Annotated in this window: 51 protein-coding genes and 1 other annotated feature (1 of these 52 running past the window's edge); of the genes, 29 read left to right on the forward strand and 22 right to left on the reverse strand. The window is 50.2% G+C overall.

What is annotated here, in order from left to right; all coding sequences use genetic code 11:
• The 8 genes from LLF78_03060 to rarD all read right to left on the reverse strand — a co-directional run.
• On the reverse strand, nucleotides 1–599 hold a 599-nt coding region (locus LLF78_03060), incomplete at its 3' end, for an amidohydrolase (protein MCE5201476.1).
• Between the two features lie 209 nt (nucleotides 600–808).
• Nucleotides 809–1,186 carry a 50S ribosomal protein L7/L12 gene (gene rplL, locus LLF78_03065; protein ID MCE5201477.1) on the reverse strand — a complete coding sequence of 126 codons (378 nt, stop codon included), beginning with the start codon at nucleotides 1,184–1,186 and terminating at the stop codon, nucleotides 809–811.
• 68 nt (nucleotides 1,187–1,254) lie between these two features.
• The gene (gene rplJ / locus LLF78_03070) at nucleotides 1,255–1,782 is read right to left on the reverse strand and encodes a 50S ribosomal protein L10 (GenBank protein MCE5201478.1); all 528 of its coding nucleotides are present in this window, start codon (nucleotides 1,780–1,782) and stop codon (nucleotides 1,255–1,257) included.
• 35 nt (nucleotides 1,783–1,817) lie between these two features.
• Nucleotides 1,818–1,965, reverse strand: a sequence feature (ribosomal protein L10 leader region).
• 90 nt (nucleotides 1,966–2,055) lie between these two features.
• Nucleotides 2,056–3,531 (reverse strand): TolC family protein, encoded by a 1,476-nt coding sequence (locus tag LLF78_03075; protein MCE5201479.1) that lies wholly within the window; start codon nucleotides 3,529–3,531, stop codon nucleotides 2,056–2,058.
• Between the two features lie 13 nt (nucleotides 3,532–3,544).
• A complete protein-coding gene (locus tag LLF78_03080) occupies nucleotides 3,545–6,679 on the reverse strand; it encodes an efflux RND transporter permease subunit (GenBank protein ID MCE5201480.1) in 3,135 nt (1,044 codons plus the stop codon).
• 3 nt (nucleotides 6,680–6,682) lie between these two features.
• Nucleotides 6,683–7,975, reverse strand: a complete 1,293-nt coding sequence (locus LLF78_03085; protein ID MCE5201481.1) for an efflux RND transporter periplasmic adaptor subunit — start codon at nucleotides 7,973–7,975, stop codon at nucleotides 6,683–6,685.
• 48 nt (nucleotides 7,976–8,023) lie between these two features.
• Nucleotides 8,024–8,644, reverse strand: coding sequence for a TetR/AcrR family transcriptional regulator (locus LLF78_03090; GenBank protein ID MCE5201482.1), 621 nt, complete (start codon nucleotides 8,642–8,644; stop codon nucleotides 8,024–8,026).
• A 105-nt stretch (nucleotides 8,645–8,749) separates the two neighbouring features.
• Nucleotides 8,750–9,634 carry an EamA family transporter RarD gene (gene rarD, locus LLF78_03095; GenBank protein MCE5201483.1) on the reverse strand — a complete coding sequence of 295 codons (885 nt, stop codon included), beginning with the start codon at nucleotides 9,632–9,634 and terminating at the stop codon, nucleotides 8,750–8,752.
• A 258-nt stretch (nucleotides 9,635–9,892) separates the two neighbouring features.
• Between rarD and LLF78_03100 the strand changes: the two genes are divergently transcribed.
• From LLF78_03100 to LLF78_03155, 12 genes are all read left to right on the forward strand, one after another.
• Nucleotides 9,893–11,083, forward strand: coding sequence for a M20 family metallopeptidase (locus LLF78_03100; GenBank protein MCE5201484.1), 1,191 nt, complete (start codon nucleotides 9,893–9,895; stop codon nucleotides 11,081–11,083).
• Between the two features lie 13 nt (nucleotides 11,084–11,096).
• Complete coding sequence (locus LLF78_03105; protein ID MCE5201485.1) at nucleotides 11,097–12,575, forward strand: AMP-binding protein; 1,479 nt, start codon at nucleotides 11,097–11,099, stop codon at nucleotides 12,573–12,575.
• Nucleotides 12,562–13,629, forward strand: a complete 1,068-nt coding sequence (gene citC, locus LLF78_03110; protein ID MCE5201486.1) for a [citrate (pro-3S)-lyase] ligase — start codon at nucleotides 12,562–12,564, stop codon at nucleotides 13,627–13,629. The genes LLF78_03105 and citC overlap by 14 nt, the downstream gene beginning before the upstream one ends.
• Before the next feature lie 3 nt (nucleotides 13,630–13,632).
• The gene (locus LLF78_03115) at nucleotides 13,633–14,178 is read left to right on the forward strand and encodes a citrate lyase holo-[acyl-carrier protein] synthase (GenBank protein MCE5201487.1); all 546 of its coding nucleotides are present in this window, start codon (nucleotides 13,633–13,635) and stop codon (nucleotides 14,176–14,178) included.
• Nucleotides 14,179–14,421: 243 nt separating this feature from the next.
• A complete protein-coding gene (locus tag LLF78_03120) occupies nucleotides 14,422–14,898 on the forward strand; it encodes a cytidine/deoxycytidylate deaminase family protein (GenBank protein MCE5201488.1) in 477 nt (158 codons plus the stop codon).
• A 24-nt stretch (nucleotides 14,899–14,922) separates the two neighbouring features.
• Nucleotides 14,923–15,486 (forward strand): HDIG domain-containing protein, encoded by a 564-nt coding sequence (locus LLF78_03125; GenBank protein MCE5201489.1) that lies wholly within the window; start codon nucleotides 14,923–14,925, stop codon nucleotides 15,484–15,486.
• A gap of 38 nt (nucleotides 15,487–15,524) precedes the next feature.
• The gene (locus LLF78_03130) at nucleotides 15,525–16,163 is read left to right on the forward strand and encodes a response regulator transcription factor (protein ID MCE5201490.1); all 639 of its coding nucleotides are present in this window, start codon (nucleotides 15,525–15,527) and stop codon (nucleotides 16,161–16,163) included.
• Complete coding sequence (locus LLF78_03135; protein MCE5201491.1) at nucleotides 16,160–17,545, forward strand: sensor histidine kinase; 1,386 nt, start codon at nucleotides 16,160–16,162, stop codon at nucleotides 17,543–17,545. Before LLF78_03130 ends, LLF78_03135 begins: the two co-directional genes overlap by 4 nt.
• A 50-nt stretch (nucleotides 17,546–17,595) precedes the next feature.
• A complete protein-coding gene (locus LLF78_03140; protein MCE5201492.1) occupies nucleotides 17,596–19,224 on the forward strand; it encodes an MBL fold metallo-hydrolase in 1,629 nt (542 codons plus the stop codon).
• Nucleotides 19,225–19,316: 92 nt separating this feature from the next.
• Entirely contained in the window at nucleotides 19,317–20,873 is a 1,557-nt protein-coding gene (locus LLF78_03145) for a hypothetical protein (protein ID MCE5201493.1), read from the forward strand.
• Between the two features lie 95 nt (nucleotides 20,874–20,968).
• Nucleotides 20,969–22,249, forward strand: a complete 1,281-nt coding sequence (gene tyrS, locus LLF78_03150) for a tyrosine--tRNA ligase (protein MCE5201494.1) — start codon at nucleotides 20,969–20,971, stop codon at nucleotides 22,247–22,249.
• 104 nt (nucleotides 22,250–22,353) lie between these two features.
• On the forward strand, nucleotides 22,354–23,319 hold the full coding sequence (locus tag LLF78_03155) for a hypothetical protein (protein ID MCE5201495.1): 966 nt from the start codon (nucleotides 22,354–22,356) through the stop codon (nucleotides 23,317–23,319).
• Here LLF78_03155 and LLF78_03160 read toward each other — a convergent pair.
• On the reverse strand, nucleotides 23,316–23,525 hold the full coding sequence (locus LLF78_03160) for a 2-hydroxymuconate tautomerase family protein (protein ID MCE5201496.1): 210 nt from the start codon (nucleotides 23,523–23,525) through the stop codon (nucleotides 23,316–23,318). The two genes, LLF78_03155 and LLF78_03160, sit on opposite strands and share 4 nt — an antisense overlap.
• Nucleotides 23,526–23,607: 82 nt before the next feature.
• Between LLF78_03160 and LLF78_03165 the strand changes: the two genes are divergently transcribed.
• From LLF78_03165 to LLF78_03175, 3 genes are read left to right on the forward strand one after another with little or no spacing between them, the layout of a single operon-like run.
• Nucleotides 23,608–24,390, forward strand: a complete 783-nt coding sequence (locus LLF78_03165; GenBank protein MCE5201497.1) for a prepilin peptidase — start codon at nucleotides 23,608–23,610, stop codon at nucleotides 24,388–24,390.
• 15 nt (nucleotides 24,391–24,405) lie between these two features.
• Nucleotides 24,406–25,596 (forward strand): iron-containing alcohol dehydrogenase, encoded by a 1,191-nt coding sequence (locus tag LLF78_03170; protein MCE5201498.1) that lies wholly within the window; start codon nucleotides 24,406–24,408, stop codon nucleotides 25,594–25,596.
• A gap of 55 nt (nucleotides 25,597–25,651) precedes the next feature.
• Complete coding sequence (locus tag LLF78_03175) at nucleotides 25,652–26,275, forward strand: nitroreductase family protein (GenBank protein ID MCE5201499.1); 624 nt, start codon at nucleotides 25,652–25,654, stop codon at nucleotides 26,273–26,275.
• Between the two features lie 24 nt (nucleotides 26,276–26,299).
• Here the strand turns inward: LLF78_03175 and LLF78_03180 are convergent, their stop codons facing one another.
• Nucleotides 26,300–27,193, reverse strand: a complete 894-nt coding sequence (locus LLF78_03180) for a YitT family protein (GenBank protein ID MCE5201500.1) — start codon at nucleotides 27,191–27,193, stop codon at nucleotides 26,300–26,302.
• Between the two features lie 165 nt (nucleotides 27,194–27,358).
• Between LLF78_03180 and LLF78_03185 the strand changes: the two genes are divergently transcribed.
• On the forward strand, nucleotides 27,359–27,796 hold the full coding sequence (locus tag LLF78_03185) for a hypothetical protein (GenBank protein ID MCE5201501.1): 438 nt from the start codon (nucleotides 27,359–27,361) through the stop codon (nucleotides 27,794–27,796).
• 160 nt (nucleotides 27,797–27,956) lie between these two features.
• On the opposite strand, the gene LLF78_03190 is transcribed toward LLF78_03185, so the two are convergent.
• The 3 genes from LLF78_03190 to LLF78_03200 form a co-directional block, all read right to left on the reverse strand.
• On the reverse strand, nucleotides 27,957–30,089 hold the full coding sequence (locus tag LLF78_03190; GenBank protein MCE5201502.1) for a patatin-like phospholipase family protein: 2,133 nt from the start codon (nucleotides 30,087–30,089) through the stop codon (nucleotides 27,957–27,959).
• 295 nt (nucleotides 30,090–30,384) lie between these two features.
• The gene (locus tag LLF78_03195; protein ID MCE5201503.1) at nucleotides 30,385–31,314 is read right to left on the reverse strand and encodes an ABC transporter permease; all 930 of its coding nucleotides are present in this window, start codon (nucleotides 31,312–31,314) and stop codon (nucleotides 30,385–30,387) included.
• Nucleotides 31,315–32,403, reverse strand: a complete 1,089-nt coding sequence (locus LLF78_03200; GenBank protein ID MCE5201504.1) for an ABC transporter permease — start codon at nucleotides 32,401–32,403, stop codon at nucleotides 31,315–31,317.
• A gap of 82 nt (nucleotides 32,404–32,485) precedes the next feature.
• Here LLF78_03200 and cls point away from each other — a divergent pair, with 82 nt between their 5' ends.
• The 3 genes from cls to argH all read left to right on the forward strand — a co-directional run bounded on the left by cls (nucleotide 32,486) and on the right by argH (nucleotide 36,820).
• Nucleotides 32,486–34,072, forward strand: a complete 1,587-nt coding sequence (cls, locus tag LLF78_03205) for a cardiolipin synthase (protein ID MCE5201505.1) — start codon at nucleotides 32,486–32,488, stop codon at nucleotides 34,070–34,072.
• Between the two features lie 3 nt (nucleotides 34,073–34,075).
• Entirely contained in the window at nucleotides 34,076–35,227 is a 1,152-nt protein-coding gene (locus LLF78_03210; GenBank protein MCE5201506.1) for a metallophosphoesterase, read from the forward strand.
• Between the two features lie 177 nt (nucleotides 35,228–35,404).
• Nucleotides 35,405–36,820 (forward strand): argininosuccinate lyase, encoded by a 1,416-nt coding sequence (gene argH, locus LLF78_03215; GenBank protein MCE5201507.1) that lies wholly within the window; start codon nucleotides 35,405–35,407, stop codon nucleotides 36,818–36,820.
• 66 nt (nucleotides 36,821–36,886) lie between these two features.
• On the opposite strand, the gene LLF78_03220 is transcribed toward argH, so the two are convergent.
• On the reverse strand, nucleotides 36,887–37,954 hold the full coding sequence (locus LLF78_03220) for a branched-chain amino acid aminotransferase (protein ID MCE5201508.1): 1,068 nt from the start codon (nucleotides 37,952–37,954) through the stop codon (nucleotides 36,887–36,889).
• Between the two features lie 261 nt (nucleotides 37,955–38,215).
• On the opposite strand from LLF78_03220, the gene LLF78_03225 reads away from it, so the two are divergent.
• The 7 genes from LLF78_03225 to LLF78_03255 all read left to right on the forward strand — a co-directional run bounded on the left by LLF78_03225 (nucleotide 38,216) and on the right by LLF78_03255 (nucleotide 45,042).
• Nucleotides 38,216–39,604 carry a phosphomannomutase/phosphoglucomutase gene (locus LLF78_03225; protein MCE5201509.1) on the forward strand — a complete coding sequence of 463 codons (1,389 nt, stop codon included), beginning with the start codon at nucleotides 38,216–38,218 and terminating at the stop codon, nucleotides 39,602–39,604.
• 151 nt (nucleotides 39,605–39,755) lie between these two features.
• The gene (locus LLF78_03230; GenBank protein MCE5201510.1) at nucleotides 39,756–40,448 is read left to right on the forward strand and encodes a hypothetical protein; all 693 of its coding nucleotides are present in this window, start codon (nucleotides 39,756–39,758) and stop codon (nucleotides 40,446–40,448) included.
• 21 nt (nucleotides 40,449–40,469) lie between these two features.
• The gene (locus LLF78_03235; protein ID MCE5201511.1) at nucleotides 40,470–41,471 is read left to right on the forward strand and encodes a GGGtGRT protein; all 1,002 of its coding nucleotides are present in this window, start codon (nucleotides 40,470–40,472) and stop codon (nucleotides 41,469–41,471) included.
• Nucleotides 41,472–41,599: 128 nt separating this feature from the next.
• Entirely contained in the window at nucleotides 41,600–42,538 is a 939-nt protein-coding gene (locus LLF78_03240) for an NrtA/SsuA/CpmA family ABC transporter substrate-binding protein (GenBank protein MCE5201512.1), read from the forward strand.
• A gap of 143 nt (nucleotides 42,539–42,681) precedes the next feature.
• Entirely contained in the window at nucleotides 42,682–42,960 is a 279-nt protein-coding gene (locus tag LLF78_03245) for a hypothetical protein (protein MCE5201513.1), read from the forward strand.
• A gap of 407 nt (nucleotides 42,961–43,367) precedes the next feature.
• The gene (locus LLF78_03250) at nucleotides 43,368–44,480 is read left to right on the forward strand and encodes an NCS2 family permease (protein MCE5201514.1); all 1,113 of its coding nucleotides are present in this window, start codon (nucleotides 43,368–43,370) and stop codon (nucleotides 44,478–44,480) included.
• Nucleotides 44,481–44,490: 10 nt separating this feature from the next.
• A complete protein-coding gene (locus LLF78_03255) occupies nucleotides 44,491–45,042 on the forward strand; it encodes an adenine phosphoribosyltransferase (GenBank protein MCE5201515.1) in 552 nt (183 codons plus the stop codon).
• 84 nt (nucleotides 45,043–45,126) lie between these two features.
• Here the strand turns inward: LLF78_03255 and LLF78_03260 are convergent, their stop codons facing one another.
• A complete protein-coding gene (locus LLF78_03260) occupies nucleotides 45,127–45,273 on the reverse strand; it encodes a hypothetical protein (protein MCE5201516.1) in 147 nt (48 codons plus the stop codon).
• A 26-nt stretch (nucleotides 45,274–45,299) separates the two neighbouring features.
• The gene (locus LLF78_03265) at nucleotides 45,300–45,734 is read right to left on the reverse strand and encodes a hypothetical protein (GenBank protein MCE5201517.1); all 435 of its coding nucleotides are present in this window, start codon (nucleotides 45,732–45,734) and stop codon (nucleotides 45,300–45,302) included.
• A 359-nt stretch (nucleotides 45,735–46,093) separates the two neighbouring features.
• Between LLF78_03265 and LLF78_03270 the strand changes: the two genes are divergently transcribed.
• The gene (locus LLF78_03270; protein ID MCE5201518.1) at nucleotides 46,094–47,809 is read left to right on the forward strand and encodes a 2-oxoacid:acceptor oxidoreductase subunit alpha; all 1,716 of its coding nucleotides are present in this window, start codon (nucleotides 46,094–46,096) and stop codon (nucleotides 47,807–47,809) included.
• 22 nt (nucleotides 47,810–47,831) lie between these two features.
• A complete protein-coding gene (locus tag LLF78_03275) occupies nucleotides 47,832–48,683 on the forward strand; it encodes a thiamine pyrophosphate-dependent enzyme (GenBank protein MCE5201519.1) in 852 nt (283 codons plus the stop codon).
• 28 nt (nucleotides 48,684–48,711) lie between these two features.
• Here LLF78_03275 and LLF78_03280 read toward each other — a convergent pair whose 3' ends face one another.
• The gene (locus tag LLF78_03280) at nucleotides 48,712–52,941 is read right to left on the reverse strand and encodes an acyl-CoA dehydratase activase (GenBank protein MCE5201520.1); all 4,230 of its coding nucleotides are present in this window, start codon (nucleotides 52,939–52,941) and stop codon (nucleotides 48,712–48,714) included.
• A 116-nt stretch (nucleotides 52,942–53,057) separates the two neighbouring features.
• A complete protein-coding gene (locus LLF78_03285; protein MCE5201521.1) occupies nucleotides 53,058–53,432 on the reverse strand; it encodes a hypothetical protein in 375 nt (124 codons plus the stop codon).
• A 458-nt stretch (nucleotides 53,433–53,890) separates the two neighbouring features.
• On the opposite strand from LLF78_03285, the gene LLF78_03290 reads away from it, so the two are divergent.
• Nucleotides 53,891–54,691 carry an isochorismatase family protein gene (locus LLF78_03290; protein ID MCE5201522.1) on the forward strand — a complete coding sequence of 267 codons (801 nt, stop codon included), beginning with the start codon at nucleotides 53,891–53,893 and terminating at the stop codon, nucleotides 54,689–54,691.
• Between the two features lie 73 nt (nucleotides 54,692–54,764).
• Here LLF78_03290 and LLF78_03295 read toward each other — a convergent pair whose 3' ends face one another.
• The 4 genes from LLF78_03295 to LLF78_03310 form a co-directional block, all read right to left on the reverse strand.
• Entirely contained in the window at nucleotides 54,765–55,148 is a 384-nt protein-coding gene (locus LLF78_03295; GenBank protein ID MCE5201523.1) for an aspartate 1-decarboxylase, read from the reverse strand.
• A gap of 4 nt (nucleotides 55,149–55,152) precedes the next feature.
• Nucleotides 55,153–56,001 carry a pantoate--beta-alanine ligase gene (panC, locus tag LLF78_03300; GenBank protein MCE5201524.1) on the reverse strand — a complete coding sequence of 283 codons (849 nt, stop codon included), beginning with the start codon at nucleotides 55,999–56,001 and terminating at the stop codon, nucleotides 55,153–55,155.
• Between the two features lie 66 nt (nucleotides 56,002–56,067).
• Complete coding sequence (gene panB / locus LLF78_03305) at nucleotides 56,068–56,892, reverse strand: 3-methyl-2-oxobutanoate hydroxymethyltransferase (protein MCE5201525.1); 825 nt, start codon at nucleotides 56,890–56,892, stop codon at nucleotides 56,068–56,070.
• A 50-nt stretch (nucleotides 56,893–56,942) separates the two neighbouring features.
• A protein-coding gene (locus LLF78_03310; protein ID MCE5201526.1) for a DUF2520 domain-containing protein crosses the window boundary here: on the reverse strand, nucleotides 56,943–57,671 show its 3' portion. 120 nt of this gene lie beyond the right edge of the window; only the last 729 of its 849 coding nucleotides appear in the window; its start codon lies off the right edge, out of view; the stop codon is at nucleotides 56,943–56,945.

The following is a 57,671-nucleotide window of genomic DNA, read 5'->3' on the forward strand; positions in this document are numbered from 1 at the left end:
GGCATGGCTTCAAATGCCCACAGTCCTCCGCCAAAGTGTGCAAAGACAACCTTGGCCTCCGGGTGGTTCATGCAGAATTTGGCGGCTTTGTCAGCGCCGTAGCAGCCTTTGCCGGGATATTGGTGTCCGGCCTGCTCGGCAATATGAAAAAGGATAAAAAGGCCGTGTTCGTGGCATGCAGATACCAGCCGCCATGTCTGGCTCATATCCGATATGTCAAGGTTCTGTCCGTCAGGAAAGAGCTCACCGACTCCTGCGGCTCCTGCCTCGGCACAACGCGCGATCTCTTCGTCCGCTCCCGGACGCGAGGGAGATACAACGGCAAGCGGACGGATACGCCCGGGATAACGGCGGGCTGCATCCAGCACATAGTCGTTGGCCACCCGGCAGAGCCCCTGGTCATGAAAGGCAAAGCTTGTCACAAACCCTGACTCGATCCCGTTTGCATCAAGCGTCAAGACAAATTCCTCTGCGGTGCCCCATTTGTTTACCTTTGAACGTGTCAGAATATCGAACCAAGGCTCGTGTTCTGCGATTTTATCCCTGTCGCGCTCAAATTCCGGGGGATAAATATGTGCGTGTCCATCGATGATTTTCATAGGAATAACTCCTTTTGCCGCTTGTATATAACGATTTCAGGCTCTTTAAATGATACATTATTTGAGCGAAAGAGACAAAAGTATTTCCGCAAACGAAGCCTCCTTTACAAAAAGGAGGCTTCGCGGCTTATCATGATCTTCTGCACTTTTGCCTCAACGTGGGGATTTTCCAGAGCCGAAGTCAGCAAATGTGTCAGTCAGGTCTTTAACTACTTAAGTACTACTTTGGCGCCGGCTTCTTCAAGCTTCTTTTTGATCTCTTCAGATTCGTCCTTAGTTGCGCCTTCCTTTACCGGTTTTGGCGCGCTGTCCACGAGTTCCTTCGCTTCTTTGAGGCCGAGCCCCGTGACCTCACGGACTACCTTGATGACGTTGATTTTATTTGCGCCGTACTCTTCGAGGATAACGTCAAACTCGGTCTTCTCTTCTTCGGCTGCTGCTGCAGGTGCGGCTGCGCCTGCCATAGGCATCATCATTGCCGGTGCCGATGCTGATACGCCAAACTTTTCCTCGAGTTCCTTAACGAGCTCTGAGAGCTCAAGAACGGACATTTCTTCAATTGCCTTGATAAGATCTTCACGTGTCATATTATGTCATCCTCCTGGGGATATTTTAAATTTTTGTACTGCTATGCGGCTGATGCCGCAGGGTTGAACTATGCTGCTTCTTTTTTGTCCCTGATCTGTGAGAGACAGGTAACAAGGCCTCGTGCCGGTCCTGAAAGCACGGTGACCAATCCCTGAAGTGGCGCCGCGATCGTGCGGACGACCTGAGCAAGGAGGGCTTCCCTTGAGGGGAGGTCTGCCAGTGCAAAAACCTGCTCCTTGCTTAGGACCTGACCTTCAAAAATCGCTCCCTTTACTATCAGAGCTTCGTTGCCCTTCTCTTTCGAGAAGTCGCGGATAGACTTGGCTACCGCAACGACATCTCCGTAGGACAGGACATAGGCGTTAGGGCCGGAATCAAATTCTGAAGCCTGGACTATTCCGCATTCGGAGAGAGCTATGCGCATGAGTGTGTTTTTGCATATCTTCATCTCGCCGCCGGCATTGAGGATCCGTTTGCGGCAGTCTCCGATTTTAGCGACTGTAAGCCCGCGGTACTCCGTGAGGAACACGGCATTGCTTTTTTTCAGCAGTTTGACAAGAGAATCGACCATTTCACGTTTTGCTTGTGTAGGCATCTTTAAAATTCACCTCCCGATGATGTTTTTTTCCGGAAGACATTAAAAATGGCTTCCGTCACCCAAGGGAGTCCGGAAGCCATAATACGTGCCATAAAATCATACACGGTTATCCTTCGCAGACCTCGGCAGGAAATTAAGCGCAAGCGCACCTGCTGTCTCGAGTCTTAGCGTAAGGATTATACAACGGAGAATTATTTTTGTACAGCCTTTGGCCACGGTGTATTTTTCAATTGACAATTGCAAAAGTAACTGCGACCTGCGTAAATAAATCTATTTTACCTTCTTAGCGGTTTCTTCCGCCTGATATTCTGCTGCCAGCGGCGCCCAGCCGCCGCCGAGGGCCTTGAAAAGCCTGACAGCATCTGAGGTCACCTGTCCTTCGCTTATGGCATAAGCTTCAGATAGCGAGAGGAGTGCCCGCTGTGCACTGATAACGTTGTTGAAATCAGTGAGTCCGTTTTTATATTTGTCATTTGCAACATCAAGCGCGATTTGTGCTGCCTTAACGCCGCGGCTGAGCGCTTCGTTGCGCTGGCGTTCCTGAATGCCGGAGGTTAAAGCATTCCGTACTTCAGCGACTGCATTGAGAACTGCCTGTTCATAAGCGGCAAGATACTGTTCCTGCCGTGCGGTCTGTACGCGGATGTTGTTTCTTATCGCCCCCCCGTGGAATATCGGCCAGGTGATCTTTGGCCCGAAACTGTAGGCTTTGTTCGGCCCTTCGAAGAGGCTGCCCGAATCAAGGGCTTCTGTGCCTATGGAGCCGATGAGGTAGAACTTAGGCCACAGGTCTGCCTTTGCAGATTCCTTGCGTGCGATCTGTGCCACGAGCTGGCGTTCGGCGGCGCGTATATCGGGCCTCTGCCGCAGCGCATTAGCGGGGATGCCGACCAGCATGCCCGCATCAAGTTTGGGCAGGGGCTTCTTTTCGCCCAGCAGTTCCTCCAGACTGCCGGGCACACGGCCGACGAGTATGGCCAGGCTGTTTTTGACTTCTTCTATACTTGTTTCCAGCGGAGGGATAGTTGCCTTCGTCTGTTCAAGCGTGTACTTTGCCTGATTTAGTGCGAGCTGGTCGCTCAATCCCGAGTCCACTTGCGACTGGAGCATGTCGAGGGTGTCCTGCTGCAGCACAAGGTTGTTTTTGGCTATCACGAGCCGTTCCTGGAGTGTGCGGAGCGTCAGGTAGTCGAGCGCGACCTCCGAGGAGAGCGAAACCCAGGTCGCATGGAGCGCGGAGTACTGTGCCTCAAGTGTGGCGACTCCGGCCTTTACCGTCTGCCTGCGTCCGCCGAAAATATCTATCTCCCATGACGCATCTATGCCGAGGCGGTAGATGTCAGAGTCCTTGCCGCTTGTATCGAGAGGAGATTTTTTGTTGTACCAGTAATTTGTCGTGTCGAGCCACGGGAGCATCTCCGCTTTGCTTATACCCAGAGATGCACGTGCCTCCGTGACTTTTGCGCGTGCAGAGGCAAGGTCTCTGTTGCTCTGCAGAGACCATGTTATGAGCTGAGTCAGCGTTTTGTCGCCCAGTGTGTCCCACCAGCTCGCCAGCACTTCTGGCTTCGGCGCGTCGGCGATGTCCCCGGAGACGGCAGGGATGGGATATCTCTTTGCCATGTCAGTCCATCTGCCCTCTTTTAGCTCTGTGTCCTGGGAGGCGGGAACTGATTCCGCAAACGCCACGAATGATGAGAGGATGAGTATCAGTATCGAGGTTATGGTTATTGCAATCTTTTTCATAGTCTTCAACCTCTTATTCCTTGGCCTTTGGAACTTTATTGCCGACTCGGCCGGTTATTCTTTCAACCATGCCCTGGAAAAGAACATAGAGCGCGGGTATGAGGAATATGCCCAGGATCGTCGCTGCGTTCATTCCGAAGAACATCGTTGTACCGACAGCGATACGGCTGTTTGCTCCGGCTCCGGTCGCAAACAGCATCGGCATTACGCCGAAAACGCATGTGAACGCCGTCATGAGAACTGCGCGGAAACGTTCGCTTGCCGCAGTGGCCGCGGCCTGTATGAGCGGAAGCCCATGATCCTCTCTCTGTTCTTTTGCGAATTCGACTATAAGGATCGCGTTCTTCGCTGCGAGTCCGATGAGCAACAGTATGCCAAGCTGTGCGTAGATACTCAGCGGCAGTCCCATTATGTACACTCCGAAGAGAGCGCCGAGCGCTGCGACCGACAGGGAGAGTATGACCGGCACGGGGACTGTCCAGCTTTCATACTGCGCTACGAGGAAGAGATAACCGAACAGGAGCGCTATAAACAGGATAATGATGATCTGTCCAGAAGAGTGCTGTTCCTGATACGTCATGCCGGACCATTCATAGGAATAACCCTCAGGCAGATCCTTCGCGAGTTCCGCGATACGCTTCATGCCCTGTCCCGTGGAGAAGCCGGTCTTCATGACGACGGTTATCGCTGCGCTCGGGAAGAGGTTATAGCGGTTTATCAAGCGGGGGGCGACCGTCTTCTTTATTGACATGAGGCTCTGCAGCGGCACGGGATTGCCCGTAGTGCTGTTCACGTATATGTTCCCTATGCTGTCCATCTTGTCTCTGTAATTCCAGTCGGACTGCAGTATGACCTTGTTGACCTGTGTGCCTATGTTGATGTCGTTTATGTACGATGTGCCGAAGTAGGCCTGGAGCGTGCTGAAAATCGTCCCGACCGGCACGTTGAACATCTCCGCCTTTTCCCTGTCGATGTCGAGGAAGAGGTGAGGCGTGTCCGCTGTATATGAGCTGAACGCATAGAGGACTTCGGGCGCCTGGTTGATCTTCCCGATAAAATCCCTCAGCACCATTGCGAGTCTTTCAGGATCGTTCTCCTGTCTGGACTGCAGGCGAAGGTCAAGGCCGCCGCTGACACCGAGTCCCATGACCGCAGGCGGCGTAAAGACGTTTATCTGTGCTTCGTTAACTGTTGACGCGATACCGCGCATCCGTCCTACTATGGAGCTCAGGCTTTTTTCCGGGGTCTTCCGCTTGGACCAGTTCTCGAGCGGAATGATCAGCGTCGCAACGTTTTCTCCGCCGCCGCCCGTGATATTATGGCCTTCTATGCTGAGAACATATTTGACGCCCGGTATTTCCCTTATCTTCGGTATCAGCCTTTTTGTAAGCGCCTGTGTCCTGCCCTGCGTCGCACCCTCGGGAAGCTGGACCGTTGCGAACATGGCCCCTTGGTCTTCGTCAGGGATGAACGCTGTCGGCAAAAATTTCGCTATTCCATATGCAGCTGCTATGACGAGTACAAGAGACAATATCGTTACGAGTACCCTGCTGGCCATCCATACGGAACCCGCCACATACCTGCGCGTTACTTTGGCAAGTCCGTCGTTGAACCACTTTAGAGGCCCCCGCTGTACGGGTTTGACCTTCTGCAGCATGTGGGCGCACATAACGGGACTCAGAGTCAGGGCGACGATGAGAGAGAAAACGACTGAGAACGAGATCGTGACCGCGAACTGGCGGTATATCTGTCCCGTAATGCCGCCCATGAACCCAACAGGCACGAATATCGCGAGAAAGACGAGCGTCGTCGCGATCATCGGCCCCGTTACGTCCCGCATGGCTTTTATCGTCGCCTCTTTGGGCGGGCAATCGTCCCTGTCCATTATAAAAATAACACGTTCGACGACGATTATCGCATCGTCTACGACAGTCCCTATGACGAGTACGAGTCCGAAGAGCGAGAGGATGTTGATGCTGTAGCGCATGGCGGCGAGCCCCGCGAACGTTGTGATCAGCGAGATCGGTATAGCCGCCATCGGGACAAGCGTGACGCGCCAGTTCTGAAGGAAGAGGAAGCATACGAAGACAACGAGTGAGAACGTGAGAACCAGAGTGGTAAGTATCTCACCGATCGTCGCCCTGACGTAGTCGGTCGAGTCGTAGCCCATCAGGAACTCAGTATCTGCCGGCAGGTCTTTCGCCAGTTCCGCGATCACCTTCTTCGCTGCGCCCATGACAGTTATGGCGTTTGAACCGGCGGCCTGCGACAGGGCCATCATTGCAGAGGGGCTGCCGTTGTATCCGGAATGATATGCGTATGATTCGGCGCCAAGTTCGATCCGCGAAATATCCTTGAGTTTTACAAGCCCGCCCTGGGCGCTCGTGCGAACGATGATCTCCTCGAATTCGCGCACGCTTCCGAGACGTCCGCGCGTCGTGAGTGAATAGACGATCGGGTTGTTGGCATTGCCGACGGGGGCCCCGCCGATGGAACCGAGCGATGCCTGTTTGTTCTGGCTCTGGATAGCGCCTGATACGTCGGAGACGCTGAGCCCGAGCGCCGCGATGCGTTCCGGGTCAAGCCAGATCCGCATGCTGTATTTGGCGCCGAAGACCTGAACGTCTCCCATGCCCGGGACGCGTTTGAGGACATTTTTGACGTTACTGTATGCGTAGTCTGAAAGGAAGAGTTCGTCTCTCGTCCCCTTAGGCGAGATGAGCGCAACAAAACCTAGGATGTCGGAAAACTGGGTCGTTACCGTTATGCCGCGGTCCGTGACTTCTCGCGGAAGCAGCGGGGTCGCCTGCTGGACCTTGTTCTGTACCTTGACCAACGCCATATCCGGATCCGTCCCTGTTTTGAAGGTGACCGTCAGGGTGTAATTCCCGTCGTTGCTGGATGTCGAGTTCATGTAGATCATGTCATCGACGCCGTTGACTATCTCTTCCAGCGGCGCGCCGACAGTGTTGGCCAGAACGTCCGCGGTTGCGCCGGGATACGTCGCGCTGACGCGTATCTGGGGAGGCGTGATTTCAGGATACTGCGCGATCGGCAGGGAGAAAGCCCCTATTATCCCTGCAAGGGTCATCACGATCATTATGACCATTGCAAATCTGGGACGTTCTATAAAAAATTTCGCGAACATGGACTAGTTTCCCTCTTTTGCAGGTTTTGCAGCCGGCTCCGCAGAAATTGCACCGGCCGGACCGTTGCCGAAGCCTGCTTCGGGCTGAGCCGCAAGCTCCGCGGCGCTCTTTGTCTCGTTCTGAGCGGCTTTGATCGGTTGCACCTTCATTCCGGGCCTTAACGACTGCACACCCTGAATGACGATATTCTCTCCGGCCGTAAGGCCCTCCCTGATTTCGCGCATCGTGCCGACTTCGGCACCGAGCGTTACCCTGCGCTGCTGCGCTATGTTGTCATTCCCGACTGTATAGACGTAATCGCCATTAGCGTCTGCGAGGATGGCGACCTGCGGGATAACGACGAGAAGATCCTGCTCAACGGGTTTCGTATTGATGCGGACCATCGCTCCTGGGATAAGAAGCCCGTCGCTGTTGTGGAAGCGGAGACGCATCAGGAGAGTTCCTGTATTTTCGTCGATCTTGTTGTCCTCGAAATCACGCTCCCCTTCAGCAGGGAAATTTTTGCCGTTACTAAGCTTCAGCGTGGTTTTATAAACAGATTTGCCGCTCTTCCTGAAAGCTTCGAGCTGGTCCAGATAATCTCTGTCCGGAAGAGCGAATGCCACGCGGATCGGATCCATCTGCACGATCGTGGCGATAGGTCCGCTTGAGAGCGATACATAATTTCCTTTTGTGAAATTTGCCGCGCCTATCCGTCCTGAGATCGGGGCAGTGATGCGGGTGTGAGCAAGGTCTATCTGTGCGAGCTTCAGCGCGGCCCTTGCCTGTGAGACATCCGCCTGTCCCTGAAGAAAGTTGCTCTCCGCAAGTTCTATGTCTGATTCTGAAATGCTGCGTTTGTCGGCAGCCTTCACTCTTTTAAGATATTTTGCGGCCCTGTCAAGGTTTGCTTCCGCTTTTGCAAGCTCTGACCTGCGCAGGTCGACCGTCGCCTGGTACTGGTTGCTGTCGATCAGGAACAGCACTTGTCCCGCCTTTACCATAGATCCCTCTTTGAAGTTGACCTTCATGACTTCGCCGGCGACCTGCGGCTTCAGCGAAACGGACTGGATGGCCTCTACCTTTCCGATATACTCGCGCTGTACGGCGAGGTTTTTCTCCTCCACCTTATGAAGTATGACTTTCGGCGCTGCCTGTGCCTGTACGTCAGCCGGCTGCTTAGTCTTGTTCCCAAGTATCGTCTTTGCCGCGAATGCCGCTGCTATCAGAAGCACTATAATTATGATGATCCTTAAGATCTTCTTATTTGATTTACCCTTAAATTCCTTGTTCTCGTTTCCTTTCGGTGACGTCATTCTGTTGCGCACCTGCTCTTTCTTCAGTTTTTTTATTTGTTTTATATTTTATAATGCCTTGTATTTGAGTTCTGCTGCAAAAGCATCGAACAGAAAATCTAAGTGGTCCGTAAAATCTGCCGGTAAAACATCTCCGAGCTGTAAAATGAAAAAACCGTGAAAAACAGCGCATATCACCTTAGATACCGTAACGGGAGAAATATCGCTCCTGATTCTACCATCCGTCTGTGCTTTGACAATGAGTATTTCTAACATTTTCCGTTCGTTTTCAATGGAATTTTTTATGAGCACAAGGGCTTTTGCCTGAACGTCCTCCGGCCATTCGTGCTTGCGGAACATCAGCTTGTTTATCTTCATATGGTGTTTGTCCTCCGACAGGTGCATCAGCGTGTTCTTGTAATAAGAACGAAGTGCGCCTAAGAATTCCGGAGTTTCATATATATTTATGAAGTCCAGCTCGGTCTGGCTGAATATCTTCTCAAGGAGTTGAAGAAGGATGTCGTTTTTGCTTTTGAAGTGCCAGTAGACGGCTCCTTTCGTCATGCCTATATTTTCAGCTATCTCGGATATCGATACATTTGAAAAATTTTTATCACAGAAAATATCGAAAGCCGACTGGAGTATTCTGTTGCGTGTATCCTGTGCCTCCTCCTTTGTTCTTCGCACCACATCCACGCCCCCTTCGCCGTTAAAATTAAACTTTCGAATTATATATACATTCCTGTAGGTATGTCAATAGAGAAAGGCGGTATGATGTGTGCATATGTTGTTGCACTATCGCCGCTGAGCTTGGTGATACGCCACAGCGTCCGCGGTATAGACAGCGAGGGCTGTCCATATGAACGCGAAGGTACAGATGCGTGACATGAGAAGAGGTTCGTTATAGATGAAAGTGCCTATGATAAAGTAGAGCGTAGGGGAGACGTACTGTACAAAGCCCAGCGTCGTAAGAGGCACGCGTTTAGCACCGAACGCGAAAAGAATAAGCGGTACTGAAGTCATCACGCCGGTGCCTGCGAGCAGGATGTCCGTCGTCGTGTCATAAGGAAATGCGGCCGCTCCGCTGTTCTGTGCACAGATGAGCCACGCGAGGGCAAGCGGTGTGACCGCCGCCGTTTCGATGAAGAGTCCTGCGACAGGGTCGATAGAGACAGCCTTCTTGAGTACGCCATAGACGCCGAAAGTCATGGCAAGACCGATGGATACCATAGATATTGAGTGTGTGGAGATAAATTCAACGCATACGCCTGTTACTGCCAAGATAAGTGCAGCCCATTGCAGACGACGCAGTTTTTCGTGAAAAAACAACATGCCGAACGCCATGCTTACGAGAGGGTTGATAAAGTATCCAAGGCTTGTCTCGAGAATTTTGCCATTGTTGACCGCCCAAATATATATCCACCAATTTGCCGTTATGAGGAAGCCGCCGCATAGCAGACAGAGGGATCCGCGTCTATCAGTCCTAATAAATTCTGCTATAATATGCCATTTCTTTTGCACGACGACGACCGCTAACGTGAAGGCCATAGACCATACTACGCGATGCGCCAGGATCTCACCGGAGGGAATATTTTGAATTGCCTTCCAATATATGGGCATTGAACCCCAGAAAAAATATGAGAGGAATAGCGCCGCCACACCCCTTTGACTCTCTTTCAAACAAATCACGTCCCGAATTTATATCAGATCGCACACAGCCGTTATACGCAGCCTTGATTATTCTACCCTATCCATGGTAATTATGACTTCTTCTGTTCACTATACTTGCCGTTATAAATAATGTAACAGTATTTTTTTATTTTGCAAAAAGTGGGATCATAGATCGAATACTGTAGTATACTTAAACATTATTTCTTTCGAACATCTCAGCCTGATGGCGGATGATGGATCCAGGCTGAATTGGAAGGAAGTTTTATGATGATAGACCAGCTTCAGTCTTCCGGTCTCGGAGCTCAGCTTCTTCAAGAAGCTGAAAAAATAAGTTTTGAAATGCAGGAATGGCGGAGGGAATTCCACCAGTTCCCTGAGCTTGCGTTCGAGGAGAACATTACCGCTTCCAAAGTTGCCCGTGTGCTGGGATCGATCGACGGGATGAGAGTGATAACGGGTTTTGCGATGCCTACCTGCGTCATAGGGATCTTTGGGGACGATATTCCAGGACCGGCAATAGCTGTTCGTGCATGTATGGATGCGATCGCTGTCGAGGAAGAGACGGAGCTTTCTTTTTCCTCATGTATGCCTGGTGTGATGCATGCCTGTGGACATGACGCACACATGGCATCTCTGCTCGGGGCTGCGAAGATACTTTCGCTCCACTTGAAAGAGCTCAAACACAGGGTCGTCTTTCTTTTCCAGCCTGCCGGAGAGGGCAAGGGCGGCGCAAAAATACTTGTGCAGAATCGTTTCCTTGAAGATTTCAATATAGGTGATTGTCTTGGCTTTCACTGGTGGCCCGAGCTGCCATACGGCGAACTTTATATGCGCCGCGGTGTTATATCGGCTCTCTCCGACCGTATACACATTGACATACGCGGCACTGCCGGGCATGCAGCCAAGCCCCATATGGCAGTTGACCCGGTTATGATTGCCGCACACATCATGATAACTATACAGACAATGCTCACAAGAGAAGTTGATCCGCGCGACCCGGTCGTTGTCTCTTTCGGGCAGGTAGAGTCAGGGTTTGCCTATAACGCTATACCGGAGCAGGCAAATCTTTGGGGTACTCTTCGTGCCTTTGATCCTAAAATCCGAGATTTTGTGCAGGACAGAATCGAAACTATGGCCCCCGCAATCGCCAAAGCTTTCCGTGGACTTGCATCGGTAGAATATACCCGTAATTACGGACAGGTAGAAAATGACCCCGGGCTGGTTGATGATATAATCCGCATAGGGGTCCCTTTTTTTGGTGAGGACTGTATTAAGATGCTTGAGCGTCCCCTGCTCTCCGGCGAGGATTTTTCGTTTTTCAGCAGCTGTGTTCCGTCCGTGTTCATGCTGATGGGAACAGGGCTTGAATACGCGCTCAACCATCCGAGATATGACGTGCCGGAAAGTATGCTTCCGTTTTCGGCAGCATGGGAAGCCTATATGGCGCTAATGCTTTAATGGAGGGGATGTTTTGGATCTCAGACTCGATCAGATAATCACCTCGAACCTTGAAAAACTCCGGAACGAACCGGCTATCTGGTGGCAGAAGACCTGGTGGTCACGTGGTGCGTTCCTCGAACTCATCAAAGAATGTGAACAGGTGCTTTCCGACAGCGGGTTCAAGGCAGGGCAGAGAGTCGCGCTTCTACTTCCCAACTGTCCGGTATTGCTTGCTTTGACAATCGCGCTCTGGAGACTCGGCGGAACAGTCGTACCCATAGATTTCCGCGGAGGTTATGTCTCTCTCATCAAACAGCTCAAACATGCGGATGTTTTTGCTGCGGTCACGTTCAGAGGGTGCTCGAACCTTGTTCCGCTCATCTCGGAAGAGGGGATCCCATGCGTAGTGACGGCACTTGATGCCCCTTGTGAGATCATCGCAGGGCGTCCTTCGCACGAGGAGTCAACGGACACTGCCGTTATATTCTACACATCGGGCACTACTGGAGCACCCAAGGCCGTCCCGCTGACTCACGGGAACCTCATAAGCTGCATAAACGCGTGCATAGACCACATCGATGCGCTTACCGAGGACGATGTGTTCCTTAACGCATTGCCAAACTTCAACGCTCTTGGCTTTGTGTGCGGCGCGCTCATCCCGTTCGTCAGAGGCACGCGCCAGGTAGTGCTGCCCTCGTTCATGCCGCCGGAGGCTACTATGGACGCTATGAGGAATGCCGATGTTACCATTTTGCCCGCAGTCCCGACTATGATATCCCTGCTGCTCGGCGCGGCTGCGCGCGGGTTCAATCCGCCGCACAGCCTGCGCTATATACTTTCCGGCGGAGACAGGCTGCCGCTTGATTTTGACAAACGTTCGCAGGAAATGCTGGGTGTTCCTGTCATAGAGGGCTATGGACTCACAGAGGCTTCGTCGGTCGTCTGCATCGCACCAGGCATTGATAAGAGAAAGCCCGGTACGGTTGGCACGTTTCTTTCATGTGTCGAAGCGGAGATCCGCAACGGGGGAGGAGAAGTCCTTCCTGCAGGCAGCGAAGGGCATCTCTGGATACGCGGTGCTTCCGTCGCAAAATGTTATTATCGTAATCCGGAGCTTACCGCCGTACGTTTTGTCAACGGGTGGTTCGACACCTGCGATATAGCGAAATTTGACGGTGATGGCTACCTTTCTCTCGTTGCGCGCGTAAGCGATGTTATATTTGTAGGAGGTTTCACGGTCTATGCGCAGGAGGTTGAAAAGGTCCTGCTCGAACATCCTGCGGTTGCAGAGGCTGCCGTCATAGGAGTACCGCGCTCTATAAGCGGAGAGATCGTTAAGGCGTTTGTCGTTCTGAAAAAGGGCGAAAAAGTAACGTCTAAAGACTTGCTTGAATCGTGCAAAAAGAAACTCTCCTACTATAAAGTCCCGAGAATAATCGAATTTCTGCCAGCAATGCCACGTTCGAGCATCGGCGAAATATTGAAGAGAAAGCTTGTTGAAAAGGACTGACATGTTCGGATTTGAGATCCGTGCCGTCCTCAGTCCCAGCAGACGTGAGAAAGAGCGGGTCGAGGCGCTGCTTGCCCTGCATGGTCTGATATATGAGGGAACTCCGGACTGTACGATCCTTGTCGAAGATTCGGATGAAAACCTTGTTGCCACTGCGAGCATACAAGATAATGTTATCAAAATGGTCGCCGTCGATCCAGAATGGCAGGATACGGGGCTCGCCGGCATCGTGATATCGAAAGTCCTTCAGTATGCCCGAGAGAATGGCATATTTCATCTTTTCGTATACACGAAACCCGATATGGCCGACAAATTTGCTTCAATGGGTTTTCATGAACTTGCGCGGGTCGACAGTGTTGTCCTCTTGGAATCGGGACAGCCTTCAGCGGAAGATTACTGCGCCATGCTGGAATCACAGAGATTCCCCGCTGCTTTGGGACCTTTTGGGGCTGTTGTCGTGAACTGCAACCCATTCACACTTGGACACAGGTATCTGATAGAGACGGCAGCTAAGAGATGCGGCGGACTATATGTTATAGTCGTACAGGAGGACGTTTCGGTCTTCCCGTTTAAAGACAGGATGAGGCTTGTAACAGAAGGAGTAAGGGATATATTGAATGTGAGGGTCCTTCCGAGTGCGGACTACGCAGTCTCACGGGCGACATTTCCGACTTATTTCCTCAAAGACCGCGGGGTGGATGCGGTTTCCGGGATACAGGCCGAACTTGACGTGACGCTCTTTGCAAACCTTTTTGTCCCGGCACTCTCGCTCAGCACCCGCTTTGTCGGTACCGAGCCGTTCTGTCTCACTACGGAAATATACAACAAGGCGATGAAAAAAATCCTTCCGGCGTATGGGGTTGAAGTCGTTGAGATTTTACGTGCCAATGACCCATCGGGTACCGCTATTTCCGCATCACGCGTCAGAAAAGCGATAAAGGACGGAGACTGCGACATTTTAAAAATGCTGTTGCCTGAAGTTACGCTCGATTACCTTGCTTCGGAAGAAGGCAGACATGTCGCTGAAAGGCTCCGCGCCGTAGAACAGGACTGAGAGATGCCCACACCGCTTGAAGATGTCCTTGCGGGACGCGACGAGAGGGTTTATGTACAGGGGCTGTTGCTTAATGTGGATGGACAAGTTATGTCCCCGCGGGAGAGATTCATCTGTCAGATTTCACTGAACATTCCCGGCTACCCCAAAAGACTTCCGCTGGATGAAGAGACAGTCCGTAAAGGAGCGGGGGATTTTCTGCTTGGATATGGCGCGGATCCTATAAAAGAGCGCTTTTTGACAAACGGCGCAGGTTTATGCTGGCTGGGGCTATTTGATGGGGATGCGGAGACCGCAAAAAGGGCCAAGCTGTCAGCGGTCAGGATCGAAGAACAAAATCCCGCGGGACGTATATTCGACATCGACATCATAACGGATGACGGCTCAATCTCTCGAAATATACTTGGGCTTTCTCCCCGCAGATGCCTTCTATGCGGCGCAGAGGCCAAAATATGCGCCAGGTTACGTGCACATCCCGAGGAAGAGCTTCGAAGTGCGGTCGCGGCACAGCTGTCTGTGTACATCGGCCATGTTTTTGATCCGGAATGATAAAAGGCGCATTGCTTCCCTAACTTGATCGCATAAGGTATAAAACAGGGGATAAATTTTTGATCTCATGGTACGCTATTTGAATTATCCGTAATTTCCTATCGCATAAAATATAAATACCATATAAATTATATTTATAATTACAGCGGGCATGGTCGGAAATGTTAAAGATTCTTTCCTTGTCCTCCTTGTACGTTATGAGGAGGATATATAGTACAGAGGAGATAGGAGGAATTATGCTTTATGTCGATCCAACGTCCTGACTGGGACAGTTATTTTCTTCTTATAGCAAAAGTTGTTGCAAGCCGCAGCACATGCCTGCGCCGGAAAGTCGGAGCGGTGCTCGTCAGGGACAAGCAAATACTGAGCACCGGCTACAACGGCGCGCCCAAAGGCATCTCTCATTGCGAGGATGTCGGCTGTATGAGGGAGAAGCTTAATATTCCCTCAGGTGAACGCCATGAGATATGCCGCGGGTCGCATGCCGAGATAAACGCGATAGCACAGGCGGCATCCGCTGGTGTCGCGACACAGGGATGCTGGTTATACTGCACTCATGAGCCCTGTGTTTATTGTACAAAGGCTTTGATTAACGCCGGCTGTGAGAGGGTCGTCTATCTTTACCCGTATCTAGATGAACTTGCGCGCGCCATAATGAAGGAATCGGGAATTGATGCCGTGCAATTCGCACCTGAGAAACTGCAGAAGGATATTTTTTAATAGAACTGGGGAGGTACGGAATAAATGTTTACACGTGAACAGTCGCTCGAATTTCTGAAGGAACACAACAAGGAAGAGATGCACCTGCGCCACGCTTTCGCTGTGGAAGCCGCCATGAGGGGTTTTGCCGAACATTACGGAGAAGATGCGGATTACTGGGGGCTTATCGGACTGATGCACGACATAGACTGGGAGGAATTCCCGAGCACTGAGACGCATCCCGTCAAGGGGGGTGAGATGCTCAAAGAAAAGGGCTACCCTGATGATTTCGTCCGCGCAGTCCTGGCCCATGGCTGGGAGTACTCTGGGGTAAAGCCTGAGACGCTATGCGAAAAAGTCCTCTACACCGTAGACGAGCTTACCGGGTTCATAACGGCCGTCGCGCTGGTACGTCCAAGCAAATCGCTTATGGATCTCGAGGTCAAATCAGTCAAAAAGAAATGGAAAGACAAGGCTTTTGCGCGCGGCGTGAACCGTGAGGTTATCGAGAAAGGCTGCGAGCTCATGGATGAGCCGCTTGAGCAGCTTATAGAGAGAACAATAGAATCGCTCAGGCCCGTTGAAAAAGAGATAGGGCTCGGAGCATAAGTTTCCCGCGCCGTCAATCCTGAAAGGAGGAGCTATACATGACAATTTCTTTGATTCTTGCAGACGACCATCCGCTTACCAGAGAAGGAATAAAGGGATATCTCGCAAAGGAACCGGATTTTGAGATAATAGGCGAGTACGCAGATGGAGAATCCGCATGGGCAGGTGTGCAGGCGCTTAACCCCCAGGTCGCGCTGCTTGACATACGCATGCCCGGATATGACGGAGTGGCGCTTGCGAGGAAGATAAAAGAGGCAGGGCTTCCTGTCGCCTCACTCATGCTGACATCATACGATGCGCAGCAGTATGTCATGGCATCTCTGCGCGCAGGTGCCCGCGGCTATGTCCTCAAGACTGCGAGCATGGAAACGCTGAGTAAGGCTATCCGCATCGTTGCCCGCGGAGGGTTTTTCCTTGACAGCGAAGTCGCGAATGCAGTCGAGGAAGAGGGTGATTTTGTTCCGGAACCTGTTTCCGTAAGGGAGCGGGAAGTGCTTTTGCTAGCTGCGCGAGGACTATCCGGAAAAGAGATCGCGACACAGCTTTTCATAAGTGAGCGTACGGTACAGACCCACCTGGCGTCAATCTATGACAAGCTTGGCGCTAAGAACAAAACGGAAGCCATGCTCCTCTCCTTAAAATACGGCATAGTGACCCTGGAGGAACTGCTCGATTGAGAAGAAACCTGCTGGTTCAGCTCACAATAGCTGTTTTCCTCCCGAGCCTGGGAGCGTTTCTGCTTGCATGGGTGGGCTTCTGCCAGTTTGAAAGTACGATGGAGGGGCTTGCAGGCTCATATGTGCAGAACCTTGCGCGCGGGACCGCAGCCAGACTTGAATCTACCCAGTGGGAGCTGCGCTCTGACGGCACATGGCTCCCCAACCAGTTTCGTTCGCGTATCGGCGGACTCAGCGACCAGGCACTCGAAGATATAAATGTGCCCGGTATGTTTGCCATTTTTGACAGTAAGGGCAACCTGGTCTACGGTACATCCGATATCTCGCTGCTCTCTATAATCTGGGATCAGCCGATAACAATAATGTCTCCTCAAAAGGTCAGAGGTCCGGACGGCCTGTTATATACCGTTGCGGTTTACCCTGTACTTCAAAGGGATCTCTTTGTGCTTGCCGCCGTATCGTGGGATAAGCTCTTTGGCACGATGGTCCCGCTTTCGACCTTCTGGCCTTTTATAATGGGAATGCTGGGACTTGTCGGGATTTTCTCTGTCTACATAATGTGGCAGAAGGTCATACTTCCTCTGAAGGATATGGAGGAGGAGGTCTCGATGCTCAGATGGGGAGAGGAAATCCCGCAGAAGGTTGCTCCCGAGGCGGTAAACGAACTTCAGAAACTGAGGGAGGCACTTGTCGTCCTTGCTGACTCGGCGATAGACAGGGAGCAGCTCTCCCGCAGATATGTCAATGACCTCGTTAAAGTGCAGGAGGAAGAGCGCGCGAGAATATCGCGTGAGATACATGACGGTCCGCTTCAGGATGTCACGGCACTCCTGCAGAGGCTCAGGCTTTTGTCTATGGACATTGATTCGCCATGTGAGAGAAAGAAACGCCTGGACGAAGCGGAGCGCGTTGCAATGACAGGTGTGCGTGAGATGCGTGAACTCTGTAACAATCTGACGCCGCCATGGCTTGACCTGGGACTCTCCCAGGCGATTACGGAGCTTACAGAGAGACTCAGCGCCCAGCTTGATATAAAGATCATCCTTGACCTTCAGGATATCCCTGAACTGCCGGACGATGTCACTCTTGCTTTCTTCCGTGTCGTTCAGGAGGCTGTTAATAATTCAGCGCGTCATTCCGGTGCGTCCTATGTCAAGATAAGCTTGAGGGACACTGGTAAAAAGCTGCTGCTCCAGATAGAGGACGACGGGAATGGTTTCGAAGTTCCGGAGAACATCGCAGAACTTCGTGTCCATGGCCACAGAGGGCTTTCGAATATGAAAGAGCGGATGTCTCTCGTTGGAGGAACGCTCGATATTACGTCTTCGCAGGGCAAGGGCACGATAATACGTTGTGAACTTCCGTTCCAGACTGTAAAATAGATATAGAATATGACTCGTTGAAAGGTGGGAGCCCTTACGGGCGATGCGTTTTGAAGCTGAAAATTTTTGGTGCTGCGGGAGAAGTCACAGGTTCAAACTATATGATAGAGACGAGTGGCTATAAAGTGCTTGTAGACTGTGGGACCCACCAGGGCCGCGATGAGGAAAAACACGAGGATGAAGAGTTCTGCTACAATCCTGCCGATATAGACGCACTGCTTCTCACCCATGCGCACATCGACCACAGCGGGCGTATCCCGCTGCTTGTAAAGCAGGGCTTCAAGGGTAAAATATACTGCACGTATGCCACAAGCGAGCTTGTTGAGATCCTTTGGCGTGATTCTGCAAAGATCATGAAGGAAGATGCGCAATGGAAGACGAGGAAAAACACGCGAAGGGGCCTTGCAAAGGTAGAACCGCTTTATGACGACGGAGATGTCGAAGCTGCGCTCCTCTTCCGTACCCCGGTGCCTTACGACGAAGTTATCGACGTCCTTCCCGGTCTCAAGGTCCGTTTCCGTGAAGCAGGGCATATTCTGGGCAGCTCGTCAATAGAAACATGGATTTCAGAAGAAGAGGGGCAGAACCCGGTTAAAGTTGTATTTTCCGGGGATCTGGGGCCTTTCGACGGAGTAATAGAGAAGCCGCCTGTGCTTATAGATGATGCAGACTTTGTCATTATTGAGTCTACTTATGGTGACCGGCTCCATAAATCACTTGAAGACACCCGCGCTGAATTCCAGAACGCGATGAAGGATGCGCTTAAGACGAGTGCTAAAATCCTAGTCCCGACCTTCGTTGTCGATCGCGCGCAGAGGATGCTCTACGAGTTTGACCTGTTCCAGAAGACGTTCCCGGAACTTAAGACCCCTCCCATCTATCTTGACTCTCCGATGGGCATAAAGACAACGGAGATATACAGCAAATATACAAATCTGCTTTCTGAGCAACTCAAGGACATGCTCATCAAAGGAGACGATCCGTTTGAGCCGGAAGGGTTCAGCTTTATACGGTCGGCAGATGATTCACGCGCGCTCAATGACCGGAAAAGCGGCATAATACTTGCGGGAAGCGGGATGTGCTCCGGTGGAAGGATAATGCATCACCTTAAGCATAATCTCTACAAAGCGGACACACATGTTTTCTTCGTGGGATACCAAGCCTATGGCACTCTCGGGCGGCGCCTCGTCGACGGGGCAAAAGATATCCGCATCGCGGGAGAAGATGTCGTTGTCAGGGCACAGCTCCACACGCTGAACGGGTTCTCCGCCCATGCCGACAGGGATGACCTGCTTAAATGGGCGTCCGGCTTTCCTCAAAAGGCCCGCTTTATTGTCTCGCATGGCGAACCGAAATCATCCGGATCGCTTGCTCTTGGACTTAAGGACAAGGGCTACTTTGCGATGGTTCCCGCGATCGGCGATGAGATAGACCTCCTTGTGCCGGCGGCAGAAAGCGCGAAAATGCCGGTCATCTCGCAGCATATACTTGAACATATTGCTCTTGGAGCCCAGGATATTTCACAGACGCTTGCCGCTATAACGAGCCTGGCGGAAGCGATGCAGCACGCTTCGCTCCGCGGGGTCGATCATTCAAGGATAATGCCGCTTCTGATGTCTGCAAAGACGCTGCTTGAAACGGCGGAGTCTCTCAGCACAAAAGAGAAGAAATCAGCATAACTTGTTGTTCTTCAATTCGGTAAAAGGGCTATAATACTTTGGTTGCAGATGGGACAGCTTTACATTTGGCATGAAGGCGGGAGAGTTGCGGGATGCTGAGACGAATTAAACTTCTGGGGTGTGCGGCTGGAGCGGTCATTGTAGTGCTGTCGGGACTGTTCCTATTCTTTGCCATGTCGCGTTCATCAAACCTGCTCTCCGTTCTTCCCAAGCCGTCTGGATCTCAGCCTTATGCAATTATTGAGACAAGGGACAGCTCTTATCCGGAAGCATTCTCCGCGTTGCTGACCGATGGGATATATGCGCAGTTCCGCAAAGGAACGTCACGCAACTGCCTGTTCACGATAGCATCTCTTGCGCAAGACTGCGCTATGCTGGTTGAAGAACAGGACCAGGGAACAATGGAAGTCTATGCGGCGCTGAGATTTGCCAAGGTCGATATGAAGGAACTCAGCAAAGGCAAGCTGCCCGATCTGTGGAAAGGGGCATTTAAAGCCCCTCGCATTGAGGATGGTCCCGAAAAGGGGACATGGGAACTCTATGCAGAAAATACAGATTCCCCTATTTACTTCAAGGTCGAAAGCAAAAGGGTCCTGATTGCGGCCGGCATTGAACCATTCAAAAGACTGCTTGCCATACGTAACGGCGATGAAAAAGGCCTTGGTAAAAAAAGATGGAAGGATGAAAAGGCATGGCCGGGACATATTGAATTGTGCGACGGAGGGGATCTTTTTTCCTCAGGTGAAAAATCTTCGCCTCTTAAGCTGCAGGCAGCATGGCGGAATTTTGACGCTAAGAATGATTCTGATCCGGCCGGCGAGGCAAAATGGACGATAGAGGGACTCAGCAAGAAAATAAGCTCACTGGTGCCGGGTGCACTTGAACCCATGGAGTGGGACACATCGAACTGCATAATCCCCGAACCGCTGCTTTTGTCCGTAGGCATGAACTTTCCGGAGTTCAAGGGGTCACCAAAGGACTGGCCATTTCCACTCAGAACCATCGGAGAACTTGGTCACAGCCTGGAATTAAATGACAAACAGATACGAAAGATACTCTCCGGACAGACAATTATTTCGCTGGGTGGACAAAACCGCATATTATGGTTCACGCTGCCCGGTTTCACGATTGAGTTTACCGGAAAGAAGGATGCCATGCAGGAACTTGTCTCGGCCTTCTGGGATAAACTATTCTACGGAGCGGAGCCAAAGCCTCTTGATGGCTTCGAGTATGGCGGCACAGCCAATATCCCCTTCTCTGTTATAGGGGCGGGACGTGATGAGATGGCCTTGCTCGGTCTCACATCTCCTGAGTCGATAAAGGGTAAGAGCAGGATCTGCAATTTTCTAAAGGACGATGAAAAGGCAATAGGCTGGATCATTGCCGATCTGCCAAGAATAGGTTTGGCTCTGAGCGATATGGCAAAGATAAGTTCATTTGTCAGCGACAGCGAGGGATCAGATGGATTAAGCTATGAGAACGGCACAGGGTCAGATGGCGGAGCGTTACAGCCGGAACTCCCCGCCTCTCCGTTTGACCAGAGCATAACGGACTCTTTCAGCAATGTACTGAGGGGACTCGGCAAGATCCTTATCGTTTGGGAAAAACCTGGATCGGGGAGAATAAACTGGTATAGGAACGTGAAGTAACATCAAAATAAAGCTTGACAACGAAGCCGCACATTTGTGATTCTCTTCAGAGTGTCCGGCCGCTTGTAAGAACAAAATCCTGGAGGTAGAACAAAATGTACGCCAATGTGCTGAAGGTACTGAGAGAACGCGGTTTTGTCGAATGGAGCAGCCACAACGAGGAGCTCGAAGGGCATTTTACCGACAATATGGTAACGGGTTACATTGGATTTGACCCGAGCGCCGACAGCCTTCACGTCGGAAACCTGGTGGCGATCATGGGGCTGGCCTGGCTTCAGTATCTTGGGCATCGTCCGATAGCCTTGGCAGGCGGCGGCACCGGACGCATCGGCGATCCTTCCGGCAAAAGTGCTGAGAGGACCCTCCTGAGTGAGGAACAGATCGAATATAACGTCATATGCATCGCAGAGCAGCTGAAGCATTTTCTCAACTTCGACTGCGGCGAAAACAGCGCGATAATAGTCAACAACAATGATTGGCTCAAAAAAGAAAACTTAATAGAATTTCTGCGTGATACCGGTAAATTTTTTACTGTAAGCTTTCTGGTCAACAGGGAGTACGTCCGCAGCCGTGTCCTCGATCCGGACAAGTCCATTACTTATACGGAGCTCTCTTATATCCTGCTCCAGGCTTTTGACTACAACCACTTGTATAACGAATATGGCTGCACACTGCAGATGGGCGGCAATGACCAGCAGGTCAACATAATTGCCGGTATGGATCTCGCCCGCAAGAAATCCGGAGGGCAGTGCTACGGCATAACGTTCCCGCTGCTGCTCAACGCGCAGGGACAGAAGTTCGGAAAATCAGAGAGCGGCGCGATATACCTCTCTCCCGAGCGAACGAGCATTTATAAGTTTTACCAGTTCTGGATCAATGTAGATGACAGTGACCTCGAAAAATTATATAAACTCTTTACATTCATGGACCTCGAAGATATAGCGGATATAATAGCGGAACACAACAAAAATCCCCACCTCCGCATGGCGCAGAAGAAATTGGCGTGGGACCTTACTTGCCGTGTTCACGGAGAAGAGGCAGCGCAGCGTGTGCGTGATGCAAGTGCGGTGCTCTTTGGCGAAATGCACATTCACGAGGCGAAAGCGGATATGCTAGATACGCTCTTTGCTGAGATCCCGTCCGCAAAAATTGAGGGCAGGGCGGAGGGATCGCTTACTGACCTGCTTGTCGCATCGGGCGGATGTACATCTAAGAGCGATGCTAAACGCATGATTAAGGCCGGCGGTGTCTACATGAACGGAGTGAAGGTATCGGACGAGGCCAGGCAGATAAGTCCGGAGGACCTCCTTGCGGGAGGCTATATACAGCTCCGCGTCGGCAAAAAGGACTTCCGCTTAGTCAAATTCGTGATATAAGGCATCTACCAAACACAAGATCGGCACAACTTGCAGAATAGTCTTAAAACAAGCATCAAATGCCGCCCGGGGAATGATATGATTTCCCGGCGGCGTTTTCATCGGTGTTGCCTGCCCATGATGTCGGCATATACATGCCGAACGTTTTATTCCCGCAGGCGCTGCTTTTTGACCCCATAGTCCCCCTTCTTTGTGTTATCATTATGTCTATGGATTATTGGACAAACGCATTTCTTAAATTTGCAAAAACCATACAACCAGGCTGGAGTGCGACCGTTTGGGCCTCTGTTTTGTTGTCCTTGCTTAAGCTTATCGGGCCGCGCAGGCGTGTTGCGGCAGATAACATAGCTCTTGTATTTCCGGAAAAATCACCGACAGAAAAAAAGAAGATACTCACTGAATCCTATAAGTCCATGGTATGGACTTGCCTTGAAATGCTCGCATGGCAGAGAGATCCTGCTCTTGTCGACAAATGGACTGTTGAGGTAGAGGGGAAACAATATATCGATGATGCATTTGCGAAGGGCAGAGGCATAATTGCTGTCTCGGCGCATCTTGGCAACTGGGAGCACACCGCTGCCTGGATCGGCAGGAACTGCAGAGGCGTGGGGATCGCGCGCCATTCCGACAGTCTGTGGCAGAAAAAAATCATTCAGGCTCTGCGGACAAGCACGGGGCTTCGCATACTTGGCAAAGAAGAGCCAATGACCAAGGCGATAGCCGTCCTCCGGAGGAACGACACGCTTGGGCTTCTCTCAGATCAGCATGGAGGTCGCGAGGGCATAAAGGTGCCTTTCTTCGGCCAAGAGACATCCACTGTGCAGGGCGCGGCAGTATTCGCGTACCTGACTGGCGCGCCCATAATACCTATTCAAAGCTACAGGCTCGAGCCTTTTCATTTTAAAATAATTTTAGCGCCGCCCATAAAATATGTGAAAAGCGCAGACCGAAAGAGCACGATACGCGACATCACGATCCTTGTAAACAGAGAGCTCGAAAAGATGATCCGCCGGGCACCAGGCCAGTGGCTATGGCAACACCGGCGTTTCAGGGAAATAATTAAGGGTTAGTTTTTTTTGACCTTTGCTTCGGGATCATCGCAGATGAGAGTCCCCCCGATTGCAAAGTGCTCGTCGGCCATCTCGTTTATAATGATGCGGACAGAAGAAGATCGTACTTCCATAGTCTCGCACAGCGCTTTTGTGACAGCAGTTACCATCGCGCGTTTTTGGTCTAGGGTGCGTCCCTCTTTGATATTGATGAATGCAATAGGCATGGTATCCTCTCCTTGTGGGGTTTATGTAAGAGTAAGGTCAGCTGCAGGCTCTATTTTAATCTACTCCGTGCGGGGTGTCGATATGGGGAATATTACCGTAATATACGTTTTTCTTGGATTTCTGCTTGGGGCCTGCCTCGGTTCTTTTGTGAACGCGGCTGCATTGCGCACTGTTGCGGAGAAAAAGTGGTGGGGCAATGAACGCTCGGTCTGTGTTCATTGCGGGAGAGTCCTTGCTCCGCTTGACCTTATACCTGTAGTTTCTTTTCTCATGCTCCATGGACGCTGTCGCACATGTCACAGGCAGATAGCCCCGCGCTACTTTATTACAGAGACAGGCACAGGGATAATGGGGGCTGTCCTCGTGTGGTACTGCGGGTCAACACCGGCTCTGTTCTTTTCATTCGCAGCTCTCGTCTTTCTTCTTTTCCACACTCTGACCGACCTTGAGACAGGTTATATCTATGATTCATGGGCAATCGCGATGGCCGTTACAGGCGCGATTCTGCGGATATGGGGAGGTATCCCTGCACTTATAGACGGAGCAGCCGGGGCTGCTCTTGGTTTTGGCGTAATAATCCTGATAGTCATACTAAGCCGCGGAGGCATGGGGTTTGGCGACGCGATGCTCATGCTAGGGACGGGAGCACTCTTCGGATGGAAGATGACGATACTATGCCTATACCTCGGTTTCCTCTGTGGCGGGTTAGTCGTCACTCCTTTGCTTATTATGAAAAAGGTTTCGCGCAAGGACTCGGTCCCATTAGGGCCTTTCCTCGCGGCAGGAAGCATGATCGCAATATTTGCGGCACGTCCGGTATTTCAATGGCTGGGATTCTCACTTCCATGGCCATGGATCATATAGAAGGAGATGTTGGATATGTTCACCATTAACAGCCCATATGCAGGAACCATGGACCCGTTCAACTTCAGAATGCCGAGAGAAGTTATCTTCGGCACAGGATGCTCCGGCCTGGCGGTCGAAAAAGCACAGTCGCTGGGAGTCAGCCGACCGCTTTTCATCACAGGCAGGAACATGGGCAGGAGCGCGAGACTTTTGACTCTTCTCGATACCATGACAGATAAAGGCATGAAACCGGGACATTGGGAAGGTGTACAGCCTGAGCCTCCGGTCACACTCCTCAAAGAGGCTGTCGATCACATACTTGCAGGAGGATATGACTGTCTTATAGCGTTCGGCGGCGGAAGTTCCATGGATTTTGCCAAAATGGCGGCAGTAATGGCAAAACATAGAGGACTTAACGTCGAAGATATGGTAGGAAACGACAAAGTGCCATCGCGCGGCCTGCCGACGATAATGATACCCACAACGGCAGGCAGCGGCTCAGAGGTCTCCGCTGTCGCGGTATTTTCCTTTGAGGATGCCCGCATGAAGAAGGGGGTGTCCAGTCCGCACCTTGTTGCCGACATAGCGCTCGTAGATCCGGCCCTTACGCTGGATCTTCCTCCCGGTATCACGGCTGCGTCCGGAATGGACGCTCTTGTTCACGGAGTTGAGTCATATATGTCTCTTGGTACTAATACCTTCACCCAGGACCTTGCGCTCATTTCAATAAAAAAGATCATGTCGAACCTCGCAGCCTGCGTAAGAGACGGACATGACCTCGAGGCTCGCGAAGGACAGGCTTATGGCAGCATGACGGCCGGAATGGCATTCTCCATGTCAGGCACAGCAGGAGTGCATGCCATGTCATATCCACTTGGAGGACAGTTCCACGTCCCGCATGGAGAGGCCAATACGGCCCTTCTCCGCTGGGTCATGGAATATAACCTCGACGGCTGCGAAGAAAAATTCATGCCGATTGCCCGGTCAATGGGTGTCTGGAAGCCAGGGATGTCTGCTCGTGATGCCGCTCGGGCAGCACTTGATGCGATGATAGGCCTTGGCCAAGAGATAGGTGTCAAGACCAGGCTCCGCGACTTCGGGATACCAAGGGAGGCGGCTGCGGAAATGGCTGAATCGGCAATGAAAGAAGTACGCCTCATATCAAACAACCCCCGTCCGCTTGACGTTGAGTCAGTCAAGAACATATATGAAAGGGCATGGTAAGTTTAGATAGAACGGGGGAAGATCACAATAAAAAAAACAGGAGGTATCATGAATAATGAAATTTTATCTGTCTGTCTTCACGGTAATGCTGGCGCTCCTCTGTGCTGTTTCCACGGCATCAGCTGCTGATATTATGCTCCCCACTCCGGAAAAGGACGGCGGCCCAAGTGTCCTTGCCGCAATTTCAGAGCGCAGCTCCGCGCAGCCGACCGCCTTCAGAAAAGACGAGATTTCAAACAAAGAACTCTCGACAATACTTTGGGCAGCCACAGGGAGAAACAGGGAGGGCAAAGGCTGGACAGTCCCCTTTGCCATGGGTGCGGGGCCGTATCTCCACGTTTATGTGCTGCTCAAAAGCGGTTACTACATCTACGATCCGGACAAAAACATGCTTAAAATGCTTGGCGGCAAAAATATAATCAGCCGTGCCGGGCGTCAGGATTTTGTTGCAACAGCACCTGCGGTCCTTGTCTTAGCCACAAGGGGCAACGGTCCGCGTGTAGACAGTTGGGCCGAGATAGCAGCCGGAGCAATGTCGCAGAACGTCTATCTTGCCGCCGAGGCCCTTGGCATGAAGACGCGATATATTCAGTCATACAACAAGGAGACGCTTCTCAACACACTGCAGACAGAACCAACGGCGCGCATACTCTGCATCATGCCATTAGGACGCCAATAATTATCTATAGTTATCTGATAGTAATCATATTGATTTCCATCGCTTGAAGCCGTTGCCGAGGACTTCCGATGCCTCAGCGACGGCCATGAAAGCACGCGGATGATTCCGTGCCAGATAGTGTTTGAGAACCATCACCTGTCGCGGTGTAAGAAGGCACATTATCGTAGGCTGCTCTTTTCCGGAAAAGCCGCCTTCCCCATAGAGCAGCGTCGACCCGCGATGGAGCTCGTCGCTTATGTAATCTATAATGGTCTTTGTCTCATTTGCAATGATGAAAACCAGGCGGCGCTTGTCAAAAGATGAGAGGACATTGTCCATCGTCTGCCCGACGACATAGCTGGCTACGAAACCGAATAACATCCTCTCGAGGCCGACTATACCGACAGAAGCCCCGAGGATGAACATATTTATGTAAAAGCTGTACTTGCCGACCTCTATGCCTAGACGTTTTCTGAGGACCGCTACGACTATATCAAGTCCGCCGGAGCACGCTCCTGTCCGGAAAACCATCCCCAAGCCGATCCCTTTAATGATACCGCCGGCGATAGCAACGAGGAACATGTCGCTTATATGCGGGAAACGTATCCAGCTGAGAGCCTCGAGGAGGAAAGAGATAAGCAGGACGTTATATATTGTCCAGGCGACAAAACGTTTCGAAAGCTCACGCCCTCCCCACGCAAGCAGGATAGCGTTTGCGGTAAGGGTGACCAGCGCCGGAGAAATTCCCATAGTGTATTTGAGTATTACTGCAATACCCATTACTCCGGCGTCAGGGAAATGATACGGAAGCGTGAAGCCGATAACACCAAGCGTATAAATCGTGATGCCAAGCGTAGAGAAGACAAAGGTAGACCACTCGCTGAGCCCCATAATTTTTGTTTTTACAATAAGATGTTTCAGTTTATGTTTCGTGTCCACAATAAATTACAACTCCATTCTCAAGTTCGAACAAGATAGTCCCTCAAAGTGAATTAATCAATACGCATTTTTATCAGAACGCGATATCTGTCATTTTTATTAGGCCGGAAATGTCCTGCTATGTTAAAATACATTGCAGAATATCCGCACAGGGGGAATATATTTATGGTTGCACCAATGCAGGTAAGCCTTGAAGAGATAATCACAATGCTGCTCTCACGCGTCGAATCTCTTGCGGCAAACGATGAGAACAGCAAGACCAAATCCAATATCATCTATCGTGTACTCTATAAAAAGGGTATTATCACCGATAATGATATCATGGAATCCGTCAAAGAAGAGTACCGGATGCTCAAGGAACTCGGCATAGTACCGAGTGAGCCCAATGATGACATGTATGCTACGATAACCCAGGGCATACTTCAGTGGATCAAGGGCGATGTTGAGGGCATCAAAAAATCAATGGCTGATTACGAGAAGAAGCTTCAGGAGTATGCACGCGAAGAGGCTGTAAAGAAGCCAAAGATCGAAGTTGCTGGAGCCAACGTCCTCAGCCAGCTCGACAGCTTAGGCGGAACAAAGGGCGGTAAACTGATCGTCTAGGGACATTTCTATTTGTTTAAGCATCGAAGTCAAATTTGTGAAATATTGCAGTTGCTGACGGGCTGTTGCTTATAACGGCGCAAAAGCGGGCAGAATAACCAGAGGGAAGTGCCTTCTCCAAGATTTGTCTGTCCGCTTTTGCCGTCTTGATTTAGCTAATCTATGGCATAGGACCGTCCCACCATTTGGGAATACCTATAGAATAACCGAATGTGAACTCCCCGCCCTGGTCATAAACTACGAGTACCTTACCACCGAAGTTGTTCATCGGAACGGACAGCGATATTCCCGTCTCCCACCAGCTCCCGTCGTCCTCCCATGCACGCATGACCTGTCCGTAGTTGCCGAAAAATTCAACGTTGACACCGCCCCACCATGATCTCATTGCCATCCTGGCGGCACCCAAATGTAACCAGTATGCTTGGTCTCCTACAAGCGGGTGTTTGGCGAGGCTGTAAAGTTCTTCATTGCTGCCCAGCAGGACCGCATATGCCGGATCATCCATATTTCCGGTCTTAAGCCCGCCGGAAAGAATGACCTTCCAATTCTCCCAGATAGGAAGGTGTGTTTGGAATACCGTATGTGTAACAGCCGTTTCCCCGATGGGGAACCAGAGGTCTGAGTTCAGAGATATGCCCTTAGTAGGAATTATCGGGTCATCCAGCGTGTTGAAGCCGAAGCTTATATAAGGCCCGCTTTCGGTGTCTCCGCTGAAGGAGGTAACTCTCTCCGCCCCGTAGCCCAGCCCTATGCGCATCTTTTCTTTCAAAGCCTTGTACCATGTGATCCGACCTGTGTATCTTTCAAAATCGAACGAATGAGCATTGCCGGGTTCAGCTCCCTCTTCCCGTCCTGCCAGGATGACCCCGAACTGAGTGTCATTTTCGTCCATAGGGGTGAAGTAGCGGCCCATGATCCCCCATTTAGTCCCCAGCCTGTATTCGAGAGAACTTATATCTCCATCCATGAAAATGTCGCGGATCTGTGCGGAGAGAGAGAGCCACCTGTCCGGATGTATATTCCCCGCATACCCGTCAGCGCCGAATTCGTATTTTAAAGGCCGTTCGATAGAGAATATTACCGCTACCGTATCGTTTGAAACTCTGGCTGTCCTGCCGTCTATGGACGAGAATTCATTCCTTGCGGAAAGTTTTTTGACTGCATCGGCTATCATGGCCATATCAAGGGGCTGCCCTATCCACTTGTCATATTTTTCATGCAGCTCCTCGGCGATACCTTCCGGTACACCTTCAAATCTTATCTCGACAATGGTCGGCGGTTTTTCCGGCTGCGGGATCCTGTGCACCGCACGGGCATAATCTTTCTTATGCTCTCTTACAAGTTCGTGAAGCGCTCCTATATAGGGTTCTGTTGCCTCTGTGCCGCGAGCAATTATCTTGTCATATCCACTCGACACAAGTATGCCGAAATCGCTTACTTTAGGTGAGATTACAAGGTCTGCAGACGCGGCGTTCGCACGGATCTGATCGATCATCAGAATGTCCAGCGTCTGGGATGTGATTTCAAGGATCGAACGGAGTCTCTCGCGCGGGCGGGTAATATCGTCGGGGGTGAGGTTTATTGCAACAATGGGATGCCCGGGAAATATTTTTTTGGCCTCGAACACAGGCAAGTTGGCCTTCAATCCGCCGTCTACAAGAAGTTTCCCGTTTAGCTCCCATGGGTCAAACATCCCTGGTATTGAGAGAGAGGCCCGCAGCGCGGAAGCAAGATTGCCGTCGCGCATCACAACAGTATCCCCGTTTTCAAGGTTTGTTGCGATAGCGGCAAAAGGAATAGGCAGATTATTGAAATCCGTCACTGTGACGCGGGAGGTAAGTTCACTGAGAAATGCATAAAGGTCTTTTGCCTTTAATATCCCGCGCCGGCTGCGCAGGTTTTTATTCTTGTCCATCTGTACTGACAGTATCGATGAGCCGCTTGAAGGCGGCTGATTATGCCCCGGGTCGGCAAGCGTCGTATTTGAACGGTCCGAGATTATTTCCATCAGGTCTGTATCAGACAGGATCGCTTTCATCTCTGCCGCGTTATATCCTGCCGCGTAAAGACCGCCCATTATGGCCCCCATACTGGTTCCGACAATGGCTGCTATTGGGATTTTTTCACGTTCAAGCACCTCAAAAACACCCACGTGTGCAAGTCCTTTTGTTCCGCCTCCTGAGAGCACAAGCACGATCCCATCCCTGTGAGGGAAGCCCCAGTCTTCATTATGTTTTCTGCCCTTCTCCGTCTCTTCCGCCGACATCCCAAATGCCTGAGCGGAAAGAAGCATCAGATGTATAAGCAATATAAATAAAATGATTTTTGTATGTTTATGCGTGTAGCACACCCCGATCCTGTTCAGGCCAATGTAGCATTAAGCAGCCGCTGTCATATATGCATACTGCACAAGCGCAAAAGGACATCTTCTCACTTGTTTGTGCTCAGCCGATGATGATATATATATCCTCTATTATATAGTATAGAAAGCAAAGTATAACCTATCATTGCCGATACTGGATCTACACCGACTTTTTGGACTTGACTCAGAGTTAAGATCTCACTGTTTTATTTGGGCATTACGCATGTCAATCCCGGTCCTCGCGGCGGAATGGAACTCCCAAAGCCGCAGGAGCACCGAGAAGGATCCCGGCACCGGTGCGTATCGCAACTGTTGTCAGGACCAAAATGGTCATCAAATAGGGAAGGGTGAGTAGCAGCGAAACAGAAATGCTTGAGCCCATAACCTGCATGCGAAGCTGGAGTGCTTCGACGCCGCCGAAGAGGTATGCACCGAGTGCAACGCGAGCCGGGTTCCACAGTCCAAAGATAACGAGAGCAACTGCTATCCAGCCGCGCCCGGCTGTCATCCCCTCGATCCACATCTGGGCATAGACGACGGACAGGTAACCTCCCCCCATGCCGGCAAGCCCGCCTCCGACCAGACAGTAGAAGTAACGGATAGCTGCTACGGGAAGTCCCATTGCGTCGGCGGCGCGCGGATTCTCACCTACTGCGCGGAGGTTGAGTCCGGCCCTTGTCCTGAAAAGGAACCAGCAGAGGAATATTACAAGAAAATATGACAGGTATACCATAGCGTTGTGCTGGAAGAATATAGGGCCGATAAGCGGTATGTCTCCGAGTATCGGGAATTTCATCGGTGCCATCCCCGCGATAGTCTCTCCTATTACCGACCGCCCGAGAAGCGCGCTGAGGCCGTAGCCGGTAAGAACCAGAGCAAGGCCGCTTACAACTTGGTTGCACATAAGTGTTATGCAGAGGAAGGCATGGATTATCGTTATTGCCGCACCGGTGAAGAATGACGCAAGGATGCCAAGCCACGGGTCTCCGGTTGCCCTTGTGACGGCGAAGCCCGCGTAGGCGCCGGTAAGCATGACGCCTTCGAGTCCAAGGTTCATAACTCCCGCACGCTCCGACAGAACTTCCCCGAGAGTCGCGTATAGGACAGGTGTTCCGCTTCGTACCGCTGATGCAAGGATAGCTATAATAAATTCCATTTATTTTGCCTCCCGATTAAGCTTCCGGTCAACCTTGGCTACGCGCAGCCGATATCTTGAAAGTGTCTCCGCGCCCAGCACGGAAAACAGAATCAGTCCCTGGAGTATCTGTGTGCTTGCCATAGGCAGCCCCATCACTACCTGCAGAGTATCTCCGCCAACAAGCAGGATCCCCATGAGGAGTGCGACAAGAGGGACATATATCGGAGAGAGCCTGGCAAGCCATGCGACTATTATGCCTGTGTAGCCATACCCCATAGAGAAGCCGCGGCTCATCCTCCCGTGGAGCCCTGCCATCTCTCCCATTCCGGCCAGCCCTGCTACAGCTCCGCCGATAAACGTTACAAGAAGTATGTTCTTTGCGATATCCATACCCCCGTATCGTGCCGCACGCGGGTTTTCTCCTATGACCCTGATCTCATAGCCCCATTTGCTCCTTTTAAGGATGATCTGGAAAATCACAGCTATTGCAAGCGCTATGAATAAGCCGGCATGTATCCTCGTACTGCCCCATACCCACAATCGCGCCGCATCGGGGAAGTTCGGCGTGAAAGGGAATCCCATGCTTGAAGGGTCTTTCCATGGACCGTATATAAAATATTCGGAGATATTTATTGCCACATAGTTGAGCATGAGAGTCGTAATAGTTTCGTTTACATTCCATTTAGCCTTGAGAAAACCGGCAGCGGCGCCCCATAATCCACCAGCCGCCGCTGCCGCGATGAACATAATCAAAAACATTGCAACTCTGTTATCGACAAAAAAGTAGCGGACTACGGCAACGGTTGCGATGGCCCCCATGCAGAGCTGTCCCTCAGCGCCGATGTTCCATATAAGCATCTTGTAGCATATAAGCCCTGCAAGCGCAGTAAGCATTATTGGTATGGATTTCGTCACTATCTCGCTGATGCCGTATATGCTGCCGAACGCCCCGGAAAGCACGGCCGAATATGCCTGAAAAGGATTTACACCAAGAGCGGCGAAAAACAGCCCGCCCGTAAATAGACCTAATGCGACTGCTGCAACAGGGATCATAACATTCATCCATGCCGGATTGTCAAGACGAGGTTCAAATTTGAAACGTATCATACAGACCTCTCCAGTCATACCATAAAGTTGCGTTCACGCTTATGAATTATATCAGATATAATATAAAGGGGTGTGAGTGTGTATGTGGAAGACAACAAAAATAATCCTGCTGCTGATTTTTATTGCGTTCATAGCCGGGCTGCTGCCGACGATAATAGATCTTCTGGGCAACATTATCGTTTATTCCGCCGAGGAGGGGCTATACCTGCATCCGCATTTTATCGCCCAGGTTATGGGCTTTTTTGGTGTGCTTAAGGGCTATGCCTGGCCGATTATGCTAATTTATGCGTGCATCATCGGCTGCGTCATTTTCATGGAAGGTCAGAATCCCGACCGTACGATACTCTGGCTTATTACGCTCACGCTGGTCCCCATTCTCGGCGTTATGTTCTACCTTCTCTTAGGTCCGGATTTTCAAAGTATAAAAAACAGAAAGCTTTTCAAGCCCTCCAGAAAAAAGCCGATAGATCACACCCCTTTTCCTCTGGATAAGCAGTTTTTAATAGGCAGGATGCTGCACGCATCAAGCGGTGCAGACCTGATGATCCACAACAGGGTCGGCATCCTCATAAACGGCGGAGAAACATTCGATGCTATAAAGAGAGAACTGCGTTCAGCCCAGCGTTATATACACATGCAGTACTACATCATAAAAGATGACGGGATAGGCAATGAGATACGAGATATACTTATTGAAGCAGTCAGACGAGGTGTCAAAGTGCGTCTTCTCTACGATGCTGTCGGCAGCTGGGGACTCAGACATGGATTCGTGGACAGCATGAACATGGCTGGGGTCCAGTGCCATTCTTTTATGCCTGTCTCATTCCCGATGTTCCGCAGGAAGATGAATTTCCGTAACCACAGGAAAATACTTGTCATTGACGACAGAATTGCGTTTACCGGCGGGATCAATATAGGAGACGAATATCTTGGCAAGGGACCTCTGGGGCACTGGCGCGATACGCACGTGATCGTCGAGGGAGAGGCTGTTGCCGCGCTTCATAAGATATTCCTGCGTGACTGGTGCATGCACTCCGGTGAAGATCCGGCAAGTATATGTGATAAGGTAGTGTGCGAAGACTGCGGTATAAGGCCGGAACAGGATTTTTCGTGTCTTCCGGTTATTCCCCTGCAGGTTGTGGCAAGCAGTGCTGATAATCCATGGCACTCCATAGCCCAGGGTTATTTCAGCATGATCTCCCGCGCTCAGGAGCGTGTTTGGATCACGACGCCATATCTTGTGCCTGGGGCCGGGATCATCAATGCGATGATAACGGCTGCGCTTGCAGGTGTAGACGTGCGTGTGATAATACCGGCAAAAAAGGATCACTTCCTCGCATTCTGGGGAAGCCGCAGTAATATTGAACCGCTGCTGCGATCCGGAGTGCGTGTTTTTCAATATGAAAAAGGTTTTGTCCACGCTAAAACACTGCTTGCCGATGATAGCATATGCTCGGTCGGAACGTGCAACCTTGATGTGCGCAGCCTTGAGATAAACTTCGAAAATCAGCTTTTCATATACGACAGAGATCTTAACGCAAAATTTGCTCATCAGTTCCGGTCTGATATCAAGGATTCGCTGGAGCTCCATATTGCGAAATGGGATAAGCGCCCGCTGCGGCATAAAATACTAGAAGCATTCGGCAGACTGTACTCTGCACAGATATAACAGATGAATAATAAAACCTACGAAAAACGATTTTCGGAACACTATGGATTCTGGCTCATCTGGGGACTCACTCTCCTGGCGATACACCTGTTCATCTATCTCCGGATCAGGACTGCGATTGGAGTAGGATTGCGGAGCTTTATCTGGCTCTCATTCAGCATTGTCATGATGGGGGTCCAGCTTCTCTCGCGCAGGACGAAGAAGATCCGCCATGGCATCCAGCGCAAGTGGATAGACAGGATCTGCAGTGTATGGACGCTCTTTGTCCTTATCTCCTTCATCATCCTTATAATTTTAGATTTGATAAAACACCTGACTGGTATCGGACTTCCCTCAGGGCATGATTTGCTGCTGTCTTTCGCTCTCAGCGCAGCTGTGCTCATATTTGGAGTAAAACAGGCTAATACGGTTCAGACGACTGTGATGAAAGTCCCCACGTCCAAATTGCCGGAAGGATGTGACCGTCTCCGCATAGTTCAGCTCACAGACCTGCATCTGGGGCCGTTTACAGGGATCCCCCTGCTTGCACAAATTCTTCGGAAAGTACGGAGTACGGGACCGGATATCGTGGTAGTGACGGGAGATATTGCCGACGGCAGACTTAAAGGCCGCAGACGGGAAACGGCTATGCTCAGCCGCATAAAGCCGAAGTTTGGCGTGTACGCCGTGACGGGCAATCATGATTACTACGACGATATTGACGAGGCTGTCGCGTTCATGGAATCCGCCGGAATGAGAGTCCTGCGCTCCGAGGGCATCGAGGCGGGAGGCATTCTGATAGTTGGTGCCGAAGACAGGGATCATCTTATAAAAGAACAATGGAACCTGACACGTTCAGAGACACTTGTACTCTCGTTCGAACGCAAACAGAAAGAAAAATTCCTACTCCTGCTGCGCCACAGACCAATAGTGGAGGCAGGCACGGAGGGACATTTTGATCTGCAGCTGTCGGGACACACCCACGGCGGTCAGATATTCCCGCTGATCTCGTCACGCCACAAGATCGTGGGACATCCGCGCGGACTCAAGAAACTAAAGTGTGGCGGACTGCTCTACGTCAGCAACGGAGCAGGTTTCGTAGGTCCTCCTGTGCGTCTTATGGCGCCGCCTGAAATTGCAGTGTTTGATTTAGTGCGTGAAAAAACGCCAGACTGAAGATCATACAGGACGGTCAGTAAGACGTGGCGTTATGTTGTTGGATGCATGTCTGCAGTTGTTCTGTTGATCAGTATGCATAGAGGACATTAAATTACATGGACTGCTATAATTATTCAGAGCCGGGCCTGTATCTCAGATTTTACCGGACATGGCAAACAAAGGCAGGTTATAAAAATGTGGAGGGGCCGTTTTTCTCAGGACACAAATGAGGCAGTAATAAATTTTACCCAGTCGCTCGACCTTGACTGGAGGATGGCGCTTGCAGACATCCGCGGCAGTATCGCTCATGTAAGAATGCTTGGACATACGGGACTTCTCTCTGAAACGGAGGCCAATCTGATAGAGGAAAACCTCCTTGCGATTGCGGATGAGGTGCGCAACGGAGAGCTAGTACCAAGGGTCTCGCTTGAAGATGTGCACATGAACATAGAATCAAGGCTTATCGAACGCTGCGGCGCAACAGGAGCAAAGCTGCACATGGGGCGCAGCAGAAACGATCAGGTAAACACTACTGTCCGTCTATATCTCCGCAAAGAGCTGCTGGAAATATGGGATGGTCTGAGTGAACTTATATCAGTGTTTTTGAAGAAAGCAGAGGAACACGCGGATATCGTAGTCCCGGGTTACACTCATCTTCAGCAGGCACAGCCCATATCTATGGGACAGTTCTGGATGGCTCATACACAGGCGTTCCTCCGTGACGCCAAGCGTTTTTTTGATGCTTACGAGGCTGTGGACGAATCTCCGCTTGGCTGTGCTGCGCTTGCCGGCTCAACGCTCCCTATAGATCGTGAATTTACCTGTAATGACCTTGGTTTCTCGAGGATGACTGCTAACAGCATGGATACAGTTGCACATCGTGATCACTTCATGGACATACTATATTTTGCCGCAGTCTTTGGAGGGCATGTCAGCCGCCTGTCGGAAGATCTTATAATTTATTTCTCAACTGAATTTGGCTGGATAAAACTCCCGGACGCATTCTGCACCGGTTCGAGCATCATGCCTCAGAAGAAGAACCCGGATGTGCTTGAGATACTGCGGGGCAAAGCAGGTCAGCTCAACGGTGCGCTGGTCGACCTCCTCACCATGACGAAGGGCATTCCGCTGACCTATAATCGTGACCTTCAGGATGACAAGCGCAGCCTGTTCGGCGCGCTCGATTGTCTGAGCGGCATATTCTCCGTTCTGCCTGCGCTTATCAGAGAAGTTCAGGTCAACGAGGAGGCAGCAGCCCGCGGTTTTGCAGACGGGCTCATCCTCGCGACAGACGTTGCGGAATATCTTGTGCTTCAGGGAGTTCCTTTCAGAAACGCTCACGAAAAAGTCGGACACATGGTCCGCTACTGTGTAGAGAACAAAAAGCCACTCACGTCGTTGGCGCTTGATGAATGGCAGATGCTTATCCCGGAAGTAAAGGAGGATCTTCTCCCGCTGCTGTCACCGCGCAGATCAATAGAGCGCCGGGACACCATAGGGGGCACGGCCCCGACACAGGTCCGAACGCAGATAAAAGATGCAATAATAAAGCTTGCTCTTTATGAGCAGGAGGCTAAGGCATTAAAGGAAAATATCCCTGAGGGCTATTGAACAGAGCATGGCGGAGCCATGAAGCTCCGCCATGCATGAGTATTTGCCGAAGTTGTTGGAAGATATTTATACTATGGGTCTGACCCATCCGAATGAATCTTTCTTCCTTCCCCACTGGATGCCTGTAAGTTCATCATAGAGTTTCTGCGCCATCGGACCTGTCTTGAAGCTGTTGACAGTATAACTCTCATCACAGTAGACCAGCTCCCCTATCGGAGAAAGTACCGCCGCTGTCCCGCAGCACCAGCACTCTTCAAGTCTGCCTGATTTTATCGCGCCCAGAAGCTCGTCAACGCTTATAAGGCGCTCTTCGACAGGGACGTTCCATGATCTCAGGATCTCTATAAGCGACTTTCTCGTGATGCCGTCAAGAACAGATCCGGTCAGCGCCGGAGTTATGACCTTCCCGTCGATCTTGAACATGACGTTCATTCCGCCGCCCTCTTCAATGTATCTTTTCTCGGCTGCGTCGAGCCAGAGGACCTGAGAATATCCCATCTTTTCGGCGCGCTCTCCAGCCCGCAGGGATGCCGCATAGTTGCCGCCGCACTTTGCATAGCCTGTTCCGCCTTTCGCCGCACGGGCGTCCTCCTTTTCTATAAGCATCTTAACCGGGTTTATGCCTTCAGGGAAATATGAACCGACAGGACATGTTATGATGCAGAAAATACACTCTTCAGGAGAGTGAATACCCATACGCGCGTCCGACGCGAACATAAAGGGTCGGATATAGAGAGAAGTCCCCGGCTCGGCAGGTACCCACTCCCGATCAATTCCGACAAGCTCTTTTATGGCTGCCATCATAATATCTTCGTCTATCTTCGGCAGGCACATACGCTCTGCCGAAGAATTAAGCCTTCTGATGTTCTCTGTTGGGCGGAAAAGCTGGATATCTCCGGTTGGCGTGCGGTATGCCTTAAGTCCCTCGAAGATCTCCGGAGCATAGTGGAGAACAGCTGCCGCGGGAGAGAGCTCTATAGGTGCGAATGGGACGATACGCGGGCTATGCCAGCCTTGGCCCTTCTTATAGTTCATCATGAACATGTGGTCTGAGAAAACAGTTCCAAATGCGACGTTGTTGGCGTTGCATTTAGGTTTTGGTGCCGAAGTGCGTTCGATCTTGATTTTTTCCATATGTGTCAGCCCCTTATCATCCAAAGATTTTTGTTCCATCATTTTTTTAATAATAAATTATTAACGTTCTGATGTTGGAGGTCGATTATATAGCATGTTGTTATTGCGGTCTATAAAAGTGCAGCATTGAAATTTAAACTTATATTTGTATATATTCAGCAATTGGACTGACTGGAGGAATTTTAGCCATTAGACTATAATGAATCGATACTATTTTCATATAGAACGCACTTTTTTAAGAGAAAGAACGGAGGACTATATATGGCAATGATACCAGAGCATATTTTCCGTGAATACGACATAAGGGGCATTGCCGAGACAGAGCTGACCGACGAAACAGTACGGCTCATCGGGCAGGCTTACGGTACATGGCTCTCTGCACGCGGCATCAAGTCTGTCACGTTAGGCGGAGACGCGCGCCTTTCCACAAAGCGTATCAAGGCGGCGGCGGCGGACGGAATGATGAATGCGGGCGTAAATGTCACCGATATAGGCCTCGTCTCTACACCGGCGTTCTACTGGAGCATGTACCGCTTTGACGTCACCGGGGGGATCATGGTCACAGGCAGCCACAATCCAAAAGAGTTCAACGGACTAAAGGTTGCATATGACAAGACGACGCTGTGGGGCGACGGTATATTGGAATTTTTAAAGATAATACAGGAAGGCCGCATTATAACTGCGGATATTTCCGGCTCCCTGAGGGTTGCGGATATCAATTTGGAATATATTGACATGCTTGTCTCGAAGATTGAACTTGGGCCGCGCAGACCCAAGATCGTCTGTGACTCCGGCAACGGAACAGGAGGCTTATACGCTCCGATGTTCCTGCGCCGCATCGGCTGTGATGTCACTGAGCTTTTCAGCGAGCCGGACGGCACGTTTCCGAATCACCATCCTGACCCTACAAAACGTGAAAATCTTACCCGGCTGATTGAAACGGTATGCAATGAGAAAGCAGACTTCGGTGTAGGTTTTGACGGAGATGCCGACAGGATCGGAGTTGTAGACGACAAGGGTGAGGTTATATGGGGAGACAGACTAATGGCCCTTTACTGGCGGGAGATACTTCCGAAACATCCCGGTGCCGTTGCTATATGTGAGGTAAAGAGCTCCATGGCACTGCCTGAAGAAATCCTTAAACTCGGCGGCAGGCCGATCTGGTGGAATGCAGGGCACTCTCTTATAAAGGCGAAGATGCGGGAGGAAAACGCGCTTTTCTCCGGCGAAGTCTCGGGGCACATGTTTTTCGCCGACGAATACTTTGGCTACGATGACGCGTTCTACGCAGCAGCGCGTCTTGCGCGGATAATCTCCCACACGGACAGGCCTCTTTCAGAGATAATGGCGGAGATACCAAGATATCCTTCCACGGCTGAGACGCGCTATGACTGCCCTGACGATGTAAAGTCCGGGGTCGTCGAACGTGTGAAGGCACAGGCTCTGAAGGAAGGGCTTGAGATGATAACTGTCGACGGTGTCCGGATAGTCTATAAAAACGGCTGGGGCCTTATCCGCATATCGAATACCCAGCCGATTCTTGTTGCGCGCTGCGAGGGACGTACGGAAGAAGCTCTCGCTGATATTTGCGCCGACATGAAGCGCCGTCTGCTTGAGGCAGGCAGCCCCCCATTTGAGTGGGAATATTAAGGAAACGCCGACCAATATCCCTACTGTCGTCATGCGCGTGCTTGGGCACTGATTTTTCAAGCGGTTTTCCTTGTATTGCGACATTTCTTGCTGTAAATACTTTAAAAGCTGACCAACACATAAATACTATATCTAAAGGGAGGACCATATAATGGAATATACAAAAGAAGTGGAAGAGATGGTATGCGTGGCAAAAGGTGCGAAGCACGCCCCTGCTCCGATCCCGGAGGAGGGGAAGTGGGTCGAATCGCGGCAGATCGGAGATATCTCCGGTTTTACTCATGGCGTAGGCTGGTGTGCACCACAGCAGGGTGCGTGCAAGCTTACGCTCAACATAAAGGAAGGAGTCATTCAGGAGGCGCTTGTCGAAACTATCGGCTGTTCCGGCATGACGCATTCCGCTGCCATGGCGGCTGAGATCCTTCCCGGCAGGACGATCCTGGAAGCTCTGAACACGGATCTTGTCTGTGACGCGATAAACACAGCCATGCGGGAACTCTTTCTCCAGATAGCCTATGGCAGAAGCCAGAGCGCATTTTCGGAGGGCGGGCTTCAGATCGGGGCAGGCCTTGAAGACCTCGGCAAAGGGCTTCGTTCACAGATAGGAACCATGTACGGCACATTGCCTAAGGGGGTACGCTACCTTGAAATGGCAGAGGGATATATTCTGGAGGAGGCGCTGGACAAAAACAGAGAGGTCATAGGCTACAAATACGTCTCTCTAGGTAAAATGATGGAAGCGATCCGCAAGGGCGTTGATCCCAAGGAAGCGTTTGAGAAAAACACTGGCACATACGGCAGATTTGATGAAGCCGACATGGTCATTGACCCGCGCAGACAGTAGAGAAAGGGAGGTATAAAAACCATGGTCACGTTTGAAGGAATAGAACGGAGAATGGGTCAGATAGAACCCTTCCTCAAGGAACAAGGCTTTAAGGATCTTGAAGAAGCCCGCAAGCTCTGTATCTCAAAGGGTGTGGATGTAGAGGCTATTGTAAAGGGTGTCCAGACGATAGCGTTTGATGATGCTGTCTGGGCATATACTCTCGGCGCCGCATACGCTATAAAATCAGGTGTTATGACTGCCACTGAAGCCGCCGAGAAAATCGGCACAGGGCTCCAGGTATTCTGCATTCCAGGCTCTGTCGCTGATCAGCGCAAGGTCGGGATCGGACACGGCAACCTTGCCGCCATGCTCCTCCGTGAGGAAACGAAGTGCTTCTGCTTCCTTGCCGGACATGAGTCCTTTGCGGCCGCTGAGGGTGCGATAGGAATTGCCCACACTGCCAATAAAGTCCGGAAAGACCCTCTCCGAGTGATACTGAACGGACTAGGCAAAGATGCCGCTTATATAATCTCACGCGTAAACGGGTTCACATTTGTCGAGACAAAATATGAATACTGCACATGTAAACTGAATATCATCGAAGAGAGGCCTTTCTCTGACGGAGACAAGGCAAAAGTCCGCTGCTTCGGGGCGGATGACGTCAGTGAAGGTGTCGCGATAATGATACACGAGGGCGTCGACGTATCAATAACAGGCAACTCGACCAACCCAACTCGCTTCCAGCACCCGGTTGCAGGAACATATAAGAAATGGACCGTCGAAAACGGACACAAGTATTTTTCCGTCGCATCGGGCGGCGGTACGGGGCGTACCCTGCACCCTGACAACATGGCAGCCGGGCCGGCAAGCTACGGCATGACAGATACGATGGGACGCATGCACAGCGATGCGCAGTTTGCGGGCTCTTCATCGGTTCCGGCGCACGTAGAGATGATGGGGTTCATCGGAATGGGTAACAACCCGATGGTTGGCGCATCCGTTGCAGTCGCGGTAGCAGTAGAAGAAGCAATGAGTAAATAACGAAGAAAAAAAACACTGATTGATACACCGGCAATAAGCCAGGCAATCTGTAGTTTGACTGTAATTCTTTGTACATTGGATCGATCAGTGTCTTCTCATGCTCCATAATTTTCGGAGGCGGTGTTGAAATGAAAAGGGGTTTTGCCCTTATTGCAATTGTGCTGACCTTAATGGCAAATCCTGCCACTGCTGCTGCCAAGGCAAAGGAGATAAATATCGCACTATGGAAGCTGCCGCTCAATGTCCCGGCGATGGCGGCCCTTGAGGATAAGAGCTATGAGATGGCATTTGCGGGAGATTACAAGGTGCATTATATCCGGCTTCCCTCTGGGCCAAAACAGATACAGGCGATGGCCGCAGGTAAGCTTGACATAGCCGACAGCATAGGTGCCGCCGCGGTTCTTGTGGGCAGGGCCAACGGTGTTGACATAACGATTGTCGGTGCTAACAGCAGGGCACCGCGCGCGTTCGCGATAATGACGAACAATCCCGAGGTAAAAAACATCAAAGACCTTAAGGGCAGGAAGGTGGCTGGGCTTCGGGGCTCGGTAGTCCATCAGCTCTATATAGAGCTGATGGAAAAGAACAGGCTGAATGAGGACGATATAGAATTCTTCACTATGCCCCTCCCGTCTGCGACCTCAGCTCTGCTTGCCAAACAGGTCGATGCTGCGCTTCTGGTGGGCACTGAGATAAGCCGTGCACAGAACGGCGGTGCAAGGATACTGGCGGACGGGCGCGGGTATGTTGACGGACTCAGCCTTATCGCGGTACGCACTGTATTTTTGGAAGAAAATCCGGAAGCGGTAAGGAAATACTTAAATGCACGGGAAAAGATATACATAAAGCTTTTGAAGACGCCGGATAAATTTGTCCCGTTGGTCGCCAGGGAGACCCGGATATCCGAAACAGAGGCAAAAGAAATGATGGGCTGGTATGACTTCAACCCAAAAATAACACCAAGGGATATTAAGGAAATAGAAAAGACTCTTAAATATCTTCAAAAAGAAAAAATGATAAAGTCAACGCCAGATATAGCTGCATTGATATGGAGCAGATCAAATTAGTAGTCATTTATACGTATTTTAACTTTTTTTGCCAAATACATTCTTTACATTTGATAAAAATACATATAGACTCTATACAGTGTTTCGATGCATTGTGAAAAACATAATAAGATTAAATATATATCAAGGAAGGAATGGATATCATGGCAAAAGTAAAAAAAGATGGTGCCGCAACAGCAAAGAGAGTACGCAGAAGTCCTGAGATACTAATGAAAGAACTCGATACGAAAATGAAGAAACTCGAAGCACGTATTTACAAGAAAAACAAAGAAGCAGTGCATCACATCGGTGCGGCTATACTTAAGCGCGCTAATTTTGATTTCTCCTCATTCACAGAAGAGGATTTTGAAGATATTGTCAATTTGACCCCAAGGGGCAATGAGATTATCCGCGATATCATCTCAAAGGCGCATCAGAATTAGTTTATTGCAGTAATGAGACAGACAGTGTTGATCCAGATACTGTCTGTCTCATTGGTTTTCTGACGGAAAATGCCGCCATTTGAGTATATTGATATGGATATTAAACATATGATGATCCTGCCTGTGATAGTTTCAGGGCAGGGTCTCTTTTTTAGACTTTGGATCCCACGTCGGAGAATCTAATTTTTCCATTCGCGAATTTCGTCAAATATATGCATGCGCAAACAAAAAAGGACATCCCATGCTTCGTGGATCCCCTGTAGCTGTAACATACGCAGCTCTCCGGATGTTACTTACAAATATAATAATATTGTTTCATATATCAAATATAAGGTTGACAAATAAATCAGAGTGAAGTATTTTACCCAAGGCATTATTAACAGTACTTATCTTTGGGGGGCAATAAAGTGGAAACACTCATGACTGATATTTTTACGGCACTTGCGGTTGTAGTCAACGGGATCCCGCAGGGGCTGCTTGCGCTGAGCTTCGGTTTCGCTGCTTTTCCTACCAGCGTCGCGTTCCTTATCGGCGCGGCAGGTTCTGTTGCATTCAACTCGGTTGCCACAATATCTTTCCAGGCAGAGACGATAACTTTAGCCGGAAAGATGGGCAGGGACATCCGTGAACGGCTGAGCCTGGTTTTTTGGGGTGCGCTGTTTTTGCTCGTCCCTTCTGTACTTGGTCTCAATGAAAAAATAGTCTCCTTCATCGGACCTACGGTAGTTAACTCGATGATGGCCGGTGTCGGGATAATGCTCGCATATGTTGCTATAGATCTTTTCAACTCAGAGAGGATCTCAGGCTCAGTCTCGATGATCACAGGACTCGCAGTATGGTTTATAACATTTGACCTTGCAAAGACGATAATCATATCTGTCCTCATCTCGACCGCAGTATATAATATCCTGAAAAAATCAGGCAGCGTCGGGAACCATACCATTGTGCATGACCTAAACAGGGAAAAATTCACGCTGGGCAACATTGAGTGGAAGATATGGGAACACCCGAACATCATAATAAATGGACTCGCGCTTGCATGCCTCAACATCGGCGCCAACATCAGCTTCGGTAAGATTACCGGCAGCATCGCGGGCGTCAACGCAAACATCGATCATCTGGCTATCTATTCATCGCTTGCAGACCTGTTTTCTTCCTTCTTCGGCGGCGGTCCGGTCGAGGCGATCATATCGGGGACTGCGACAGCTCCGGATCCGGTCCGTTCATCCGTAATAATGATGCTGATAATGGCGGCGATCCTGCTTTTAAAGCTTCTTCCCACCATTGGGAAATACGTTCACAGCTCCTCAATCGCAGGGTTCCTGTTTGTGCTTGGCACATTCGTCACTTTTGCATCGAATATCCAGGGCGCGATAGCGTCCGCACCGGCAGCGGCCGGTCCCTTCGGATTCTCCCCGTGGGGCATGGTCATTGGCGCAACGGTCCTCGTCTCGGCGAAGTGGAACCCGTTCTTCGGGCTGCTCGCCGGAGTAGTGCTCAAGATAATGTTCTCACTATAGGAGGCTGAAGATGGAAGACAGTTATACTCTTAAAATTTGCGGGCTCACAAGAGAGCTTAAGAAGATACAGGTTGCTCCTGATCTTATTATCGCGTCGTTTGTAATGCTCGGCGATACAGAGCTTGTAGAGAAGAGCGCCGATGCACTATATAAAAAAATGAAAAAAGTCGGGAAGATAGATATGCTTGTGTGTCCGGAGGCAAAGGGCATACCACTCACACATGCGCTTGCTGTGCGCTTGGGCGTCAACTACGTTGTTGCGCGAAAATCCGTAAAGAGCTATATGGATCGGCCTATCATAGCCGAGGTCAAATCCATTACAACGAAAGAGCCGCAGATAATCGTTTTAGACGGGGTTGACGCGGCACGTCTCAACGGCAGGCGCGTCTGCATCGTTGATGATGTCGTTTCAACAGGAGGTTCGCTTCGCTCCCTCGAAGATGTGCTCTTGAAAACCGGCTGTACTGTGGTAAGCAAAGTCGCAGTGCTTCTCGAAGATGGTGGTTACAATGGAGACGATCTTATATATATCGACAGGCTCCCAGTCTTTCAGGCGGGATAATTTATCATATAAAGATGCACAAGAAAGCGCTGCAAAAAGATCCGCGGCGCTTTCTATATGATAATTCTCTCATCTTCTGTTATATCACGAGTCGCCGCAAAAACCAAAAAAATTTATTTCGTCAGGTGTCATGACCATGCTCCCGTCTTTATCCGCAAGAAAATTTTTCTCCTGTCCTGCATAATTGTCAGTCGTCTGTCCGGCCTCCTGAACTTTCTCACTGTCAGTCATATCGCGAACCCACTTCACGCAATGAGCTACAGTTTCACGTCGATGATAGCCGTTACCCCTACACCCTTGACCCGCCTGAACTGTTTCAGCGGATTCTCCGAGTCGATTGGGATAAGAGCCTTTGCCCTGATCCTGTTGAACTCACCCTCAAGCTGCGCAACTGCTTTTGTCTTGTCGATCGACTCCTTTGTCACGCCTCCGACCTGAGCTGCTCCGATACGTGTACCGTCGCCGATCGATACGATAGGCACAACTTTTGTGTAACCTTCATACTGCGCACCCTTGTTGAAGGTGATCTTATTGATGAAATCATTCAACTGCGGCCCGATCGCCTTTACGACCGCACCGCCCCCTACGACAAGAACGCTGTCTTTGATGATGTCTTTCAAATCAGCAAAAGCAAACGGGCTTGCAACGAACACAGACGCACAAATCAATATTCCAGCGAGAAACTTCTTCATTTTCATTACCCATGCACCTTCCTTTCATGCATATATACTAACCGACAAAGACGACAACCGTATAGGCCTTTTGAAGGATTTTCAGCGGGGGAATACACTGGATAAATCTGTGTCGATGGCAATGGAAGCACCTGGATTTTCGCCGTATATGCATATCTTAGGTAAAACCTCTCCGACCGCGTATTTCATCAGTTAGCTTTTTCTCTTGAATAATCGTTCCTGTCAGGCTATACTTTAAAAATATTTTAAACAAACATGCATCTGATATCTGAAATCCAAATTTTGTTCAATGTTATGATGGATATATTAAAAAACCACCGTATCTGAACAAGGACTAAGGAGTGGATATTGTGAACATTATGAGTTCGGCGGAATTTGAAGTTAGTATCTCTTTTTGTGCCGCTGCCGGTCTGGGGCTGCAGACGGCGGAAGATTTATCGAGGCAGTTTCTGTCCAAGGCGGGATTTTATGTTTTTTCTACAAGAGAATATATGTCACGTGTCCGCGGAGGGAATAATTCAACCCAGATAAGGGTATCCACAAAGCCGGTGCGTGCGCCGGTAAACAGGATAGACTGGCTGTTCGCCCTCTCCCCTGAGCTTCATTCGAATATAACAGAGAACATATCCGAAAAGACGAGGATATTGGGCGATGCATCCGTGATGGCAGAAGAGATATCGGCGCTGGGATACAGGATGATAGACCTGGATCTTGCCCACAGGGCAATGGATCTGGGAAATCCCCGCTATTCTTCAATGATAATTTCCGGTTTCATAGCAGGAATTTTTGCGCTGCCGGAGGAAATTGCCGACGACTTGATAGAAAAGCGTTTTAAAGAGACTGATATATCCGGAAAAAATAAGTTGGCATTCAGGGAAGGACATGGGCTTGGGTTGGAGTATGTAAAAGGAAAGGCCATCCTCAATATCCCCGAGAAGGACGGGAAGAAGGAGATCTTCCTTGACGGCGTCAGCGCCGTGGCACTGGGCGCAGCATCTGCCGGCTGCAATTATATAACAGCCTATCCGATGTCACCCGGTACCGGAGTATTCACGTTTTTTGCAAAACATGCAAAAGACTTCTCCTCTGTGGCGGAGCAGGTTGAGGACGAAATCTCAGCTGTCAATATGGTCATCGGTGCAGCATATGCCGGTGCGCGCGCAATGGTAACCACCTCCGGGGGAGGTTTTGCTCTGATGTCTGAGGGCATCAGCCTTGCAGGAATAACCGAAACCCCGATAGTCATACACCTTGCACAGCGGCCGGGACCGGCAACAGGCCTTGCCACCAGAACGGAGCAGGCGGATCTTGAACTTGCACTGCATGCAGGACATGGCGAGTTTCCGAGAGCGCTCTACGCGCCGATCAATATAGAAAGTGCTTTCCGCATAACGGGTCAGGCCTTTCACACAGCGCAGAAGTTTCAATCCCAATCAATTATCCTAACGGACCAGTACTTTTTGGACAGCGGCTACGACGTTGAAATTCCTGACCCTGAGGCGATCCCGGCTCCGATCCCGCCTGTCAGGGCGGATGCCGGCTATAAACGCTACGCCTTTCCGAATGCTGGCGAAGTCACATCGCCATTTGCTGTCCCGGGTTTCGGCGATGGATTTGTATCCTTTGACAGCCATGAACACACAGAGGATGCGCATATAACAGAGGATAGGGAAATACGGAGAAAGATGGTCGACAAAAGACTTAGCAAGCTTGCCGCTATGCAGGCGGAGGCCGTCGCCCCAATGGTAATTGATTACGGGAAACACAGCACTATTGTCGTATGCTGGGGTTCGACCTTTGAACCCCTGAAGGAGGCAATGGATATCCTTGACTGCAAGGAAGCTGTACTCGTCGGATGCGAGCAGGTCTATCCTCTGTCCGAAGAGTTTTGTCGGCTCATGTCTGAACCGGCGAGAAAAATATTCGTCGAGGGAAACGCAACGGGACAGTTTGCAAGGCTTGTCCGCTCACTTACCGGAGCCGAGGCACAGGAACTTGTCCTTAAGTACAACGGATTTCAGTTCACAGTTGACGAACTTGTCGAAAAACTGGGCAAGCTGTTAAACCCACGCTGATCAATGAAGGAGATGCTGATTTATGATACATACAGCGTTTGATTACAACGGAGAAATATCATGGTGCCCCGGCTGCGGCGACTATAAAATTCTTGAATCGCTGAAGATGGCCCTTGACGAAGTTAAGCTGGACCCGCTCAATGTGGTGATTGTATCCGGCATAGGGCAGGCGGCAAAGATGCCGCACTATCTCAAATGCCATTCTGTAAACGGACTGCATGGAAGAGCCCTTCCCCTTGCCACTGGGATAAAGGCATCGAACAGGAATCTGGCTGTTATTGCGGTAGGCGGTGACGGCGATATGTATGGAGAGGGAGGCAACCACTTTCTGCATGCTATAAGGCGCAATCCCGACATAACAAATATCGTCTGCAATAACATGATATACGGCCTAACTAAGGGGCAGGGGTCTCCCACGACTCCGCTTGGCATGAAAACCCCTACCCAGCCGTTTGGCGTCACGAGCCAGCCTCTGAATCCGCTGCTGCTGGCGCTCTCGTGCGGGGCAACTTTCGTCGCCCGCGCTTCTGCTGCAGACGCAGAGCGTACCAAAGATATAATCGTGCAGGCGATACGGCACAAAGGCTATGCATTGATAGACATATTCCAGCCCTGTGTTTCGTTCAACAAGACGAACACATGGCAGTGGCTCATGGGCAATACAAAATGGCTTGAAAAGGACAGGGATACATCCGACAAGTTGGAGGCAATAGAACTTTCGATGCAGACAGATCCATATCCGCTTGGCATCCTCTACTGCAGCGATGAGCGCAATACATTCGAGGAGAGCCAGCCACCCTATGAATCAGGCGATAATACGCCGCTATACGCAAGAGCTCCGAGACTTGACAGCGTGAGGAAGCTGCTTGTATAGAAGATGGATATAAGCTTCATGGAGCCCGTTAAATCCTCGTAGTTGCCATAAGGAGCCGGATCCTGTTCATCTGGTTTACGGTACTTGCGCTTGAGTCATAATCAAGCGCAAGTATGTTTGTACCGTCATAGCGGCGCTTGAGCTCTTTTATCACTCCCTTGCCGGTGATATGGTTCGGCAGACATGCGAACGGCTGTATGCATATTACATTTTTTATGCCGCTCTCTATAAGCGACATCATTTCCGCGGACAGAAGCCATCCCTCACCGGCCTGGTTTCCACAGGAAACGACCTCTTCGGCTTTTTTTGCCAGTGAATATATGTCATGTATTTGACCGAACCTCGTCCCTTGCAGCGCCTGCCGTATAGGTCTGCGCATAAACTCGAGAGCGGAAATCCCGGCCTGTCCGGCTAAACTTGCAAGAAAGCTGCCGGAGAGCTTTCTGTTCAAATACACCGGGTCATAGAGACAATAGAGAAGGAATGCGGTAAGGTCGGTCAGAACAGCCTCACCTCCTTCGCCCTCTATTATGTCGATCAGGTGGTCATTGGCTCCGGAATGGTATTTGACAAGGATTTCCCCGACAATCCCGACACGCGGTTTTGGTTTTTCGGATATAGGCAGAGAGGCAAATCCCGCCACCGTATCACGAACCAGTTTTTTAAACATCCACCAGCTGTTCCTGACTATGTTGTCACGGTATAGCTGTGAGAATCTGTCGTACAGCTTCTGCGCACTTCCCTTTTCAAGTTCGTACGGGCGGGTACGGAGCAGCAGGCGCATGAGAAGGTCTCCGTATAGCAGACCCATCGCCGAACGGAAAAGGACCCTGCCAGGCAGGGTAAATTTTTTTGCGTTCCTGCCCTGAGCGTTTATGGCCAATATGCGGACTTTTTTAAACCCGGCCTCGTCAAGTGCCATCCGCAGGAGCGACACATAATTGCTGGCCCTGCATGCGCCGCCAGTCTGAACATAGAAGCAGTCAGTATTTTCTGGATCGAACTCCCCGCTTTTCAGGGCCTTAAGAAATTGTCCGACCACGACCATTACGGGATAACAGGCATCATTATTGACATAGCTGAGGCCAAGCTCAACAGACTCACGGCCTCCTTCCGGAAGGACATGGAAGTCAAGACCCTCTTCGCGCATTATCGCTTCGATGAACTGGAAGTGATATTTTGAGAGCGGAGGGCAAAGAATGGTTCTGTCCTTTTGATCCATATTTTTTGAAGGGATAGAGGCAAGCGCCGTTTCAGTGCGATAGCCGCCTTTTCGCAGAGGCAAAGTGCGGTCTATAGCCGCAAGCAGCGAGCGGATCCTTATCCTTACTGCTCCGTTGTTTTTGCTCTCGTCTATCTTTATAAGAGTGTGCAGCCGCCCGTTTTGCTCAAGCAGTGAAGCCGTCTGATCCGCACTTATTGCGTCAAGTCCGCAGCCGAAGGAGTTCAGCTGTACCATGTGTATGTTGTTAAAATCCGGGTCTTGTGCTATTACGGAGGCAGCCCGGTAAAGCCTGGAATGGTAAACCCACTGATCTATTACCGTCAGAGAATCATGGCCGATTATCCTGTCAGCTTTGCCGCATATTGAGTCCTCTGTGAATACGGCAATGTTATAGCCGTTTATGAGTTCAGGTATGCCATGGTTCACTGCCGGGTCGAGGTGATATGGGTGTCCGGCCAGGACGATGCCTGTAATGTTATGCTCCTTGACGTAGTCAAGGGCTTCATCACCAAATGACTCTATGTCCAGCTTGAACTGCCTTTGAGCCTCGTATGCCTCTTTAAGTGCCCTTTGAATTTCGTCCCTTCTAAGGTCATAATCTTTGAATTCATCGGCCATTGCGCCAACCATTTTCTCGGGCGAATCTATAGGGAAGAATCTGTGCACGAAACGGACTCCATCGTCATGCAGCCTGTCTATGTTAAGCCAGGCAACATCAGGGTATCCTGCGATTACAGGGCAATTGTAGTGGTTGTCGGCGTCTGGAAATTCATTCACTTCTTTCTGTACGCCAGGATAAAATATCAGATCGGCCCCCCTGTCAAGCAGCTCTATAATATGGCGGTGAGCCAGTTTTGCAGGAAAGCATATAGTCTGTGACGGCACAGTGTCTATACCCAGGGTTTCGCCGGGATGGGATGAAGAAAGCTCCACCCTGAACCCCAGGCTGGTGAATAGGGTGAACCAGAAAGGATAATTCTCGTATATATTCAGCACCCGCGGGATGCTGACAGTGCCGCGCCTTGCCGCTTCTGCCGTAATGGGACGGTAGTAGTCAAAAAGCCTATTATATTTGGCCGCGTACAGATTTGGAGGCAGGTCCTTTTTACGTTTTCCTGCAAGGATCCCGTTCTCGCACATATTGCCGGTTATATAGCTGCGCCCCCCGCCGAACATCGTATATGTAAGTATGCACTTATTGCCGCAGCCGCTGCAGCGTCCGGTGCTTGTGCCGGCACGGAATGAAGCAAGCGACTCATAGGAGGCCAGTCCGCTTTTTTGTCCGTCATATCTGTCCCTTGCAAGCAATGCCGCTCCAAAGGCGCCCATCAGCTCGGATATATCCGGGCGGATCACCTCTCGTCCCGTAACCAGTTCAAATGCCCGCAGCAGGGCGTCGTTTTTAAACGTACCTCCCTGTACTACTATATGGTTCCCTATTTTATCTGCGCTGCGTATTTTAAGGACCTTGTAAAGAGCGTTGCGGACCACAGAATATGCAAGTCCCGCTGAGATGTCGCTCACACAGGCGCCTTCCTTCTGAGCCTGCCGGACGCGGGAATTCATAAACACTGTGCAGCGTGAACCAAGGTCGACCGGTTTCTTTGAATCCTCGGCGGAAAAGACAAACTCCTCCATCGTCATGCCAAGCGACTCAGCGAAGTTCTGCAGGAACGACCCGCAGCCCGAAGAACAGGCTTCGTTAAGGAATACCTGACGTATGATCCCGTTTTCGACACGCAGGCATTTCATGTCCTGTCCGCCTATGTCTATGATAAAATCAACATTCGGATCTATAAATTCTGCCGCTTTGGCGTGCGCAACTGTCTCTATCTCGCCAATATCCACCCCGAACGCTGCCTGTATCAGCTTCTCACCGTAACCTGTAACGCCGCTGTTTCTTATGTTCAAGCCTGGCGGTACCTTTGAATATAATTTTATCAGCATTTCTTTAACCGTTTGAACAGGGTTGCTTCCTCCCACTGTCCTGTAGTCGGAAAACAGAAGCTCCCCTTCCTTACCTATAAGAACAACTTTTGTGGTTGTTGAGCCTACGTCTATCCCGAGATATGCGTCTCCGCTGCTGCGTGAGATATCCTCTCTGCGCACATGTGTCATGGAGTGCCTTGCTTTAAATTCTGCCCTTGCCGCATTGTCGGGGAATAATGGCGGAAGGGTGTTTATGGCTGAAACTTTGCCGGTAGAAAAAAACTTCGCTGCTTTTTTGCGAAGTTCCGCTATGTCGACAGCCTCGTTTTTCTTTCCGAGTATTGCGGCGCCGATAGCGACAAAAAGGTGTGAGTTCTGCGGCGAAATACATTGTTCCGGCAAGAGTCCGAGTGTCTCCATGAAACGTTTTCTGAGTTCGGAGAGAAAGTACAGCGGGCCTCCGAGAAAAGCCACGTTCCCGCATATTTTTCTGCCGCATGCAAGTCCGCTGATCGTCTGATTTACCACCGCCTGAAATATCGAGGCTGCGATGTCCTCTCTTGCAGCGCCATCCTTCATCAGGGATTGGACATCGGTTTTTGCAAAGACGCCGCAACGCGAAGCTATAGGATATATAGTTTTATATCCGCCGGCAAGCTCGTTTAATCCCGCCGCGTCAGTACCCAGAAGCATCGACATATGGTCAAGAAATGCCCCTGTGCCGCCGGCGCATGTCTCGTTCATCCGCTGATCCGCACCGTTTTTGCCGAAGAAGGTCAGTTTTGCATCCTCACCGCCCAGTTCTATGCATACATCCGCTGTGGGGATATATCTTTCCACGGATGCTGAACATGCGATGAGTTCCTGTGTGAAAGGTATGTTCATCTCCTCTGCGAGCGCAATGGCGCCGGATCCTGCTGCCGCAAGGGTCACTTCGTAATTTTTACAACTTGCCTTTATCTCGCGCATCAGTTCTCCGACAGTTGTGCAGATATCGGAGAAGTGCCGACGGTAACGGCTGTAGATGAGAGAATCCTCTCCATCCAGGACAACGGCCTTGGCCGTTGTGGAGCCTATATCAAGTCCGACATGCAACAGTTGCATGTTACATTTCCCCCTCTTACCTGAGTAACAGAACAATGGCTGCACGAAGACAGCCGTTCCAGGAATTCCTATTTCTAAGAGCTTATGTCGATCAAGAGAGAGTATCGGGCGTTTTTTTAAATAAGAAGAACCATATCGGAGTGAGGGATCGCCTTCTGCTCGGCTCCAATCAGCATTATCCACCTGTCAAAGGCGGATAGTCCCGAAATGAAGTTTGCAGTATAGCAGCGGAGGTTTTTCGGCGGAACGAATTCAAGCAGAGCATTCCCCGAATGGGCAATGCGGCTGAAACGGGATAGGGTGAAGCGCAGCACAGTAAACGCGCTGTTTGAGATAGTGCCGAAAGTGTTCAGTATTACCTTCGTCGGTTCCTGACCGAAACGTGATCTGATGCTTTGCTCGGACACAGAGATAGCAAATGTCTGAAATATAAACAGAGACATCAGCAGCACATAAGTATAATACTTCAGCCTTCCACTGAAAGGAAACAACCAGCATCATCCCCTTTTCGCGAAGATTATCACAATTCTTAAATAAATACCATACTTAAAAATTTTATCATTCTGTTTCAGGCAGATTATATCACCATGCAGGCTGTCTATATAACAGACGTGTCATGAAAGCTGAAAACCGGCAGAAACTGTAGTTCCCGGGTCATTCCCGGCAAACGCCTGTCTTGTCTGCTTTTACGCTGGCCTTAAACTGAAGGCGGCTGAAACGAGCCAGCTTATTATTTTCAGACTTATAGATGAACTGGAATAAACTCTGCTGTCGATCCGCCTTTTGCTGTTATTATAATAATATCCAGAGCTTGATCATTTAAGGCTAATAAATTCTATATCCGCACTTTGTATCATAGAGAAGGAAATGTCCGTTGGATATTGAGGAAAGGGAGACAGACATGCCGGAATTGAAATCTTTAGTAATCAGGAATAGGAGGCATTAAATAATGGGAAGGGCAAAACTTGAGTTTTTGATCATTGATCCGCAGAATGATTTCTGCGATCCAAGGGGGAGCTTGTTTGTTCCTGGCGCCGAAGATGATTCGATCAGGTTGGCCCGGACAATCAAGAGGCTTAGGAATAAAATAGACAATATCCATGTTACGCTGGATACCCATCATTGGGTTGACATCGCACACCCGATTTTCTGGATCGATCAAAATGGCAGGCATCCTGAGCCGTTTACAATTATTACAGAAGAGGATCTGAAAAACCGGGTGTGGAGGACGACAAATCCCGATTATATTTACAGGGCAGTCAGTTATACAGAGAATCTGGAGAAAAATAACAGGTACAGTTTATGCGTCTGGCCGCCTCATTGCCTTATCGGTTCGTGGGGGCATAATATCGTTGATCCGGTTTATGATGCATTACTCGAATGGGAGAACGATTTTAAAATTGTTGATTATATAGTCAAGGGCGCCAATATATGGACCGAACATTATTCCGCTGTAAAAGCGGATGTCGAGGACCCCGATGATTTGGGGACCGGGCTGAATATAAAGTTGATCAAAGCACTTGAAAATGCCGATGTCATAGCCGTTTCCGGCCAGGCGCTGTCTCATTGTGTCGCAAACAGTATCCGCGACATTGCCGACAATTTTAATAATAAAGACAGTATCAGGAAAATAGTTTTATTGACTGATACCACAAGTTCCGTCGAAGGATTTGAAATTCTCGGAAAAAATTTCATCGATGAGATGACCGCAAGAGGGATGCAGATCTGCAAGGCTGACGATTTTATGTAAAACGCCGTTGGTTTAAACTCGGCGGCGCAAACCGGTGCTTGCGCCGCCGAGGGTATTGTGACAGATACTTTTTTTATTTTATTTCTCCGAGCCTTTCAATGTTTTTAACTTCGGCAATTTTGTTGTTCCCATCGACAAAGACGACAACGGGGCTGTGTTCCCGTGCCTCCTGCGGGTCGACCAGACAGTATGCGATTATTATTACTTTATCGCCCATATGCACCAGCCTTGCGGCGGCGCCGTTAAGGCAGATGACGCCGCTTCCCGGAGCCCCCTCAATCACGTATGTTTCAAGCCTGTTCCCGTTGTCTATGTCAACTACGCTGACCTGTTCGTATTCAAGTATGCCGGAAGCTTCCATCAGATCCTTGTCTATGGTAATACTTCCCGCATAGTTCAGGTTGGATTCGGTCACTACCGCCCTGTGTATCTTCGCTTTGAGCATGGTAAGGATCATATATCTATTCCCCTTTAAAGGTAAAATTGTCTATCAGCCTTGTCCCGCCTATATATACTGCCGCCGCAGTCAGAACAGGCGCTTTGATCTCTGATATGGCCTTCAGAGTGTCTGCGTCAACAATCTCAATGTAATCGATCCTGGCCAGCGGTTCACGGGAGATATTTTGCGTAATTATCTCTTTGATTTTTTTTGTCTCTCTCTCTCCGTTCCGCATCATATCTTTGGCAAGGTTGAGGCTTTTTGATATTATAAGAGCTGCGGTTCTTTCTTCAGGCGAGAGATATATGTTCCTTGAACTTATGGCAAGCCCGTCAGGCTCACGTATGATAGGACAGGGCACTATCAGGGTTTTGAAATTCAGATCCTGCGCCATACGCTTGATTATAGCAAGCTGCTGAGCGTCTTTTTCCCCGAAATAAGCCCTGTCCGGAGATACTATGTTGAATAACTTCGACACAACAGTGCAGACCCCGCGGAAGTGTCCCGGGCGCCTGGCTCCGCAGAGGCCGTCTCCGAGCATATTTACATCAACATAGGCCAGGTTCCGGGAAGGATACATTTCTTCCGGTTCCGGAGCAAAGACAAGATCCGCCCCCGCGCTTTCGCATACCTCGGCATCATGGCCCATATCTCTGGGATATTTTTCAAAGTCCTCGTTGGGACCAAACTGTATAGGATTCACAAATACGCTTACAACGACTATGTCATTTTCTTTTCGGGCTTTTTCTATCAGACTTATATGGCCGGCATGCAGGTATCCCATAGTCGGGACCAGCCCGATGGTGCAGCCCTGTTTTTTCCAGCTTTCAGCCATATTCAGCACGTCTTTTATCTTTCCCGTAATTTCCATTGGCCCCACACCTTCCTTACAATCAGCCTGCCGGCTGATCAAGCTTTCCATCCGGATTTTATAACATTAAAGCTTTTTGATTATCTCTTCATCAATTGCAAAAGAATGTTCGGCGCACGGGAAAGCGCCATTCCGCACTTCCTCCGCATATTTCCTTATCCCCTGTCGGATCACCTCTCCCGCATTTGAAAATATCTTTACGAATTTAGGCCTGAAATCCGAAAACATGCCAAGCATATCGTGATATACCAGGATTTGTCCATCGCAGTGCGGGCCGGCCCCAATGCCTATAGTCGGGATTGAAACGGCCGCTGTTATCTTTTCAGACAAAGCGGCGGGGATACATTCCAGAGTTATAGAGAAAGCTCCGGCATCCTCAAGCCGTTTCGCATCATCTACAATTTTTTTGGCGGTCTCAAGTTCACGCCCCTGTATCTTGAAGCCGCCGAACATATTCACTGACTGGGGTGTGAGGCCGATATGCCCCATGACAGGGATCTGTGCTTTCACGATCGCACGCACCTGCCTTGCCGCAGATGCCCCTCCCTCAAGCTTGACAGCCTCTGCATGCCCCTCCTGCACCAGTCTTCCCGCATTTTTAACCGCATCATACAGAGAAGCGTGGTAGGACATAAAAGGCATATCCCCTATAAGCAGCGCATTCTTTGTACCTCTGGATACAGCTTTGATATGGTGGATCATATCCTCCATCGTCACACTGAGCGTATCCTTATATCCGAGGCATACCATGCCAAGCGAATCTCCTACAAGTATTCCGTCGATGTCGCAGGAATCAGCCAGTTTCGCCATTGAATAGTCATAGGCGGTAAGCATTGTGATCTTTTTATTTTCAGCTTTGGCATCCATAAAAGTCGCCACGGTCTTCTTCATTGCCTAACCCCCAAATTTATAGTTTTACCGTTAATATATCTGCTGCAATTTTATTCAAGCATCTTCCATATTTCTGAATAATCGCGCTCAGGGTGGATTTTACAGGATAATTCAACAATTCTGCGGGTTAAAATCTTATACACGGGTTTATATTCTTCAGGAATGATGCCAAGGTGTTTGGCCACAGTGCCGCTGTCATTACGTTCCGCCGGGCCGGTGAGTGATTTTATCAGCCCTTTTCGGTCGATGTTGTCAACGTTGCCCTTAATCAGCGGGAGTAGCGCATCCAGAGATTCTTCACTGCCGACGCCGCATTCCTCCATGCATTCACAGCCGATGCTGACAAGCGCCAGGACAAGGTTTGACGCCATGACATTTGCAATATGGTATAAGGTTTTATTTTTTTGATCTATTACAATAGTTTTGTTCCCTGTCAGGGAAAAAATATTTTTGACATACTCAATGCGGCGCTCATCGCCCTCTATCGTGAAACAGGCTTGTTCAAGTCCGTCAAAATTACCATCCTTGCCTGCAAATGCATACATAGGATGCACTGAATAGCCGTAAGCACCGCAAACGCCTATTCCTTCAAATATGCCCGAAGTCAGAGAACCGCTGGTATGGCAGATTATTTTATCTTTAATACCGCAGACCGATATTTCACCCCAGACTTCCCCTATCCGGTCGTCCGGCGTTGTTATAAAGATTATTTTGCTATGTTTCACAAGCTCACTGATGCCGCTGAATGGCTTCGACATTGTTATATCCGCTGCGTATTC

It is taken from the genome of Synergistaceae bacterium, assembly GCA_021372895.1.
Lineage (GTDB): Bacteria > Synergistota > Synergistia > Synergistales > Synergistaceae > JAJFTP01.

Bases quoted from the DNA above. Each gene is read 5' to 3' on its own strand.
- LLF78_03125 (MCE5201489.1), top strand. From the start codon at position 14,923: ATGTTTACACGTGAACAGTCGCTCGAATTTCTGAAGGAACACAACAAG.
- tyrS (MCE5201494.1), top strand. From the start codon at position 20,969: ATGTACGCCAATGTGCTGAAGGTACTGAGAGAACGCGGTTTTGTCGAA.
- LLF78_03245 (MCE5201513.1), top strand. From the start codon at position 42,682: ATGGCAAAAGTAAAAAAAGATGGTGCCGCAACAGCAAAGAGAGTACGC.
- LLF78_03075 (MCE5201479.1), bottom strand. From the start codon at position 3,531: ATGAAAAAGATTGCAATAACCATAACCTCGATACTGATACTCATCCTC.
- LLF78_03230 (MCE5201510.1), top strand. From the start codon at position 39,756: ATGGAATATACAAAAGAAGTGGAAGAGATGGTATGCGTGGCAAAAGGT.
- LLF78_03240 (MCE5201512.1), top strand. From the start codon at position 41,600: ATGAAAAGGGGTTTTGCCCTTATTGCAATTGTGCTGACCTTAATGGCA.
- LLF78_03170 (MCE5201498.1), top strand. From the start codon at position 24,406: ATGTTCACCATTAACAGCCCATATGCAGGAACCATGGACCCGTTCAAC.
- LLF78_03200 (MCE5201504.1), bottom strand. From the start codon at position 32,403: ATGATACGTTTCAAATTTGAACCTCGTCTTGACAATCCGGCATGGATG.
- LLF78_03080 (MCE5201480.1), bottom strand. From the start codon at position 6,679: ATGTTCGCGAAATTTTTTATAGAACGTCCCAGATTTGCAATGGTCATA.
- LLF78_03160 (MCE5201496.1), bottom strand. From the start codon at position 23,525: ATGCCTATTGCATTCATCAATATCAAAGAGGGACGCACCCTAGACCAA.
- LLF78_03220 (MCE5201508.1), bottom strand. From the start codon at position 37,954: ATGGAAAAAATCAAGATCGAACGCACTTCGGCACCAAAACCTAAATGC.
- LLF78_03165 (MCE5201497.1), top strand. From the start codon at position 23,608: ATGGGGAATATTACCGTAATATACGTTTTTCTTGGATTTCTGCTTGGG.
- LLF78_03280 (MCE5201520.1), bottom strand. From the start codon at position 52,941: ATGCAACTGTTGCATGTCGGACTTGATATAGGCTCCACAACGGCCAAG.
- LLF78_03130 (MCE5201490.1), top strand. From the start codon at position 15,525: ATGACAATTTCTTTGATTCTTGCAGACGACCATCCGCTTACCAGAGAA.
- LLF78_03190 (MCE5201502.1), bottom strand. From the start codon at position 30,089: ATGCTTCTTTCCGCTCAGGCATTTGGGATGTCGGCGGAAGAGACGGAG.
- LLF78_03120 (MCE5201488.1), top strand. From the start codon at position 14,422: ATGTCGATCCAACGTCCTGACTGGGACAGTTATTTTCTTCTTATAGCA.
- panB (MCE5201525.1), bottom strand. From the start codon at position 56,892: ATGAAGAAGACCGTGGCGACTTTTATGGATGCCAAAGCTGAAAATAAA.
- cls (MCE5201505.1), top strand. From the start codon at position 32,486: ATGTGGAAGACAACAAAAATAATCCTGCTGCTGATTTTTATTGCGTTC.
- LLF78_03210 (MCE5201506.1), top strand. From the start codon at position 34,076: ATGAATAATAAAACCTACGAAAAACGATTTTCGGAACACTATGGATTC.
- LLF78_03185 (MCE5201501.1), top strand. From the start codon at position 27,359: ATGGTTGCACCAATGCAGGTAAGCCTTGAAGAGATAATCACAATGCTG.
- panC (MCE5201524.1), bottom strand. From the start codon at position 56,001: ATGGAAATTACGGGAAAGATAAAAGACGTGCTGAATATGGCTGAAAGC.
- LLF78_03175 (MCE5201499.1), top strand. From the start codon at position 25,652: ATGAAATTTTATCTGTCTGTCTTCACGGTAATGCTGGCGCTCCTCTGT.
- LLF78_03270 (MCE5201518.1), top strand. From the start codon at position 46,094: ATGAGTTCGGCGGAATTTGAAGTTAGTATCTCTTTTTGTGCCGCTGCC.
- LLF78_03115 (MCE5201487.1), top strand. From the start codon at position 13,633: ATGCCCACACCGCTTGAAGATGTCCTTGCGGGACGCGACGAGAGGGTT.
- LLF78_03290 (MCE5201522.1), top strand. From the start codon at position 53,891: ATGGGAAGGGCAAAACTTGAGTTTTTGATCATTGATCCGCAGAATGAT.
- LLF78_03225 (MCE5201509.1), top strand. From the start codon at position 38,216: ATGGCAATGATACCAGAGCATATTTTCCGTGAATACGACATAAGGGGC.
- LLF78_03235 (MCE5201511.1), top strand. From the start codon at position 40,470: ATGGTCACGTTTGAAGGAATAGAACGGAGAATGGGTCAGATAGAACCC.
- argH (MCE5201507.1), top strand. From the start codon at position 35,405: ATGTGGAGGGGCCGTTTTTCTCAGGACACAAATGAGGCAGTAATAAAT.
- LLF78_03145 (MCE5201493.1), top strand. From the start codon at position 19,317: ATGCTGAGACGAATTAAACTTCTGGGGTGTGCGGCTGGAGCGGTCATT.
- LLF78_03275 (MCE5201519.1), top strand. From the start codon at position 47,832: ATGATACATACAGCGTTTGATTACAACGGAGAAATATCATGGTGCCCC.
- LLF78_03260 (MCE5201516.1), bottom strand. From the start codon at position 45,273: ATGACTGACAGTGAGAAAGTTCAGGAGGCCGGACAGACGACTGACAAT.
- LLF78_03265 (MCE5201517.1), bottom strand. From the start codon at position 45,734: ATGAAGAAGTTTCTCGCTGGAATATTGATTTGTGCGTCTGTGTTCGTT.
- LLF78_03195 (MCE5201503.1), bottom strand. From the start codon at position 31,314: ATGGAATTTATTATAGCTATCCTTGCATCAGCGGTACGAAGCGGAACA.
- rplL (MCE5201477.1), bottom strand. From the start codon at position 1,186: ATGACACGTGAAGATCTTATCAAGGCAATTGAAGAAATGTCCGTTCTT.
- LLF78_03295 (MCE5201523.1), bottom strand. From the start codon at position 55,148: ATGATCCTTACCATGCTCAAAGCGAAGATACACAGGGCGGTAGTGACC.
- LLF78_03255 (MCE5201515.1), top strand. From the start codon at position 44,491: ATGGAAGACAGTTATACTCTTAAAATTTGCGGGCTCACAAGAGAGCTT.
- LLF78_03085 (MCE5201481.1), bottom strand. From the start codon at position 7,975: ATGACGTCACCGAAAGGAAACGAGAACAAGGAATTTAAGGGTAAATCA.
- LLF78_03100 (MCE5201484.1), top strand. From the start codon at position 9,893: ATGATAGACCAGCTTCAGTCTTCCGGTCTCGGAGCTCAGCTTCTTCAA.
- rplJ (MCE5201478.1), bottom strand. From the start codon at position 1,782: ATGCCTACACAAGCAAAACGTGAAATGGTCGATTCTCTTGTCAAACTG.